The organism is Rhodococcus sp. DT1, assembly GCF_049844875.1.
In the GTDB taxonomy this organism is placed as follows: Bacteria; Actinomycetota; Actinomycetes; order Mycobacteriales; family Mycobacteriaceae; genus Rhodococcus.
Genome location: NZ_JBNCLW010000003.1, coordinates 469,680 through 527,350 on the forward strand (window position 1 = coordinate 469,680; position 57,671 = coordinate 527,350).

Annotated in this window: 43 protein-coding genes (2 of these 43 cut by a window edge); 26 read left to right on the plus strand and 17 right to left on the minus strand. The window is 62.9% G+C overall.

All coding sequences use genetic code 11. The annotated features are described in order from the left end of the window. Both ACLQ3J_RS09805 and ACLQ3J_RS09810 read right to left on the minus strand, forming a co-directional pair. Positions 1-1,066, minus strand: partial view of a DNA/RNA helicase domain-containing protein gene (locus ACLQ3J_RS09805; RefSeq protein WP_169652706.1) — the 5' portion only. The gene continues 806 nt to the left of window position 1, outside the view; only the first 1,066 of its 1,872 coding nucleotides appear in the window; the start codon lies at positions 1,064-1,066; the stop codon falls past the left edge of the window. A 504-nt stretch (positions 1,067-1,570) separates the two neighbouring features. Further along, entirely contained in the window at positions 1,571-1,741 is a 171-nt protein-coding gene (locus tag ACLQ3J_RS09810; protein WP_206038817.1) for a hypothetical protein, read from the minus strand. Positions 1,742-2,560: 819 nt separating this feature from the next. Between ACLQ3J_RS09810 and ACLQ3J_RS09815 the strand changes: the two genes are divergently transcribed. The 4 genes from ACLQ3J_RS09815 to ACLQ3J_RS09830 all read left to right on the plus strand — a co-directional run bounded on the left by ACLQ3J_RS09815 (position 2,561) and on the right by ACLQ3J_RS09830 (position 5,118). Then, positions 2,561-2,842 carry an SAV_915 family protein gene (locus ACLQ3J_RS09815; protein WP_346765379.1) on the plus strand — a complete coding sequence of 94 codons (282 nt, stop codon included), beginning with the start codon at positions 2,561-2,563 and terminating at the stop codon, positions 2,840-2,842. After that, positions 2,839-3,120, plus strand: a complete 282-nt coding sequence (locus ACLQ3J_RS09820) for a hypothetical protein (RefSeq protein WP_425903018.1) — start codon at positions 2,839-2,841, stop codon at positions 3,118-3,120. Before ACLQ3J_RS09815 ends, ACLQ3J_RS09820 begins: the two co-directional genes overlap by 4 nt. Further along, entirely contained in the window at positions 3,117-4,301 is a 1,185-nt protein-coding gene (locus ACLQ3J_RS09825) for a hypothetical protein (RefSeq protein WP_169652709.1), read from the plus strand. Before ACLQ3J_RS09820 ends, ACLQ3J_RS09825 begins: the two co-directional genes overlap by 4 nt. A 61-nt stretch (positions 4,302-4,362) precedes the next feature. Then, positions 4,363-5,118, plus strand: coding sequence for a hypothetical protein (locus tag ACLQ3J_RS09830; RefSeq protein WP_425903020.1), 756 nt, complete (start codon positions 4,363-4,365; stop codon positions 5,116-5,118). A 217-nt stretch (positions 5,119-5,335) separates the two neighbouring features. On the opposite strand, the gene ACLQ3J_RS09835 is transcribed toward ACLQ3J_RS09830, so the two are convergent. From ACLQ3J_RS09835 to ACLQ3J_RS09845, 3 genes are all read right to left on the minus strand, one after another. Further along, a complete protein-coding gene (locus tag ACLQ3J_RS09835) occupies positions 5,336-6,574 on the minus strand; it encodes a TerD family protein (protein ID WP_425903021.1) in 1,239 nt (412 codons plus the stop codon). 81 nt (positions 6,575-6,655) lie between these two features. Continuing rightward, on the minus strand, positions 6,656-7,789 hold the full coding sequence (locus ACLQ3J_RS09840) for a DUF475 domain-containing protein (RefSeq protein WP_378527551.1): 1,134 nt from the start codon (positions 7,787-7,789) through the stop codon (positions 6,656-6,658). An 88-nt stretch (positions 7,790-7,877) separates the two neighbouring features. Beyond that, positions 7,878-8,456, minus strand: a complete 579-nt coding sequence (locus ACLQ3J_RS09845) for a TerD family protein (protein ID WP_169652713.1) — start codon at positions 8,454-8,456, stop codon at positions 7,878-7,880. A gap of 702 nt (positions 8,457-9,158) precedes the next feature. On the opposite strand from ACLQ3J_RS09845, the gene ACLQ3J_RS09850 reads away from it, so the two are divergent. From ACLQ3J_RS09850 to ACLQ3J_RS09890, 9 genes are all read left to right on the plus strand, one after another. Beyond that, a complete protein-coding gene (locus tag ACLQ3J_RS09850) occupies positions 9,159-14,450 on the plus strand; it encodes an AAA domain-containing protein (protein ID WP_425903023.1) in 5,292 nt (1,763 codons plus the stop codon). Beyond that, on the plus strand, positions 14,447-16,210 hold the full coding sequence (locus ACLQ3J_RS09855) for a helicase-related protein (protein ID WP_425903025.1): 1,764 nt from the start codon (positions 14,447-14,449) through the stop codon (positions 16,208-16,210). Before ACLQ3J_RS09850 ends, ACLQ3J_RS09855 begins: the two co-directional genes overlap by 4 nt. Further along, positions 16,210-17,424, plus strand: a complete 1,215-nt coding sequence (locus tag ACLQ3J_RS09860; RefSeq protein WP_425903026.1) for a hypothetical protein — start codon at positions 16,210-16,212, stop codon at positions 17,422-17,424. The genes ACLQ3J_RS09855 and ACLQ3J_RS09860 overlap by 1 nt, the downstream gene beginning before the upstream one ends. A gap of 547 nt (positions 17,425-17,971) precedes the next feature. Further along, positions 17,972-19,069 carry a DNA cytosine methyltransferase gene (locus ACLQ3J_RS09865; RefSeq protein ID WP_425903027.1) on the plus strand — a complete coding sequence of 366 codons (1,098 nt, stop codon included), beginning with the start codon at positions 17,972-17,974 and terminating at the stop codon, positions 19,067-19,069. Between the two features lie 211 nt (positions 19,070-19,280). Further along, a complete protein-coding gene (locus ACLQ3J_RS09870) occupies positions 19,281-21,884 on the plus strand; it encodes a Z1 domain-containing protein (protein ID WP_425903028.1) in 2,604 nt (867 codons plus the stop codon). Beyond that, positions 21,884-22,903: a PD-(D/E)XK motif protein gene (locus ACLQ3J_RS09875; protein WP_425903029.1), complete on the plus strand. Its 1,020-nt coding sequence runs from the start codon at positions 21,884-21,886 to the stop codon at positions 22,901-22,903. Before ACLQ3J_RS09870 ends, ACLQ3J_RS09875 begins: the two co-directional genes overlap by 1 nt. Next, a complete protein-coding gene (locus ACLQ3J_RS09880) occupies positions 22,900-24,909 on the plus strand; it encodes a hypothetical protein (protein WP_425903031.1) in 2,010 nt (669 codons plus the stop codon). The genes ACLQ3J_RS09875 and ACLQ3J_RS09880 overlap by 4 nt, the downstream gene beginning before the upstream one ends. Before the next feature lie 74 nt (positions 24,910-24,983). After that, positions 24,984-25,811, plus strand: coding sequence for a hypothetical protein (locus ACLQ3J_RS09885; RefSeq protein ID WP_425903033.1), 828 nt, complete (start codon positions 24,984-24,986; stop codon positions 25,809-25,811). Beyond that, a complete protein-coding gene (locus ACLQ3J_RS09890) occupies positions 25,808-26,821 on the plus strand; it encodes a DUF6339 family protein (RefSeq protein WP_425903035.1) in 1,014 nt (337 codons plus the stop codon). Before ACLQ3J_RS09885 ends, ACLQ3J_RS09890 begins: the two co-directional genes overlap by 4 nt. A 244-nt stretch (positions 26,822-27,065) precedes the next feature. On the opposite strand, the gene ACLQ3J_RS09895 is transcribed toward ACLQ3J_RS09890, so the two are convergent. The 7 genes from ACLQ3J_RS09895 to ACLQ3J_RS09925 all read right to left on the minus strand — a co-directional run bounded on the left by ACLQ3J_RS09895 (position 27,066) and on the right by ACLQ3J_RS09925 (position 38,579). Beyond that, positions 27,066-29,924: a GmrSD restriction endonuclease domain-containing protein gene (locus tag ACLQ3J_RS09895; protein ID WP_425903036.1), complete on the minus strand. Its 2,859-nt coding sequence runs from the start codon at positions 29,922-29,924 to the stop codon at positions 27,066-27,068. Between the two features lie 39 nt (positions 29,925-29,963). Beyond that, on the minus strand, positions 29,964-32,057 hold the full coding sequence (locus tag ACLQ3J_RS09900) for a UvrD-helicase domain-containing protein (protein ID WP_425903038.1): 2,094 nt from the start codon (positions 32,055-32,057) through the stop codon (positions 29,964-29,966). A 238-nt stretch (positions 32,058-32,295) separates the two neighbouring features. Continuing rightward, positions 32,296-32,964 (minus strand): GIY-YIG nuclease family protein, encoded by a 669-nt coding sequence (locus ACLQ3J_RS09905; protein WP_425903040.1) that lies wholly within the window; start codon positions 32,962-32,964, stop codon positions 32,296-32,298. 181 nt (positions 32,965-33,145) lie between these two features. After that, a complete protein-coding gene (locus ACLQ3J_RS09910; protein ID WP_425903041.1) occupies positions 33,146-34,723 on the minus strand; it encodes a hypothetical protein in 1,578 nt (525 codons plus the stop codon). 128 nt (positions 34,724-34,851) lie between these two features. Beyond that, a complete protein-coding gene (locus tag ACLQ3J_RS09915) occupies positions 34,852-36,444 on the minus strand; it encodes a hypothetical protein (RefSeq protein ID WP_425903042.1) in 1,593 nt (530 codons plus the stop codon). A 180-nt stretch (positions 36,445-36,624) separates the two neighbouring features. Beyond that, positions 36,625-37,263, minus strand: coding sequence for an HNH endonuclease domain-containing protein (locus ACLQ3J_RS09920; protein WP_425903044.1), 639 nt, complete (start codon positions 37,261-37,263; stop codon positions 36,625-36,627). A 446-nt stretch (positions 37,264-37,709) separates the two neighbouring features. Then, positions 37,710-38,579, minus strand: coding sequence for a hypothetical protein (locus ACLQ3J_RS09925; RefSeq protein ID WP_425903045.1), 870 nt, complete (start codon positions 38,577-38,579; stop codon positions 37,710-37,712). Between the two features lie 281 nt (positions 38,580-38,860). Between ACLQ3J_RS09925 and ACLQ3J_RS09930 the strand changes: the two genes are divergently transcribed. After that, complete coding sequence (locus ACLQ3J_RS09930; protein WP_425903046.1) at positions 38,861-39,526, plus strand: hypothetical protein; 666 nt, start codon at positions 38,861-38,863, stop codon at positions 39,524-39,526. 294 nt (positions 39,527-39,820) lie between these two features. Here ACLQ3J_RS09930 and ACLQ3J_RS09935 read toward each other — a convergent pair whose 3' ends face one another. After that, positions 39,821-40,231, minus strand: a complete 411-nt coding sequence (locus tag ACLQ3J_RS09935) for a hypothetical protein (protein ID WP_425903048.1) — start codon at positions 40,229-40,231, stop codon at positions 39,821-39,823. A 214-nt stretch (positions 40,232-40,445) separates the two neighbouring features. Here ACLQ3J_RS09935 and ACLQ3J_RS09940 point away from each other — a divergent pair, with 214 nt between their 5' ends. Continuing rightward, positions 40,446-41,705, plus strand: coding sequence for a hypothetical protein (locus tag ACLQ3J_RS09940; RefSeq protein ID WP_425903050.1), 1,260 nt, complete (start codon positions 40,446-40,448; stop codon positions 41,703-41,705). After that, positions 41,692-44,505: an FtsW/RodA/SpoVE family cell cycle protein gene (locus ACLQ3J_RS09945; RefSeq protein WP_425903052.1), complete on the plus strand. Its 2,814-nt coding sequence runs from the start codon at positions 41,692-41,694 to the stop codon at positions 44,503-44,505. The genes ACLQ3J_RS09940 and ACLQ3J_RS09945 overlap by 14 nt, the downstream gene beginning before the upstream one ends. 20 nt (positions 44,506-44,525) lie before the next feature. On the opposite strand, the gene ACLQ3J_RS09950 is transcribed toward ACLQ3J_RS09945, so the two are convergent. Together ACLQ3J_RS09950 and ACLQ3J_RS09955 are read right to left on the minus strand one after the other, a co-directional pair. Further along, positions 44,526-45,515 (minus strand): rod shape-determining protein, encoded by a 990-nt coding sequence (locus ACLQ3J_RS09950; RefSeq protein ID WP_169652791.1) that lies wholly within the window; start codon positions 45,513-45,515, stop codon positions 44,526-44,528. A gap of 205 nt (positions 45,516-45,720) precedes the next feature. Next, the gene (locus ACLQ3J_RS09955) at positions 45,721-46,272 is read right to left on the minus strand and encodes a helix-turn-helix domain-containing protein (protein WP_169622393.1); all 552 of its coding nucleotides are present in this window, start codon (positions 46,270-46,272) and stop codon (positions 45,721-45,723) included. Positions 46,273-46,354: 82 nt separating this feature from the next. On the opposite strand from ACLQ3J_RS09955, the gene ACLQ3J_RS09960 reads away from it, so the two are divergent. From ACLQ3J_RS09960 to ACLQ3J_RS09975, 4 genes are all read left to right on the plus strand, one after another. Beyond that, positions 46,355-46,714, plus strand: coding sequence for a hypothetical protein (locus ACLQ3J_RS09960; protein ID WP_169652723.1), 360 nt, complete (start codon positions 46,355-46,357; stop codon positions 46,712-46,714). Between the two features lie 220 nt (positions 46,715-46,934). Next, positions 46,935-47,918, plus strand: a complete 984-nt coding sequence (locus tag ACLQ3J_RS09965) for a hypothetical protein (protein ID WP_425903054.1) — start codon at positions 46,935-46,937, stop codon at positions 47,916-47,918. Between the two features lie 54 nt (positions 47,919-47,972). Further along, positions 47,973-49,088, plus strand: a complete 1,116-nt coding sequence (locus tag ACLQ3J_RS09970; RefSeq protein WP_425903056.1) for an acid phosphatase — start codon at positions 47,973-47,975, stop codon at positions 49,086-49,088. Between the two features lie 88 nt (positions 49,089-49,176). Next, positions 49,177-50,055 (plus strand): sulfurtransferase, encoded by an 879-nt coding sequence (locus ACLQ3J_RS09975; RefSeq protein ID WP_169652727.1) that lies wholly within the window; start codon positions 49,177-49,179, stop codon positions 50,053-50,055. Here the strand turns inward: ACLQ3J_RS09975 and ACLQ3J_RS09980 are convergent. Further along, positions 49,983-50,663 carry a TetR/AcrR family transcriptional regulator gene (locus tag ACLQ3J_RS09980; RefSeq protein ID WP_169652728.1) on the minus strand — a complete coding sequence of 227 codons (681 nt, stop codon included), beginning with the start codon at positions 50,661-50,663 and terminating at the stop codon, positions 49,983-49,985. The two genes, ACLQ3J_RS09975 and ACLQ3J_RS09980, sit on opposite strands and share 73 nt — an antisense overlap. Positions 50,664-50,779: 116 nt before the next feature. Here ACLQ3J_RS09980 and ACLQ3J_RS09985 point away from each other — a divergent pair, with 116 nt between their 5' ends. Both ACLQ3J_RS09985 and ACLQ3J_RS09990 read left to right on the plus strand, forming a co-directional pair. Continuing rightward, entirely contained in the window at positions 50,780-51,430 is a 651-nt protein-coding gene (locus ACLQ3J_RS09985) for a hypothetical protein (RefSeq protein WP_206038819.1), read from the plus strand. A gap of 80 nt (positions 51,431-51,510) precedes the next feature. After that, positions 51,511-52,719 (plus strand): winged helix DNA-binding domain-containing protein, encoded by a 1,209-nt coding sequence (locus tag ACLQ3J_RS09990; protein ID WP_425903057.1) that lies wholly within the window; start codon positions 51,511-51,513, stop codon positions 52,717-52,719. Here ACLQ3J_RS09990 and ACLQ3J_RS09995 read toward each other — a convergent pair. After that, the gene (locus ACLQ3J_RS09995) at positions 52,716-53,843 is read right to left on the minus strand and encodes a methyltransferase (protein WP_425903059.1); all 1,128 of its coding nucleotides are present in this window, start codon (positions 53,841-53,843) and stop codon (positions 52,716-52,718) included. The two genes, ACLQ3J_RS09990 and ACLQ3J_RS09995, sit on opposite strands and share 4 nt — an antisense overlap. Before the next feature lie 79 nt (positions 53,844-53,922). Here ACLQ3J_RS09995 and ACLQ3J_RS10000 point away from each other — a divergent pair, with 79 nt between their 5' ends. The 4 genes from ACLQ3J_RS10000 to ACLQ3J_RS10015 form a co-directional block, all read left to right on the plus strand. Beyond that, the gene (locus tag ACLQ3J_RS10000; protein ID WP_425903060.1) at positions 53,923-54,693 is read left to right on the plus strand and encodes an AraC family transcriptional regulator; all 771 of its coding nucleotides are present in this window, start codon (positions 53,923-53,925) and stop codon (positions 54,691-54,693) included. Between the two features lie 140 nt (positions 54,694-54,833). Next, positions 54,834-55,871, plus strand: a complete 1,038-nt coding sequence (locus ACLQ3J_RS10005; RefSeq protein ID WP_169622401.1) for an iron-siderophore ABC transporter substrate-binding protein — start codon at positions 54,834-54,836, stop codon at positions 55,869-55,871. Next, on the plus strand, positions 55,868-56,911 hold the full coding sequence (locus ACLQ3J_RS10010) for a FecCD family ABC transporter permease (protein WP_425903061.1): 1,044 nt from the start codon (positions 55,868-55,870) through the stop codon (positions 56,909-56,911). The genes ACLQ3J_RS10005 and ACLQ3J_RS10010 overlap by 4 nt, the downstream gene beginning before the upstream one ends. After that, positions 56,908-57,671 carry the 5' portion of a FecCD family ABC transporter permease gene (locus ACLQ3J_RS10015; RefSeq protein ID WP_425903062.1) on the plus strand. Its footprint extends 289 nt past the window's final position, so the window shows 764 of its 1,053 coding nt (coding positions 1-764); its start codon is at positions 56,908-56,910; its stop codon lies beyond the right edge, outside the window. The genes ACLQ3J_RS10010 and ACLQ3J_RS10015 overlap by 4 nt, the downstream gene beginning before the upstream one ends.

The window sequence follows — 57,671 nt, forward strand, 5'->3', positions numbered from 1 at the left end:
GGGTGTATCGATCGACCGATGTCTCCCGGATCCGGTGGGCCTCATCGAGAATCAGGACGTCCAGGCCGTTCGGATCGGCGGACATGAACTGGTTGAAGTACTTGAACATCTTCTGCACGCGCGGTGCTCGATGCCCCGCTACCTTGCGAAGTGTCTGAGTGAAGGACCGTGACCCGGTGGCGTGCAGGACGGTTCGTCCTCGACGCGCCAATTCGCCGAGCAGAGACAAGGCGATGACGCTCTTTCCACTCCCGGGGCCGCCGGTGACGATGACGATCCGTTTACTGTTCGACGCACGCGAATTCTCCACCGCGTGCAGGACGAGGTCAACGGCCAATTTCTGGTTGCCGAGCAAGTGGAACTGTGGTCGGTCTCGCACCTCGGCAGCCGCGACTTTCAACAACTGTTGAGACGGTGCGACCGCCGACTTCATCAGCGTGTCGCCGGCGGCGTGGCCGGGAATCGGTGCGAGGCGGGCACGGAGAAAATCCAGCAGGTCGCCACGCTCGGCCGCAGTAAACATGCGTCCGGTGATCCCGGTGGGGTATGCGCGCAGGTCTGCGACTGTCCCAGGGTCGGTTGCGTTGTGGAGGTATGCGATGCCGGCCAACGAGTCGGGTTGATCGGCCAACGCACGAGCAAAGTCGGAGAGGTAGTCGCAGTAGCCCTTTACCTGTGCCACCGGGTGAAGTTTCGGGCCGCCAGGCATACCGGGCACCTCGACCAACTCAGGGCTGTCCTCGTAGCGGTATGCGGCTGTCCACTGCTTCAGCTCGACCACCACGTACGATGCAGCACCCGTCCGTGGATGGACTCCGGCGAGAACCACATCCGCCCGCTGTGAGGTGAGGGGGAGGTGGTACTCGAGGAGCATCTCGACTTCGCCCAGGCCCGCTTCGACGAGGTCGTGTGCGAGAGCCGGCAGGCTGCGTCTCCACGAGCGCTGCTCGGCTTCGCTGGCGCGGCGCCCGGTCTTGAACAGCATCTGCTCCAACAATTGCTCCACGAGCGAATCGGGTTGTTCGAGGTCCACAATCCGGCGGGCGGAAGTACGAAGCAGCGTCACAGTCAAGTCCCCAAGGCAGCACGAATTCAGTCGTGCGGGTGGGGGCATGTCCGTGGCCGCTCATCGCAGCGGAAGTCCGTCGGGCCGCGAAGAGGAGCGTATCGGAGAAATCGACTCGGTTCACGCCGAGATTGGATACACAGCTTTCAAGAACAATGCCTTACAAGGAACGCGGGTAGTGCCGTGCGCACTGTGGGCCTCTGCAGCACACAACGCCGAACCAGGGCCCGCTCAGGTCGTGCTGGAGAACGCTCGAGAGCCCGGCGCGCTATCCCTGCCACAACTCGGCTCCGGGGCCGGTCACGCGGCTTGCAGCAGCCGGCCCTGGATAGTACTCGTCGTGTCGGGATTCGTTGCACCACGCAGGGGTGCCACCCCTCGACACCGGATCCAAGGGCTGCTCCAAGAGGGCTGCACGAAAGTTCCTCGGCTCCAATGGAGCCGAGGAACTTTCCTGCCAAACGCCGGCTCTTCCATCGATGCTGAGTGAGCGCCGTTATCCCGTCAGTACGCGGAGGCGTAATTGAATCCGCCGTAGCTGCTGTAGTTCTCGTCCCGCGCAACTTGCGTGTACTGCGGAGGCGCACCGGTGCTTCCCGAGAACATCGGATACGAGACAGAATAGATCGCGGCGTAGACGTAGCGTGAATGTTCATTGGTGATGCGTGCGGACACGTACGAATCAGGTTCGATGCTGACCTCGATGCTTCCGCAGTATTGGTTTGTATTGGTTTCCGTCGGCTTTAGTGGGCAGGCTGACGTACTTGTTTACCCTGCCGTACCTGTCGTAATAGGCGATTTCGTTGTTGTGCTGGTTAGCGCTGCAGAACACATGCACCCACTGCTGGAGACGGTTTTTGCGACAGTGGTGACGGCGACGCCAATTTGCACGGCTCGACCATGCGATTGCTCTGGCAACTCGAGTATCGCGGGATCGGCACGTGTGTTCAGGCGGGCAGCCTAGAGGCAAGCAACAATTCGAGTCTCAACATCTGCACCGCGGGAAATTCGATCTGGGCGGGGTGGGAGGCCCGTGATCGATGGGAAACCGCAGTAAACGTTCCGCCGTCACGTTGGGAGAGTATACGTCCACTTGCGGCGGATTATGCAGTGTCCCAGTGCGTATCGTCCGATCAGACGACATCAGGGCCCCCCGACAATAAAGGATCGGACGAATTCGTGTGGCGCTGCGAGACCTATGGCTGCGGGTTCCTGTGAGCTGCTGTCCGCGGCATGCGTAGCTCGGTGGAAGATTTGGTTCCCGCTGCAGGTCGACGGTTCGAATCTGTAGCGGTTATGGAAGGACCGGGAGGGCGGTCCGGCATCGCGTTCGACCGAGACCGGCAGCCCGCAGGCCAACGGAGCCTCATGGATCGCTACGGGTACCTCCCGACCTCGCACTGACGCGCGCATCCCGCTATCGGTTACCCTTGGCGCCGAAAACCGGGTGGGGGAACACCGATGGGGATCGGTGGTCGGGATCTAGGGGGTTCAGTGACCAGTGCTGCGCGAGAAGTACCGCCCATTGTCTATCTGCCGTGCATCGAGAGGGTGACCGATCCGGCGGATGCAGTGATCGAGTTGAGACGCACCAAGGACGGCCGGACGGCGCTTCTGGCCTATTCTGCTTTCGACAGGTTCCAGAGGTGTTGCGGTGACCTCAAACCGTGGGTCGCGCTGCCGTCGGCTGCACTCGAGGCGCTGCACCGCACGGATCCTTTTGACCTGCTTCTGCTGGACGTCGTCATGCCGGAGGGCCAGGTGCCGGGCCAGTGAGCCTTTACGTCGATCACGCTGCACTCGACGAAATAGCGGCGATCTGCAGCACTGCCAGTAGGACCGTCGGGGAAGTGGGCGAGACTGTCCCGTTGTCGGTCGACGCAGGGGACGCGACGGCAGTCGTACTGGGGATAGTTGCGCTGTTGATGGCAAACGGAGGCGACCTCGTCGCTGCGCTGTCATCGACGAGCAATGTCGTGGAAGAGGCGAACGCCGCTTACCGCACCGGAAATGATGAGCTCGCTGCCGAGCTGACCAAGGTATGGAGCGAATGAACGCACCGCTCGATACCCGTTTGCCGGGCGACCCCGAATCCGTTCGCGCGGCAGGACGATGGCTCAGCGAGAAACTCGCGGCCGAAGTCGACCGAGCGGTCGATGCGATGTACTCGGCGCGGCGCCTCGCGGACGGTGGATGGGAAGGCCCGGCAAGCGAGGGCTTTCGGAAGCTTCTCACCACGGACGCGCAGAGCGCAGAGCGCTTCGCTGAGGCCGTCACCGACTACGGACGGCACATCGACCGCCTCGCTGCCCAGCTTCGATCCGTACAGTCGGATCTCGCGCATGCCCGCGACATCGCGCGGGAATCCGGGCTAGCGGTGGAAGGCGGGTTGATTCATCCGCCCGGAAACCCACCTCCCGTTCCGGCTGTACCGCCGGAGGATGCGTTGCCGAGCGTTGTTTCGGCCTATGACGCCGCTGTGTCGGCACGACGTCGACATGACGAGCTGACCGCAGCCTTCGAGATCGCCGACGCCGCAGTGAGAGCCGCGAGATCTGTCTGGATGATCGCGCTGGAATCGACCCGCAACGTTGGGGCGGAGATTACAAGCAAATGGTTCTTCTTTGCCGCCAACTCGGTGAACGGCATATCCGGTGCACTCGCTGTTGTGAACGCGGCCGCATTGAGGAAGAACGCAGCGTTCTTGGCCGGAGAAGCGCAGAAGTACGTCGACCTGGCGCGATCGGGAGTACCCGGTACACCAGCCTCGGTGATCTACCGAGATTTTGATCTCGGGAGGGCTCTGGCCCATCGTGCCGACGACGCGGCAGCCGCGGCTGTCAGGTCTGACGGCCTGGCGCGAATGAGTGGTATCAAGCTCGGCGGAGCTTTGGCGGTTGCAGGCGTGGCATACGACGTACTTGCCACGGACAAACCGGTTGGTCAGGCGGTTGTTTCCGGGGCTGCGGGATTCGGCGCCTCGTTGGCAGCGGGTGCGGGGACCGGTGCCTTTTTGGGGTCGGCTGTGCCGATCCTGGGGACAACGGCAGGGGCGATTGTCGGCGCAGCCGTGGGATCAGCCGCAGGGCTCGTCACATCAGGTTCGGTAGACGCTGTGTACGCCAACGGGATCGGGGATGTGGGAGGTGCTGTTTCAGCCGGTGTCGACGCGGTCACCGAGGCCGGATCAGCCGTTGGCGATGTTGTGGAAGGTATCTGGGATGCACTATTCTGATCAGCTCTCACGACCGATCGAATGGTCGGCGCGAAGATGGACTCGACGCCTGGTGCTCTCGGTGATCGTCATGTCGGCGTTTTCCGTTCCCGCGCTACTCATTGCGGCAGGTGGACTCGTGATCGGTGATCCATACCTGGCGAAATATGGAGTGTTGTTCAGTTGCGTATTAGTGAGCGCGATTCTGATGCCCTTCGCGGCGAACGCGCGCAGGAATCGGATGGGCTCTATTCACACCATCGAGTGGAACGGTGTGCCGGCGACTGTCATCGAAGGGTCGCGGATCGTATTCGCAGTGGTGACGACATTTTTCCTCGCCGGGGCTGGACTCTGCCTGTCGGCTGCAGCGGACATTCTTCGTCATGGCGGTGGTGGAGGAACGATAGTGCTCGTCATCTTGTTGAGCGTGTTCGGATGTGTTGTGGGCTTCTTCCTTCCCATGATGCTGGCCGGAAGAATCCGCCGTGGACGACTTGTACTGACGCCAAACGTAATCCACCAGCGAGGCTGGAGTCTGGAATCGACGTTGGACTGGCATTCCATCCTCACCGTCAGGCCCGTAGTACTCGGGAACTGGGCGGTTGTGCTTCTCGGACACCCTGCAGCACAGTGGGAGCGACGTGCGACGGTGCCCCGGGGTTTAGGTTGGGGTGGGTTGCCGATCACGCCGATGATCGAAGTGCATTGTCACATGCACCCCGTCGATCCGACGCTTCTCTATACGCTGTTGCGGTTCTATCTCGAAAACCCGCAGGCTCGAACCGAACTGGGGACCGAGGCTGCGCTGGAGCGGATCAAGGCAAGAAGATTCGCGTGAGTAGCGCCGACGAGCAGAGTTCGTCGGCGTCTCACGTCCTTCCCGATCGCGGGAGCGCTACCCGTGGAGGTTGGGCGACCATGGCGTCAGCAACGGAACCGACTGGTGGCCCGTCCACGCAGAATCCGGTTTCGATGCCGAGGCCGCTGCAGCGTGTCCCACCGCCGCGTCTCTAGCAAATGTCGCTGAGCGCCGGAGTAGAGCGACCCGTTGCCCTCTACTTACTGCCCGCTGTCCATCGCATCCTCCACTTGTACGCTTTGTCGAGGTCCGACTGGCTGCCGCGGATGTAGCGGACCTCGCGCTTGATGTCCATCTGTCCGTTCTTGTTTTCCAGCAACGCAATCGCACACATGGGGGCGCGGTTGTCACCAGAGTCGAGGCGGACCTCGATTTCCGGGCCGGACGTTCGGTACAGCGTGACCACTCCATCTGCTGCAGCCCAATTGGGCACACCTTCATAGATATACGCAAAGATAAGGATGCGCTTGAACGCTCGCGGGTTCGACAGGTCGATGTAAAGGTTCTCGCCACCGGCCACGGAGCCTGTTCGGTCGTCGCCGTCGAGCTCGATGAACGGGTAACCGTATCTCGATCCGAACGCTTCCCCGAGGGCCTGGATGACGCCCTTGCGTCCGTCGGCCATTTCGTACAAACAGCCGAGATCGAGGTCGATTCCGTCGTTGCCGGCGAGGCGGCCCAGGAACCCTTTACCGGAGCCTCTGGTCGTCCAGTTCAGGTTCACTCGCATGACGCCTTGCTCCTCGCCGGCTTTCACAAGGCTCACCGAGGGGGTGTTCTTGTCGAGAGTGATCTTGGAGAGGGTGACGGGCGGCGCTGGGGGTGTCGATACGCGTGGCCTGGACGGAGGAACCCCACGGCGTTCCGTGGAGGGGGTGGGCGGCGGTGCTTGGGGCGGAGCTGGTGCTGGGGATGGAGTCGGTGCCGGGGGTGCCGGTTGGCTCACGTCGACCCCGTAATTCGTCGCGAGAGCAGAGAGCCCGGTATTCCATCCCTGCGAGACGTTTCGCACCTTCCATGTCCCGTTGCGGCGATAGACCTCCATGAGGATCGCTGCCCGCTCGGAACTCAACCCGCTTGCAGGTGCCTGAACGACCAAACCTGTCGGTTGTTCGACGGTGACGCCGAGGCCGGGGACTGTCGCCAGAGTGCCGCTCACGCTCTCATCCAGAGCCACCGCGATCGACAGTGTGTGAATGCGTGCGGGAATGAGGGACAGGTCCAACGAGATTCGATCGGCACCGATCAGCCGAACAGCGCCTTCGGGCGATTTGGGCTGGTTGAAGAAGATGAAGTCGTCGTCGTTTCGTACACGCTGGTCTTCCGTCAACTGGAAGGCCATCAGATCGACCGTGCCCTGTCGTGCGCCGGACACGGACAGTGTGACGGCGCCGTCGTGGATTACGGTATTCGCTCCGGGGGGAAGTGCAGGCATGGCGTGTCCGGCCAGACGGCCGACTCCTTTCGGCGGAGGGATGTGGCCAGCCGGGTGCCGGCTGGCCACACTTCCAACTGATCAGGCGTTCACAGTGAGCGACTCGGGTCGGGGATCTTCGTCCGCGTCCGCGTCGGGGTCTGTGTCCCCGGGGTTGTTCTTGTTCCGGATGATGCTGGTGGCCAACGCTGCGAGGATCAAGAACACGCCGGTCAGGCCGGTGACGATCTCGCTGACGTGATGGCCGATCGAGTACAGCAGGATGAGCGCCAGCGCGCCGATCGCCCAGTGAGCGCCGTGCTCGAGGTAGACGTACTCCGCGAGGGTGCCCTTCCGGACCAGGTACACCGTGATCGAACGAACGAACATGGCGCCGATGAAACCGAGGCCGAGAGCGATGATGATCGGATCGGACGTCACGGCGAATGCACCGATGACTCCGTCGAACGAGAACGATGCGTCGAGCACTTCGAGGTAGAGGAACAGGAAGAAGCCCGCCTTACCCGTTGCCTTCGCGAGGTCGCTGGGACCACTCGACGATTCTTCGCCCTCCTCGTCGACGTTGAACAACTCGCCGAGGCCGTTCACCAGAATGTAGGTGATCATGCCGAGCGTGCCGGCGATCATCACCGTGGATGACTTGCCGTCGGGTGCGAGGAAAAGCGCAGTGAGAACGAGGAGCCCGGATGCAACGACCACCGAGAGTTGGTCGAGCTTGCCGATACGTTCCAGTGGACGCTCGATCCAGGACAGCCAGGTGATGTCCTTCTTTTCGAAGACGAAGCCCAGGAACAACATCAGCAGGAACATTCCGCCGAACGAAGCGATCTGCGGGTGCGCGTCCGTGATCAGGGTTTCGTAGCTCGCCCTGCCATCCGGGAAATATGCGGCGCCGTCGGCCGGCGGGTTCAGGGCTAGGTCCAGAGCCGCGACGGGGCCGAGACCCGAGGCGACCCAGACGATGAGGAGCGGGAACACGAGTCTCATACCGAAGACGGCGATGAGTATGCCGATCGTGAGGAAGATCTTCTGCCAGAACTCACTCATTCGCCGCAGCACGGTTGCGTTGATGACCGCATTGTCGAACGACAGTGAGACCTCGAGGACGCCGAGGATGGCTGCGAGCAGGAGGGCCTGAGGGCCGCCGTAGAGGAAAGCGACGACCAGGGCGACAACGGTGACGGCGAATGATGCGCCGAATATGCGCAGAACCACGGACGTGGCCTTTCTCTATGGACGCTTCAGCGCCGGGACGCCCGATGTCGAGCGTCCCGGTCGCTTCGTGCAATCGAAACTGATGAACTCAGGCGACGTTGACGCCGTAGTCGAGGGCGATTCCTCGAAGTCCGGATGCATAACCCTGCCCGACAGCGCGGAACTTCCACTCGGTGTTGTGGCGGTAGACCTCACCGAAGATCATCGCGGTCTCGGTGGAGGCATCTTCCGACAGGTCGTAACGGGCGAGCTCGATCCCCGTGACACGGTCGATGATTCGGATGTACGCGTTGCGGACATGACCGAAGGACTGGCCGCGGACGTCCGCGTCGTAGATCGACACGGCGAAGAAGATGTTGGTCACCGACGGGGGGAGCGCAGCGAGGTCGACGTGGATGGATTCGTCGTCACCGTCGCCGTCACCGGTCAGGTTGTCGCCCGTGTGCTCGACCGTGCCGTCGGGCGAGGAAAGGTTCCCGTAGAAGACGAAATGCTTATCCGAGAGAACCTTGAATGCCGGACCGGTGATCAGCGCCGACGCATCGAGGTCGTACGGCGCACCCGTGGTGGTGCGCTCGTCCCAGCCGAGCCCCACCGTGATGGTGGTGAGGTTATCGGTGGCCTTGGACAGAGATACGTTGCCGCCCTTGGCAAGTGAGACGCTCATGTCAATCCTTTCGAGTTCCTGCGGGGAGGTCTGTCAGGACGACGCCTGGGGCCCGAAATGCACCACAGGTGTCGCCGGGGTGGGCGAAGATATCAGAAGAAATGAGCGAGTAGACGGGTAGATGCCCTCGATCTACAGGTGAGCACTCCGGGACGAATCTCCGGGCTCGGCGGAATGGTTAGTCCACGCTGCTTGATTGAACTCCTTCTGCGGGGGCACTTCTGGGCATGCCACGCAAAGGCAACAACGTGCCGTACGTCACCTGCTCCAGCCCCCGACAGACTGTCGGGGCACAACATAGCAGGTGCAACCGAGTCTTCGGAAGTTCCGGTTATTCCTGTGCTCTCGGGCCGATTTATTCGCGGAGTAAGGGGGTGGACGCGCGGCCGTGCGCTGAGCAGATGTAACAATTGCGGAGCTGGAGAGATGTACCCCGAAATGGATCGGGACGGATCGGGAGGTACGGGCGGAGAGGCACAGTGGTGGCAACCCGATAGTTCTGTCGTAGGTGCTGTTTATGGTGGTCGGCATTTCCTCCGTTCGCCTACGGAGTGACTTCATCGCGCAAATGGGGTGGTTGTGGATTCGAGGGAGAACGATCCTGAACTGAAGGATCGTGTCCAGCGATTGCTGGCGTTCTTGTCCGAGCTCGTCAAAGCACGAAGTGCTCCTGTTCGAGTCCTCGAAAGGCACCGAGGCGTGATGGCACTCGACCAGGGCAACCTGGAGGTTGCTCTCAACACGGATGCGTCCGCGGGTGATGTCGTGATCCGAGCACACCGTGTGCATCTCGAGGACCCACCTCGCCCGCCCACCGCCATCGCTTCCTCCGTTCTGGGGTCGATCGCGGACTCGAGTGCCGAACCGACGCTCCACCCCGATGCGTCGGGGACGAGTGAGTTCGAACGATGGTTGGATAAGTGGCGTGCCTGGGCCGAGCTCGATCGGCAGCGCCGGCCCGCCTGGGATCTCTATGTGTTCCTGCAGCGCGCGATGCTGGAACTCGAAGCGCAGCCGGAATCACTGGAACTCGTGGCCGCGTCGGGACTACTCGAGCTCCCGCCCGACATTGCGGGAGAACGGGTACGCACGCACCTGATCACGCAGTCAGCGCTGGTCGAGCGGGACGCAGCATCGGGTGAGCTGCTGGTACGACTGGATCCGGAATCCGCGCCCAGCCTCGAAGACACGCAGTTGCTGACGGGGCTGGAGGTTTTCGATTCGACCGGTACTCGAAGCCTGCACGAATCGTTGGCTGCCCGTGTGTGCTCGCCCGTCGACCCTGCCGCCAAGATTTTCCTCAAGGATTGGTCGGACCGTGCCTTGACGACCCGCGTCGACGTTGTCGACCGACCCGACGACGCGCCGTCCAAAGACCGGTTGCTGACGCCGTCTCCCGCATTGGTCCTGCGTAAGAGAGGCGCGTACGCGCTGATCGAGTACTACGACCGCATGACTGCAGCCGCTGCAGACGAGACGGCAGGAGTCCCCCTGGGCTTGGCGCAACTCGTGGAGGCGATCGAACCCGCTGATCGGGTCGCGTGGTTGGACCGGGCAGGCACGTCGACATCTTCGCTGCTTGCCGACGACCCGCTGTTTCCGCTTCCTGCCAATCAGGAACAGCGAGATATCATAGACCGCCTCGCCGGCGACAGCGGTGTAGTGGTCGAGGGCCCGCCCGGTACGGGAAAGACTCACACGATTGCAAACCTGGTGTCGGCGCTGCTTGCGCGCGGCCAGCGTGTACTGGTCACCAGCGAAAAAGCACAGGCGCTTCGTGTGCTCCGAGACAAATTGCCCGCCGAACTACAGGACCTGTGCGTTTCGGTGACCGACACAGGCCGTGGAGGATCTGCCGAGCTGAACCGAAGCGTCAGCGAAATCGCCACCCGCAAGGCACAGTTCGACGTTCGGCGAACCGCCGCTCTCATCGACCAGGTAGCGCAGCAGCGTGACGCCGCGTTGAGTCGCCGAGCCGTACTGACGGAGCGGATCCGGCAGTGTCGTGCTGCGGAAACGCTCTCACACAACGATGTCGCGGCGGGCTATGCAGGAACACCTGCGCAGATCGTGCAGAAGGTTTCGGCACAGAGCGCCAACCACGATTGGCTGCAGGGCCCGCTCCATGCGGATAGCCCACCGCTGACGCAGGAAGAGTTTCAGACACTGCTCGCGCTGACCGAACGGTCCAGACCCGGACGTGCGGAGCGCCGACGGCAGTGTTTTCCGGATCTAGGTCTGCCGACACTGTCTGACTTCGAAACTGCATGCGAAGCGATTCGAAACGGAACCGGGTCGGATGACCTTCCCTCCTCTGGACTGGTTCGGACCTTGGAAGGTGCCGCCCCAGAGGCGCTCGAACGGCTCCGTGAACAATGTGAGTACTTGCAGCAGGCTCTGAGCGATGTCGACGGGCTCGAACCTGCGTACCGGAACCTCGCAGATGCGGTGCTGTCCGGGGGGATCGACTACCTGTGGGAAAAGACCAGCCACATCCGCGAGCTGGTCACCACCGCGTACAACGCGGACATGTTCCTGGGGACAACGACTGTCGTCGACGCCCCGGTGCTCGGACGATCTGCGCTGCACGCGTACGACGCGCTCGCAAGGGCATTCGAGGGCGGTGAGGTGTGGCGAAGCGGTCTCGGACGTTTCCGCAGGAGCAACGAGCAGACCGCGGTGGAAGCACTGGGCTCGGTCGCCACCGTCGACGGCCTCGAAGCCACTACTGCACAGCGCGCCCGTGCGGTTGCGGAGCATCTTCGTGCGCTCGATGCCATCCAGTCCGTGGCGCTGATCCTCCGCGATCTGGGCATCGATATGGAGACCACCGGCTCTCGTAGCCAGATTATCGGTGCAGCCGCGCGGGCCGCGCGGGCACGCGACCTGATCGAAGTGCTCGCAGCGCGAACCAAGGAAGTCGAGTTCGCGTTGCGGCAGGTGAGCCCCGGAGTACTGCGTCTCGCGAGCCTGGACCAGGCCAGATCGGTGGCGACCGCGGCGCAGGCAATTGCCGCAGCTGCTTATGCAGAGGCAAACCGTATCTGGCTGACGGACACTGCGTCTCATATTCGAGCCGAGCTGACCCACGGGGTTCCCCCGGAAGGGCACCTCCTCGCCCGGGCCATCGAGTCCGCCGATTTCGGCAGGATCCGCACGGCGATCGATTCCTGGGAAGCCGCGGTCCGCGAATATCAGGAGGAACTCCATCTCGAATCGCTGCACACGCGCTTGACGGAAAAGGCGCCCGCGCTGGCACAGGCGATCTCCGAGAACCCTTCGTCGTCGGAGTGGTCGGTGCGCCTGACCTACATCGAGCAGGCCTGGGCGTGGCGTCGCGCGCACGATTGGGTCCGGCAGAACTCCCGAGGCGTAGACGACGACAAGCAGCTCCAGCACGAACTCGACGCGACCGAGAACGACATCGCCCAGTTGACCGCGCGATTGGCTGCCGAACGAGCATGGAGTGCTTGTCTCGGGCGAACGACGGCTGAGCAGGTGCAAGCATTGCAGACGTATCGCGACCACGTGTCCAGTATCGGTAAGGGGACCGGCAAGTACGCCGAGCGGTTCCGGGCGGGCGCACGTGAAGCGATGCAGGTGGCCCAACGCGCGGTTCCGGCGTGGGTCATGCCGCTCCAGCAAGTATTGTCATCCATTCCGGCCGAACAGAATTCGTTTGACGTTGTGATCGTCGACGAGGCGAGCCAGGCTGATATCAGCAGTTTGTTCCTGTTGTGGCTCGCGCCCCGGGTGATCGTCGTGGGTGACGACAAGCAGTGTGCACCCAGTGATGTGTCGTCAGGTGCTCTCGACGGTGTGTTCACCCGGCTCGACTCCTACTTGCCCGACGTGCCGAAGTACCTGCGCGACAGTTTCACACCTCGATCCAGTGTCTTCTCGCTGCTCCGCTCGAGGTTCGGAAGCGTTATCCGCCTGCGGGAACACTTCCGGTGCATGCCCGAGATCATCAACTGGTCCAGCGGTCAGTTCTACTCCGACGCACCGTTGGTGCCCGTGCGCCAGTTCGGTGCCGATCGGCTGCCGCCCCTGCGCACCACCTTCGTCGAAGGCGGTGTGGTGACCGGGCGGAATGCGACCCTCTCCAATCGAATCGAAGCTCGCGCTATTGCCGACGCGATCAAACGGTGTCTGTCGGATGAAGCGTACGACGGCAAGACCTTCGGTGTCGTGGTGCTTCAGGGACAAGCGCAGGTCGACATCATCACGAACGAATTGCTCGACCGGCTGACACCGGAGCAATGGGAACAGCGCCGATTGCGAGTAGGTACGCCACCGGATTTCCAGGGGGACGAACGTCACGTCGTCTTCTTGTCGATGGTCGTGGCGCCGGAACAGAACATCGCCGCGATGACGAAGACCGAGTACCAGCGCCGCTTCAACGTTGCTGCGTCGCGTGCCCAGGATCAAATGTGGCTGTTCCACTCACGGAACCTGGAATCGCTGCGCTCAACCGACCTACGGCATTCGCTGCTCACCTACATGCAATCGACTTCTCCTGCGCCGGCAGAACCGATGCCCGAAGGCGTGAAACGCGACGAACGCCATCAAGCGTTCGACAGTCTCTTCGAACAGCGCGTGTTCCTCGACATCGTGGCGCGTGGTTACCACGTGAATTCGCAGGTCGCGGTGAACGGTCGACGGATCGATCTCGTAGTCACGGGCGCGGCCGGAAAATTGGCGGTCGAGTGCGACGGCGACCACTGGCACACGAGCCCCGAACAGCAGCGTGCGGACCTCGAGCGGGAACGAGAACTGCAACGCTGCGGATGGCAGTTCTGGCGTATCCGCGAGTCGGAGTACTACCTCGATCCGGTGGGATCGATGATGGGTCTCTGGGAGGAGCTCGACAGGCGCGGCATCAGGCCGCACGTTGTCGGTGTGAACGACGTCGTAAAGTCCCTGCAGGAGAGCTGGACTCCGGTAGAGCTCGTGGAGGACGACTCGCCGGTCGATGACGTAGTGGATGTGGCGGTGCAGCCGGTCATTCGTCCGGTGCCCACCGTTGTCGAGCATGCTTCGGTTCCTGTTATCGAACACTCAGAGGAACGTGCAGAGCCGCCCGCCTGCACGGGTGAGGTCGAACATCTTCCGCTGGAGGAAACCGCGACGCCGACACTCGTGTCACCCGCCCAGACACCGGTACCGGTGGTCGATCCGGCCGTCGAGAGCGGACCGGTGCGCACACTACGAGCCGCCATCCTCGAAGAACTGGAGCGCGAACCCCTCCCCGTACGTACGCTTGCGCAGCGTCTCGGCGAAGACTGGCGGAAGGTCCAGACAGAGGTTGATCGCCTTCAGCACGACGGACGCGTCGAGGAAGTCAACGAGTTCGGGAAGCTGACCCACTATCACCTGATCGGTGGTCTCTCCCCGGTTGAAGACCCCGAGCTGTCGCACGGCGTCGAGAACGTGACACCGTCCGATCCAGGCGTAGCAGTTCCCGAACCCTCTGCCACACCGACATTCGTACGTGGCTGGGAAGTAATGCCCGCGGCGGCTACCTCGATACTTCCTCCGAGCCTCGGCTCGCGCATCTTGGAACGCCTCGCCGCCGATCCGGTTTCGCTGGCAGACCTCGAATACCGGTTGAACGAACCGAGAGACCGGATCGAAGCGATCATGGGGGAGCTGATTGCCCAGGGTCGCGCGAAGTGGATGCCCGAACGTGGCCCGCGTGTATACGGATTGGCAGACGAGGTGTCGCCTCTCATCGACGCCGCTCCCCCGGTGCACCCCACGGCCCAGGAGGCAGTCACCCTTGCGGATCTACCGCCGGCACACCTCGATTCTGTCGCCGACGTATTGGTTACGGCCGCCGGATTCGCTGCTTTGTCGTTGGAACGGGCACGGAAGCTGACCCGACTCGACGATGAGCGCCTTCTCGTCGTTCTCGAAGATCTGGAAGCAGAGGGTCGGTTGCGCAAGAACTCCGCCGGTACAGGAGTCACGTGGACCAAGGCGGGCCGATGACGACGGTTACCCTCGCCGGGACGCCTCTTCGTGTCTGGCAACGCGAAGCCTTCGATGCCTGGGTGGCGGCCGACCGAAGTGCCGTGGTGGAAGCCGTCACGGGCTCAGGAAAGACAACGCTCGGTATCGCGGCGGCCGCGGACGCAGTCGCGCGCGGCCTCGACGTCTTGATCGTCGTGCCCGGGATCGAACTGTTGGACCAATGGCATCGATCAATTCGGCGCGTTCTCCCGGATATCTCCGTCGGTCGACGTGGCGGCGGGTATATGGACAGTTTCGACGGCAAGCGGATTCTCGTCAGCACGGTCCAGTCGGCGATCAGTCGATCGGCGCCGCGTCCGGTCGCGCCGACGCTGCTGGTCGCCGACGAAGTGCACCGATACGGCGCGTTGACGTTTTCGCGACTGCTCACCGACGACTTCACGGAACGGATCGGTCTCACCGCCACGTTCGAGCGGTCCGACGACGGCGTCGAACGGCACTTGATGCCCTACTTCCGCACGGTCATCAACGGTTGCGATTACGAGCGTGGTCATGCCGACGGCATCCTCGCGCCCGTGCGAGTCATGCTTGTCGCGGTGCCGTTCGACGAGTTCGAGGCGGCCGAATACCAGGAATACGACGAGCTGGCACGCAAGCTCCGGGGTGATCTCACTGAGAAGTTCGGATGCGCGGGGGAGCCCTTCGGTGAGTTCATGCGCGACGTTCAGCTGCTCAGTGGAGGGGAGAGTGCCGAGGGTTCGACATGGGCCGCCCGGAAGTATCTCTATGCGTTCTCGAAGCGTCGCTCGCTGCTCGCCGAGTGCCGCGGAAAGCTCGAGGCTCTGAGGGGTCTCGGTACCGTGCTCAAGGAGACCGGGCAGGCACTCACCTTCTCGGAGACGAAGGATTCGTCGCGTGCCGCCGCTGAGGTGCTTCTCGAAGAGGGTGTGCTCGCCGCGCCGTTCACGAGCGACCTGAAACGTGCGGACCGAGCGCGGCTCCTCACCGAGTTCAAGAACGGTACGGTAACCACGCTCGTCGCTCCGAAGGTTCTCGACGAAGGTGTCGATGTTCCCGAGGCGGACGTCGGAATCATTCTGGCGAGCAGTAAGAGTCGTCGACAGATGATTCAGCGTATGGGGCGCGTCATCCGGCCGAAGTCCGATGGCCGACCGGCTTCGTTCCTGGTGATGTTCGCGGAGAACAGTTCCGAGGATCCCCGCAACGGGGCTCACGGTACATTCCTTGAGCAACTGACAGGCATCGCTTCCGAAGTCGTGACCGTCGGTCCTGACGAAGCACCCGTGTTACTTCGAGAATGGATGCGGACCGGCCCGCACACTGTGGGCGACCTGTTGCAGGCGGTCGAACCTCCGAGCCCGCCGTCGCCGAGTAGCGACTCGTCTGCAATCGAAGAGGTCGTTGCCATTGCCCAGCGACTGATAGGAGATGACGCGCCGGAAGAAGACTTCGTCTCGGCCAGCGAACACGCCGAGATCGGTCGTGTTCTGTTGGCAGTGGGCGAGCGGGGAAGTATCGACGAATTCGACACTGTATTGGCATGCTTGTCAATCCTCGAACCCCGGCAGGTTTCGGTGCTTGTCATGCGGTACGGCCTCGGTGGTGAACCGCCGAAGCGGCAGGCGGAGATCGGGGCACGACTTGGTATTTCGTCGAGCCAGATCAGTCGTATCGAGAGAACGGCCATCGAGTATCTGGGAGACACCATCGCTGGTGAGTTGCTGTCGGACGTGATGGTGCGGATGGAGACCGTGTAATGGCGCAGTGGTTCGAAGGGTTCGACGGCCAGGTCGTCCTCGAGGACGATTATGTCTGGATCATGCGCGAGGGAATTCCAGGCGCTCTGCTCGAAGGTGCGTCAGCGCAACCACTGCGTGCGATGCGCACGGCCGTGACCGGTACCGAGTTCAGGTCTGCGACCGATTCCAACTTTGGCTCGTTGAAAATCTGCGTTTCGACAACGACGGCGGGGACCACTGCCGTACGACACGATGTTGTTCGATTCTCGGTGGGGAGTAACGACCGGTTCTCGACACTCAACCTGCTGCTGGGCGGAAATCCCGACGTAGTCACTGAGCCGTTGAGCATCGGCGATCAGCTTCGTGCCGCGCTCGACGGGTTTGACGGCATCGCCAGTCAAGCCGAGTTAACCGAAGCACTCGGTGAGGCACCGGACGTCCTGCAAGTTCATAAAGGTGTCATCTGGAACTCGGTCGGCTCGCTCTGGGTGGCCGCCGGCGGAGCCGGTGGAGTGCACCCCGACGAGCGGCTGGAGCAGATCCGGGCTCTGCACGAATTGACCCGTCGTCTGCCGGCGAACTCGGGAATCAAGGCATTGCAGAATGCGGTGAAAGGAACGCCACTACAGCATCTGGGCGCCCAGCGTCTCGGCATATTGTGGGAAGCGGTGATGTCGGAGGCGCTGCCCGACCCGATACCTGGGGTGGAGTCCTCGCGCGCCCAGTCGACACCCAAGCCGGCAGCGCCAGTGTCTCCACGCGTTGCGTCGGAGCTTGCCTCCCGTCCACGAACCAGAGTGTGGAACAAGTGGAGCAGCACCGAGGAGTCCAATCATGCTTCTCAGCAGAGCGGACCGCGTTCGTCGAGCCCGGTCGTGCCTGCGGACGCTCCGGTGAACCTGCCCGGAATCGGCGAAGCAGAGTCGGTCGATGTTCGACCTGCGCGTCGCATCACTGCGTTCAGCGGTAAGAGGATTCGTGTTTATCTCGACTGTGACGGTCACCGAGTGAAAGCGTTGTTCGATCCCGAGACAGAGAAGATGGATGTAACGGTCGCGCCGGTTCGTGCTCTGCTGGGCGCGACGTATCCGGGTCCTGACGCCGCTGCGAGCGCCGTGGTGAAAGCGTTCCGAATCGGCGATGAGGGCCCGTTCGACGGCTGGGAGCTGTGGAAGGCCGACGACATGTCCGCACGGTCCTTGAAGACGATGCGCGATTCCCGGTGGCGGTGATGAGTTACCGAGTAACGAAATTGGGTGCACCCATTTCCGTGATTGCTTTGTCGTCGATCCGCGCCGAGCTTGTGTGGCCGTCTCCCGCGCGACCGCGTTGTTATGCTGATAACCCCAGGCCTCGGCTCCCGTCGTCAACAGTTGACGTCAGAGGGCGGCCTGGTAGCTCGCACCTCTATGGGGACTGCCCTACAGGAGTTCTCGGCGCCGGCAGGGCCCCGCTACAGGTGTGTCGCCCTAGTCACAGGCTCGGGCGCCGGCGCGAAGTCGCCGATCGACAGTTCGACTCAAGTCAGACTGTCCTGCCTGTTGCAGACCTGACCGTGCGTGCCTCTGGTTACTCGAATGCCAGCATGCGATGCCCCGGGTGATTTACGGCACCCGAGTTGTCTCCGCCTCTAGAAGGAGTAGTCGGCCGTGCGTTGCCTGGCTGACTTCGTCAAAGCAACTACATCCACGGATGGCCACGGAACGCGTCAGCACCGGTCACCGCGTCTCGAGCGTAGACCGAGGGTGTCCCCTCCAGCTACGCCTACAATCCGAACCTATGACGCCGTTCTCCGCAGCTTCGGACATCGCACACGCACAGATCGTGGACCTTTTTGCGGGCCCAGGAGGCCTCGATGTAGCTGCGCATTGGCTCGGGATCCCCGTTGTGGGGATCGAGTGGGATCGAGAAGCGTGCATGACGCGACGAAGGGCGGGCCTGGAGACGTGCGAAGGTGATGTGCGGACCTTCAGCCCGGCAGACTTTCCCGACGCAACGATGCTGGCGGGCGGGCCGCCGTGTCAAACGTTCACCGTCGCAGGTACGGGCGCGGGGCGGGTGGCCCTCGATGCGGTCCTGAAGCTTGTCGAGGCAATGGCGCAAGGAGATGACGTCTCTTCTCGCATTGCGGAGTTCGATGACGAACGTACCGGCCTTGTATTGGAACCGCTGAGGTGGGCGCTACAAGCCCACAAGGCAGGTGCTTCTTATGAAGCAATCATTCTCGAACAAGTGCCTGCAGTACTGCCGGTCTGGGAAGCGATGGCAAGGGTTCTCCGAGGCATTGGCTATTCTGTAGTAACAGGTGTGCTGAGGACTGAAGAGTTCGGCGTTCCCCAAACTCGTCGTCGTGCCATTCTTATTGCTCGCCATAACAGTAGTGTGGTCCTGCCCATCTCAACGCACCGTCCATACCGTAAAGGAGCGAACCGAGAATCGGGAGCTTCGGACCGAAAACCGTGGAACACAATGGCGGGCGCGCTCGAGGAAACGCGCGGATACGAATTCTCTGTTGTCTCGAATTACGGAAGCGGTGGCGACCCGAAGGCCCGCGGTCGTCGAAACTGTAACGAGCCCGCATTCACGGTGACTGGAAAGATCTCCCGTAATCGAGTGTTCGATGCCAACGGAGTTGAAGTGGAACGATTCACAAGTGCGGAGGCCGGTCGCCTGCAGACTTTTCCGTTGAACTTTCCGTGGCGTGGCAGTGATATTGCACAGCAAATCGGAAATGCAATTCCACCACGCCTCGGCGCACATATCCTCGCTGCCGCATTTGGGATTTCCGATCTGCTCGATGAGCAGTTCTTCGTTCAGGTCATCGACAGTGGCTGGTCCCGTGCGCCTGAGATCTCGGACCTGGTCGGGGTGCCCTGAGATTCGGTTCGTGCAGAAAAAGTCCCCATTCCTGACATGGAGTTGTAACGAATCCGAGCGCGGGAGCGCTTATATATGGTGCGGGCGTGACTGTGTTCCATGTGCTTCGGCAGCTGAACACGCAGGCTTGCAGCGGCGGGCCGTGTTAGCGGCGTGGCGACCGGGCACGAGCGGAACGTCGGGGGTGATCCCGAGCGTGAGAAGAGGGATTGTGAGCAACGAGTTCGATGAGCAGTACGAGCTTTTCGTGGAGCTGCTGGACACGAAGACGCCGCAAGACGCGGTCAAGATGTTGAAGATGTTCGGCGTGGCCGAGTCGCTCATTCAGCAGATTCGAGAGCGACACGAGGAAGCTGCGATTGCAGTCCGAGAACACGCAATAGCGCCATCCGTGTTCGCCGGAAACAAAGCAACTTGGTACACCGGCCCCCATCACGACGACAAGTGCTGGCCGGCGCTTGCTGATCAACTTCGTCCTAAGGGCTGGGACGATGGCTCGATCGAGGACCTCGATCGGTCCTCAAGCCAGGTAATGTCGATGCTCAACCATCCCAAGGAGAAGCAGTTCTCGACACGCGGGCTTGTGGTCGGCCACGTCCAGTCCGGCAAGACAACAAATTTTACCGCGGTCATGGCGAAGGCTGCTGATCGAAAGTACAAATTATTCATTGTGCTCGCAGGGGTTCACAATGGACTCCGTCGTCAGACGCAGCTGCGGCTCGTGCAGGATCTCGTGACGCCGAACCAGGCGCAATGGATGCAGTTAACCGTTCCGGAGAAGGACTTTACGGCACCTGCGAACGCCGCAGCTTACTTCGCCAAGACCAACAAGCAGCACGTCCTGTGTGTTATCAAAAAGAATGCTGCCGTGCTCCGAAAATTTCGTGACTGGCTCGGTACAGCGTCCGATTATCTGCAAGATTGCCCCGCGTTGATCATCGACGATGAAGCCGATCAGGCGACTGTAGCTACGAAGACGATCAACCCCCTGATTCGTGAAATTATGGATCGTTTGCCGAAATCCGCGTATGTTGGGTATACAGCAACTCCATTCGCGAATCTTCTGATAGATCCCTCTGCCGAGGATCTGTATCCGGAAGATTTCATTGTCAGTCTCCCGAAACCTGCGGGTCATTTCGGGACGGAGGTGCTTTTCGGTCGAGAACCTCTAGACGGTGAAGATCCGGAAGATGTCGATGATGGGTACGACATGATCCGGGAAATTCCTGACGACGAGGTTGATCAGGTACGGCCACCCTCCAAAGTTGAGAAAGACTCGTTCGTTCCGGAAATTGACGGAACCCTTCGTACTGCAATTCTTTACTTCCTACTTACGACGGCCGCCCGCCGAGTTCGTGCTATCGGGAACAAGCACTCGACGATGCTCATCCATACAAGTGTGAACACTGCTATTCACAACAGCTTCAGGGAGCCGCTTGAGGCCTTTCTCCAGGAGGTCTACACGAGTCTGAAAGGTGCAGAGGATGATTTACATCACGAACTCCGAACCCTGTGGGAGTCGGAGAACGCACGAGTCCCCGCGAGTGCATTCAATCGAGATGTTGTCGGATACTACGCTTTGCAGGAGGCTTTGCCGGTCGTCGTAGAGGACTGTCGAATAGTCCTGGATAACGCGAGCAGCAAGGTGCGTCTTGATTATGAGAACGGGCCGTTGGTCGCGATCGCTGTTGGAGGCAACACACTTTCTCGTGGTTTGACGCTCGAGGGGTTGTCCGTCAGCTACTTTGTCCGCTCGGTGTCGGCGTACGACACACTCCTCCAGATGGGTCGATGGTTCGGATATCGCACAGGTTACGAGGATTTGCCGCGGGTGTGGCTCACGGAGGAACTACGAGATTGGTTCCGTCACCTGGCGACGGTTGAACACGAGGTCAGGCAAGACATTGCCGTCTACATGACAGAGGACAAGACGCCTCGGACCTTCGCAGTGCGGATGCGCACGCACCCCGCTCTCCGTGTCACGGCGGCGGCAAAGATGAAGGACATCGCCCACGCAGCCGCATCATACGGCGGTCAGCGCGTACAGACGAGATACTTCGATTTAAATCGAGAAGTAATTCTCGCGAACCAGCAGGCGTTCAAGAGTCTGATTTCTCGCGCTGTCGAAGGTGAAGCTTGCGCGGACCATGACCCTGCCGGTAAGAGATTCTTATGGCGAGGGGTTCCGTACGAGGACACCATCGAATTCCTAAATTCATATAGTTTTCATAAGGATTCGAGTCAATGTGACTCGTACCTCCTTTCCGAGTACATTCGGAAGCGTGTAGCGCGCGGAGCATTGCGTAAGTGGAATGTGGCGATCGTGGGAAAGGGGGCAACAGGTGATTCTGCAGCCCCATTCGAAGTCGCACCGGGGATAGAGGCTGGGTGCGTCGTTCGTTCTCGTTTGAAGAAGAGTGGCACGGTTGACATCAAGACCCTCATGAGTCGTCGGGATGCAGCGATCGATCTGGATACCAGCGCTGTGGTTGGGGAACTTACCGAAGGCGAGATCGGTCACCTCCGGAGGCAACAGTGTCCGAATACCGCACTCCTCGTTTTCTATGTGATCGATAAGAACTCGCAGCCCAAACCCATGTCGGAAGCAAAGGTCGCTGCCGACGGTAAAGAGGAGCGGCCAAAGAACCTTCGTGCGGCACTGGGAGCACCGGAGCACGTAATTGGGGTTGGGCTGGTGTTCCCGAAGCCGATCGGGTACGACAGCGAGGTTGAATGGGAATACATCAGCGCCGACCTGTCCAGGATTCAAATTGAGGAATCTGACCTCGATGAGCAGGAACTTGTGGAGATCTAGTGCCGGCCGCTGATCTCGTAGAGGTTCTAATCGAGCACTGGAGTGCGCTGGAGGCGGATAGTCCTACTGCCCCGCATCACCTGCGGACCTCTGTGCTTCCCGTCTCTTGCCATTCCGGCGTCGTTCTGGCGGCCGTGGACAGTGAGGGCCTTCGCCACATCCTCGTGCCGTTGGCAGCACACCAGAGAGTGGGTCGACGCACCGAAGGCGTCAACTTGAAGGTTGTCGAAACAGCGCTTGAGACAACAAACACCTTCATCAGGTACGTCGATGTGTGTTGTGCGGACCGCGCTTTGAACGATCTCTTTTCAGAGGTTTGTAGTGACATCTTGATTGCGATCGAGGCCGCTCCTGGCAAAGCCCTTACGGCGGCCAACGCGGTGATTGCGCGATGGCGGTCTCTGTTTGATTCGTCGCAGTCTCCTCTCGGCGAGGCTCGCTTGTCTGGATTGTTTGCCGAACTCTGCACCCTGCGGGATTTCATGTTGAGAAGTCCCTCGGCGGCGTTGTCCTGGACCGGTCCCGCCGGGCACTGCCATGATTTCTCAGGGGGTCGCTATGCAGTCGAGGTCAAGTCCACGACAACCACCGAGTCGAGAACTGTGCGTATCCATGGACTGGACCAGCTGGATGCCCCACATGATGGCAAGCTGAATCTGAGGTGGATGAGGCTCGCAGCCCGATCGGACGGCACCAGCCTGGGCGAGATCGTAGATGAACTGCTTTCTCTGACCGACGATCCACCCGCGTTCCTCGACAAGCTTGATCGTTCCGGATTCCGGATCGCTGACAGGAAGCGGTATCAGCACGATCGTTTCGTGATCGTGGATGATCGTTGGTTCGAGGTCGACACGAGCTTTCCCAAACTGTCCCTGAGTAACCTCACTGCAGCGGGGATCCCGGTAGCGGTATCGGATGTGGAATATTCCATCGAGATTCCTGACAGGAGTCACGGGTCTCTATCCTCTGGAGCTATCGAGGACCTCATTGAGAATCTTGTAGAGGAGCTCGCAGGATGAAAACCGGATGGCAATCGCAACCATTCCCCCCTGGAGGCGCCTCTGCGGCTGATGGGATCCGGAACCAGCTGGGAAGACCTGCGCTGAGTCTTCTCTCGGTGCTGGTTCGCGAGGCAGCTCAGAACAGCTGGGATGCACGACTTGGTGGTGAGCCGGTGCGTTTTTCGGTGGAGTTGAACGAATTGCGTGCTGGACTGGCGCCTGTCTGGAGAAGGCTCCTCGAGCAGAACGCCCCTACCGCAGCGCAGCTACCGATCCGTACCTCGTTGAGTCGATCATTGAGGATTCTTTCGATCTCGGATCGAGGGACTCGAGGTTTAGGCGGTCCCACCCGAGCCGACAACGCAATCACCGACAACAACGACTTCGTCTCGTTCGTCCGCAATATCGGCGAGCCTAGGAACAATGACCTCGGGGGAGGAACGTATGGCTTTGGGAAGGCCGTTTTCTACCTATTGTCGCGGTCGGGCACAGTACTGATTCATACTCGATGCCGTACGTCCGATGGTTATGAAACCCGGTTGATCGGATGCAGCCTTTGGAAGAGCTACACAGTCGGTGAAGGATTATCTGGTAGGCGATTCACAGGACGTCACTGGTGGGGAGATATCACTGGTGACGTCGTAGAACCCCTTGTTGGGGCGGAGGCCGAGCGGGTATCGACACAACTCGGGTTGGCTCAGTTCGGTGAATTTGAAACTGGAACGACCATCACAATTATCGACCCAGATCTGGACGAACGGTCCCCTGAAGAGGCAACCCGATGGATTGCTGACGCCATCACGTGGAATTTATGGCCAAAGATGGTCACGAAAGTCGAAGATGATCAGCCTGGCATGTTCTTCTCCGTTCGCTTGAACGGAGAAGAGGTCGGTATTCCAGATCCCGCTACGACCGCGCCACTGAGGTTGTTTGTCGAAGCGTACCGGAGAATGGACAGTCCTTCGGCCGAGGAGATCTGGGTGAAAAGCCCCAAGATCTACCTGGGACGGCTCGGGATGTATAAGACGATGGCGAAGCCCTTCGAACCTAGCGCGGTTGCGGAGGAGTGTGGCTTCAAGGATAGTTCGCATCATATCTGTTTGATGCGCACCGCTGAGCTGGTTGTGAAGTATCTGAAGGGGGCGGCAACCGGGGCGCAATTCATATCTTACGCAGGCGTTTTTCGAGCGGATTCCAACGTTGACGACTCGTATGCCAGAGCTGAACCCCCTACGCATGATGATTGGGTAGTCGCGCAGCTTGAGGGTAAGGATCGAAGAATCGTCAACGTGACGTATTCGCGACTCAAGGAGTTCGCGTCAGCCCAGGTGGAGACGGGGGAGTCGCTCGTAGATGCCACGCAAAAGCTTCCTCTGGGCGCCGCGAGTCGTAGATTTTCGGGACTTGTGGCTGGAGCGTTCGGCTTCGGCGGTGTAAGCGCCACTTCGGGGTTCTCTCGCGCAAACAATAACGGAGGCACCGGCTCGTCGAATTCAACTCCTGGTGACTCGGTTCATGGCCGGGAGGGCGAGGGTTCTGTTGTGCAGGACGGATATGGGCCGGCTCCGGCGACCCCGCCGGGCTCATCCGCGTCTTCGAACGAAGAGTCCGAACCTCCTGCCCATGAACACCATCGTGGTGACGCCGCGAATCCGGATGCGCCCGTTGGCCGACACCGGGCGAAGAATAAGCCAAGCGTCCTTTATCTTGGCGAGCCCTTTTTTGATTTCTTCGACGGCGCGCCGGTGGTGGCGCAAAGATTCCGTGTTATGACCGTGACCCCTGTCGAAATTCGAGGTGAAGTCAGAGTTGTTATTCCGGGGGCCAAAGGAAGAGAAGTGGAGCCTCCCGTCAATGCCCAGCAGCCTGAGATCATCGGCTGGTATTGCGAAGACGGCCATTACTTTTCGAATGACTCAATCGTGGTAGTGGAAGACGACAACCGTACGTGGAAGGTGCTGGTGCGCCCAGTTCCCGATACAGTAACGAATATTGAACTGCGAGCGGAGGTGACGACAGCGTGAGTCGCGGTCGGATTGCCCTTCCTTACCGTAGTCCGCGTCCGGAATCGGTAGACGCCGGCGTCTGGCACCTACACGTGAACGGCTTGGCGTTAGAAGTTGGGGACCATATTCCGGATTGGGATTACAATACGAACCTTTCCTTGTCAAGACGGATTCATGTTGACGTCGGAAGTCTCACTGAAGAAGTGGCTCTTCCGATTGGGACTGACTATGCTATTTCCGTTGTATGGAGCGCCTCGGGGTCGAGTCAGCGAGCGCAGGCATACCGTGAAGTAATAAATGGGGAGGGAGCTATCGAGGTTGCGGTCGAGTTCGTGCTGGTCGGCGCGGATCTCGGAGGAACGGTCGAACTCGAGACATCTCTAACGCTAGCGGAAGATTTGGATAACGCCCCCGACTTCGCGCCGCGACTTGGTGGTTCGTTGCTTTGGGTGGATACGAAAACATTGCGGCTGCAAGGTGAGGCGCCTCAGTTTCCAATCGCAGTTGTCGACTTTGCCGCTACGGATTTTCCGGAGGGCGCAGGATGGTACCTCCAAATCGGGCGCAATCTCGAGGCTGCTGCAATGGGCGCTCTTCTTTTGTGTATCAACGAGGCGACTCCCGGCGCAGCAAACGCGTTCAAGAACGCAGGTAATCCGCAGATGGTCGATGCGGCCATCGTATCTGCTGTGTATGCAGACGTCGCTCGTACAATGATTGAGTACGCTCTCGCGAATCCTGAATTTGATGATTATTTGGAGTTTCCAGACGATAGTTTGGGTGCGATCTTGCAGAGTCTGGTTCAAAAATGTTTCCCGGATTCATCGTTAGATGACCTGCGTAAGCAGCGAGAGAACTCACCGGCGTGGTTTTCGAGCGCAATACAAGGTGCGGTCCGTGTTTTCGAGGATATTTCGTGAGCCGGCTGTTTCCTCGATTGTTGCCCCAAGTGGCAGCAGCTCGGCACGAAGAGCTGAACGGTCGAGACATCGGTTACCTAGCGGAGCGGTCGCAGACCAGAGACGACAGTGCCGTTTTTGTCGCGACCGGAGGTGCGCGCGTCACTTCCAAGGAGCTCGACGGCTTCCGCACGGAGATACGTGCACTGGCAGAAAACTGCGGATTTCCTGGGGCGGTCACACAACAAGCGCGAAACGAGTTTGATCTCCAGGCTGCGAGGTACATGCACCAAGAGTTCGGGATGGTTCCTGCCGAAGCGGCTTCCGGTGATGTGTGGGCGTTCCTGGCGCTTGTGTTACTCCCAGATGTTGCGTATTGGCGCTATCCGGATCCGCCCAAAGATCGCGTTCTGGCGACTGACATGACCCGTCACGTCTTCGGACGTCTCTGGTGGCGTGCGCATCTCGTGTACCTGGCGGGACATCCGGACCCGTATGCAGGGCTCGAAATGATCGGCGGCGAAGCATTCGGACAGATCTACGAGCGCAGAGCTGCACTTGGTGCGAGCCCTGCAGTCGTTCGGGGGATTCTGTTGGTATGGAACGAATTGGACAAATCGAGGAGATCCCGCGCAGTCCTGCGTGATTTCCTGAAGCGACTTCTCCGATTGCGAGCTTTCGTGTCCTTCGAAGCGCAGTCGGAGGCCGGGCTTTCCAAAACCCTTCGATCTGTCCTGAACGAGACGCTCATTGCTCTCCCTGGGCATGACGAGACGAAAGCGCAGGAAGGTATCGAGTCCGATGGTGGTGAGTTGCCGGAGTCTAGGGGGCCCGAGCGTGAGCGTATTTTGAGGCTGCTCGAAACGGGCCCAGTCTCTCTTGCAGACCTTGTGTATCGATGCGAAGCTGATCGGAGCGATGTCGACGCCACCTTGCAGGAGCTTGTTCTAGAAGGCATTGTGCAATGGTTGCCGAATCGCGGTCCACACGTTTATGGGCTATTCGATCGGCGACAGCCGGGTCGGGACTAGCGTCGTCGCGGCCGTGGGTCTTCGAATCATCGTTGAGTACGAGTCTGCACGGTTCGTCGCGTCCAGCAAGGGAAACGCGTCGCGGGTTAGGTTTGTTACGGTGACTGCTGGTATTTCGGAGGTCCTTGCGCGCGTAAGGTTCGGTCGTGGCGCAAGCGATGCACTGCGACATTGCCCCGGATCAACGGGCGGGTGGGTATGCCTGATCGAGCAATCCAGCACACCCCACCCGTACGTCAGTTGTCTACGTCACAAGCAATCGGTCGAGGTTCGTGACGCCGAAGAACTCGGTCACGCGGTTCAGCGTGTGCTCGTCGCGGAGCCTGCAGGCAGAATTCTGATTCGCGAACAAACCGGCCTCGCGCAGTGCAGACTCGCGGTCGACCGTCCGTTCCCAAACGACGGGAACGATCCACTCCTGGTAGTCCTCGTCAGGGTCCGGGTTGTCGATCTCGTGCGTGTACGGACCGACCAGGTCGAGACTGCGGAAACTGACCTGCCTGCCGTCGACCTCGAGTGTCGCTCGGTCCGCCGGAGCGGCGGAGCCGGCGACTGTTCCGGCACCTACGTAGCCGACCTTCGGGACGTAGACGAAAACGCGATCTCCGACCTGAAGGTTCTTGAGGGTGTCGGAATACCAACGGCCTCCGCCGGCTGACACGAACCCGTACTTGCGCGCGTCGTCCCAGTTTCGGGAATCGTTGACTTCGCCCAGGCAGACGTACCAGTCCTGCCCGTTCCACTCGGGCTTTTCCGAGGTCGGCGTCAGGTTCGTGTTTTCCGTCGTGGCCGGCTTTTGCGACGTACGGGTCGAGGGAGATGCCTTCGAGGCGGATTTGTTGGCCGTGTATCCGAACTGTGTGAGTCGATGCCGGGCGACATCGAGCTCCGTGTCGGTGAACAGTGTTTCGAAAGTGGGCTCGATGACGAGCGCCTCCACTGTGAGGTCGATGCGTCCTCGTTCCCACAGCTCGGAGAAGCCGTCCGAGATGGTCCTCGAGGCAAGGAGCTTCTTTGCTGTACCCAGAGGACCGATGTTCGCGACCATGCTTATGAAGTGGGTGGCGTTGTAGCCGGCTTCGCGTCGAGCACGGTCATAGAGCTCGCGGATGCGGGAACCGAACTCCGACTCGAGTTCGCTCGTTTTGTCGCCAGCTTCCTCGAGCAACTCTTCCGGTTCGGTCGACTCCGGGACGCCGGCAGCGGCCTCGTTGAGGTTGTTGACGAAACCGAGCAAAGCGTCCACGGATGTGAACACCTTGTAGCCGAGTTCCTCGAGACGTGGCAGGTCGGCTTCATCGGGATCGAGTTCGAGGATGACAGGATCGCCGACGCCGTGCTGCAGGCCGTCGGGCCAAAACGCTTCTGCCATGGACAGGAAGCGCCCGTTCGCGGGATCGGTGATCTCGGTGTCGACCTCCGGTTCCGCGAATCCGAGGTCGCGAAGCTCCGCGATCATTGCCTGAATCTGCAGAGTTCTCGGGTCATCGGGCTCTGTTTCCGTGACGGCGAGCGGCTGCAGCGACTCCTCTGCGCTTTGAGAACCGGACCGGAGCTCTTCCAAGAATGATTGGGCTGCCTCTGCGAGCAGTTCACGCCGTGCTGCGAGGAAGTCCGGGTAGCGGTCGACGGTCCACAGTGCCGGATCGGTCGGAATCCACTGAGACGCGAGTACACCGGGATTCTTTGCTTCGACTTCCGCAAAGTACTTCTCCGGCGCACTCTTGCCAATCTCCAGGTTGGTGGCTTGGGTGAGGAAGCAGAAGTTCGCGATCGCATTGATCTCGTTGCGGTCGTATCGATCGCGCAGCAGGGCCTTCGGGAAGATGTGGTGGACCTGCAGACTGGTGAGTTTTCCGAGCAGCTCTGCACGCAGTTCCAGCCCGCTGCCGAAGTCCCGGGCGCCCTTCACACGGGTGAGGAGGTAGAGCAAGGGGTAGAAGCGGGAGCCTCGCGTGGATCCGTCGAAGTCGTGCGGAAGCAGTTCGAGGTTTCCGCCGCGGACACGTTCGAGCGTGGCAATCAAACCGTCGACTCCGGAGTCTCGCACGGTGTCGTAGTCCTGTTGAAGGTAGCTCTCCGTCGAACCGCTGAAGCGACCCCAGAGCGCCGAGTGGACATACCAGTACAGGACTTTGTCGCGCTGAGCGGCGTCCGTGAACTTACCGCCGTTCAGTTCGAGCAGACGCGACACCACCGGGATCGCGTAGCGCCCCATCAGTACCCTGTCGTGGTCGAGACCGAGTCGTCCGGAAACTGCGTCGAGGAAGGTGCCGATGTGGGCGACCGACGATGTGAGCGCGCGCTCGAACTCGTCGGCTTGCACGCTGCTCAGTGCGGTAAACAGTGCACGCCCCCTCGCAACCGCGGTTGCGTTGCGCAGCAGCCAGTCCAAAGTGAAATCGAAGCCGGCCTTCTTCCACACCGCGAGGCTGTCGCGCATCACCTGACGGGCGGGTGGCCACTGTGCGCACAACGACGCGAGCGCAAGGTCGCCCTTCGAGAGTTTGGTGCCACCGGAGTTCACTCGGTTGAAGATGTCGACCACCTCATCGACGGACTTGTCCAAACCGGTGATCTTCTCGACGTTGAACTCACGCTGCATAATCTGCGACAACGTGTTCAGGCGGTCGAGGTAGGTACTGGCCTTCTCGGCGTGGTTGGTAAAGGCGGTGAAGAAGGGCTTCAGACCCTCGCGGAACAATTGAGTGACACTCACCCAACACGGGTCCTCTGCCATGACCATCGGGCGATAGAACTCGAAGACTTCCGACTCGACGTTGAAGTACAAACCCGTGAACGCAGAGGGATCGCCTTCGAAGAATGGGGGAGGGGTGCCACGCACCACGCCGTACAGAGAGGTGACGCGCTGTTGCCCGTCGAGCAGAAGCTGCCGAACACCACCACTGGTGACCTCGCCACGTACAGCGATCTCATTGGTCGCGGTCTCCCACATCAACAAGCCGCCCACGGGATAACTCCGGTAGAGCGAGCGCATCAGGCCTCGGACCTGATCCCGATTCCAGACGTAGCCGCGTTGAAACTCGGGGAGAAGAACGGTGCCCGAGTCGATCTCGTCGAGCAGGGTGGACAATTTGGGCATTCGAAACCTCTCGGGAAAACAGAACTGTAGAGCGGGAAGTCAGATAAGCGGGGTGAGGAACGGGCTGGGTTCGCCATGCCAAGTCACCGACAGTTGCTCTCGCGCACGAGTACATGCGACGAACAGGAGAGAGCGTTCGCGTTGTACGTCGCGCTCGTGGCTGTGTTCGTCCTCGCTCACCGGGGTAACGGCATATGGAGCGGGAATCTGTTTACTGGTAGCGGCACCGACAGCCAGGCAACGAAACTCGAGACCTTTCATGCGGTGCATCGTTCCGATCGAGACACCGTCGTTGCCGTTGCGCGAGTCGGACAAGTCGGAATTCGGGATGCCCTGTTTCGTGAGAACACCCGCAAGGGACTCCCCGATTTTTTTGGACCGTACAGCGATCCCGATCTCCGACGGCGCGATTCCGCTTTCGATCCACTCCTGCACTTTGTCGGCAATGAAAGCGAACTCGACGTCTCGCGTTCCGAAGCCTCGAACGGCGGGGTGATCGCCGTGAATGTCCGAGCGACAGCCGGCAATCGAGTCGAACTGGTCGTTCATGTCGTCGATGCGACATCCCTGTATCAGGCCGAGACTCCACCGCAGAATCTCTGCAGTGGTGCGGTAGTTGATAGACAGACGGTTGGATCTTCCCGTTACCTTGATGCCGAGCTCGCGCAGACTGACATGGTTGTTGTAGATGCGCTGATGGGTGTCACCGGCGAGGAACAGGTCGTCTGACGCTTCCGGCACGGCAGCACGCAGGAACCGCCACTGATCGGGGCTCAGGTCCTGAGCTTCGTCGACAACAATGTGGCGGTAGGGCTTGTAGTCGCGTTGTTCGAGAATCTTCGTCGCTTCTCGACGCACGGTTTCGTGCGTGTGCAGCGCACGTGTCTTCAGTGCTTCTTCGAATTCCCAGACTGCTTGCCACACCTGTGCTTTCTGAGTGGCACCGAGTCGCCGCCCTCTACCTGTTCGCTTGGCAGCGAGGTACTCAGTTGCAGAACTGACACGTTGCGCGAGCACCACCTGGCGCCACTCTTCGCCGAGAAACGCTTCGGTGAAATCGATGTCCAGGTCGTCGATGATGCTTCGCCAGAGCTTCTTCTCGTCCGCGGAACTGACCATGTGGGGGCTACCGTGCACATCGCGGAAAACACGATGAGCGAGACGGTCGACGTGCTGGACGTCGATGCGGGACGTGACGTCGGAACCCTCAGCGAGCAGTTCGATGCCTTCTCCGAGTGAATCGGACAAGGTCGAGGTGAAGGTTGTCACGAGGACTTGTCCTTCGCCCCGTTCAGCCAATCGGCGTGCACGATGCAGCGCGACGACGGTCTTACCGGTTCCCGGCCCGCCCGTTACACGCGCCGGTCCCCGATAGGTTGCATCCACCGCGGCCCGTTGCGCGGGGTGGAGATAGATCCGCCATAAAGCGAAGGGGTGGGCGAAGACCGCCATCATCTCCGCAGGACCGTCGACGAGAAGCACGCGGTCGGAGCTGCGTTTGATTGCGGCGTCGAGGTCGTCGGTGTCCACGGGTCCGTCGAGGATTTCGGCTCCGAGATCTGACCACACCTCGTCGGGAGTCATGCCGGCAGCGAGGCCGTAGAGGACCTGCCACTGGATAGTGGGGAAGTAGGGTTGGGCTGCGTCGAGCTGGGAGTCCTCAGCCAGCAGCCGCGCGAAGCGTATTGCCTTCTCGTCCAGTCCGAGCCGGGCAAGTTCGTTGTCCTTGACGTGCTCGAACAAATAGCTGGCAGAGACATTCTCGGATTCGTGATCGAGATGAGCCAGCTGCTCGTCAAGTGCGGCGTCATCGCGGACTTCGATGCCGCCGGTCGCTTGGTTGACGGAGACGTCGCGACGCTCCGCCCACACATACGCATCGTCGTGGGGTAGAACTTTCAGGAGAGTGTAGGTGTCCCCGTTCTTGGGGGCCAGCACGATGCCACGCCAGAACTGCGTGATGCGGATCGACCGGAAAAGGGGATTGCGTGCGTTCTTGATCTTCTCGAGATGGAGACCCGAGTGTGTGGCGGCGTCGAACTTCTCGAACACCTCTGTGACGCGAGCTTGGACTGTCGACTCGAGCTTCGTGAAGTCGAGGAGGAAGCCCTTGTCGATCGCAAGTGTTGCCAATATGCCCGCCCTCGTTCCCCGCTCCGCTGATTACCTGTTCATCGTGTTGTCGTTCCGACGAACCCAGACATTACGTATATGGGACGACAGGATCGCAGTACACCCTGAACGCGAATGACCGGTCGGGTTGTCGGGGTGTGTGTGAAGCGAACGGTAGCCCGGGGAGACTAGGAATCGCGTGGTCTTGTCTCGTCACCGGGCCGACTGTCATAGCTCCGTCAACCTTTGGCGCGTCCGGCTATGGGTACCGCCCACCGACGCCCGGATTTGCCAGTACGGGGAGCGCCCGAGCACGCGTACGCGCATCGCTTCGGATCTCACTCATTCGCGCCGCAAAACGGCAGTTGGCGTTACCGGAAATATTGAGCGGCAACACCAACTTCCCGAACAACCGTGACTCGAGCTCCCAGGGCGCATCGTCCGCAATCCAGGACACACGAGCATGGTCGTGCATCCACCGAGACAGTTCCCGCTCGCCTTCGCCGAAGTGCATCCGAGTGCCGGAACCGAATCGACGGAGTTCGAACCCGAGCGTAGGCGCCAAGAGGCACCCGAGGCTCAGACGCAGCGTCGAACCCTCCGCGTTGCCGGCATAGTGCGTCGTGATCCTGGAGCGAAGTGTCTGGTTGCTTACAAGAGTTCCGGTCTTCGGCGGAGGTTTAGGGCTGATTCCTACATATAGAAGTGTCAGGCCCTCACGCTGGATACAGCCGGAAGTCTCCACTTCGCCTGGCAGCTCATCGAACCACCATGCATATACCCCGCCCTCCTTCGGAACCGGAGTGCCCCGCCCGACCGCTACGTCGCGGCGCACCGGTTCGGTGGACAAGATCCGTTGGACATCGACGTCCACTTCATAGATATCAGAAGTGCGTTGGTCAAGCTGCTGCGTCACGGCGATGAACATAACAACGGCTTACGAAAAGGATCGAGCACCTACGCCTCGACCTCGTCACACGCGGTGATGCTATGGGCAGGCTGAGGCCTCGACCTCGCGCTAGTGAGCGCGCACGGGACACGTCGAAAGGTGCTTGTGACCAGAGTATTAGCGATCAGCACCGCGGTTATCGCCTCAGAGCGATCGTGCTTCACTGCAGATCTCGCAGCGACCGCCCGTCGGTCAGCCTCCAATCTCGCCATCCGTTCCGGCTGCGACCACACTTCTCGATCAGGGGAGCCGACGGGTCGTCGTACTCTTTGTCCTCGAAACGGATTCGTCCGTCACCGGTCACCGTCGCGGTGTGAACGAGACCTGCCGGGGCGTCGCGATAGCAAAGGGTTTCGCCGGCACGCAGTCGGCCGTCCTTCACGTGCTCGTACAACGACCCAACTCCGGTGGAAGCCTCTTCGACCGTCACCCATTGCTCGATCCGGACTTTGTTTTCGGTCTCGGGACGAGATCCACCGACCAGCTGGCCGACGCCTCGTCCCACGAACCCCAATCCCGCTCCCGCGCCGGCGAGTCCGGCGCCGAGCGCTCGGCCGGCTCCCGCTGCGGCCGCCTCTCCGGCCCACAGGGCTCGGCTACCAACTTCTGCGAAGGCATCGGCGATAGTGGGCTTCTCGGCCTCCACCCACGCGGTGACCTGCCGACTGCGTGCCTCGGCGAACCCATCGAGGTCGTTGCGGAGCTGGACGATGTCGTGCGAGAGATTATGGGTGGCGCCCCAGCGGAACCCGTCGAGCCGATCCATGCGGGCGTACTCGGACAGATGCTCGCGCGCGTGGTGCAAGAGCATGCCGTCCTGCTCGGCGTTTTCGGCGAGGAGTCCGCGGGCATCGTCGAGCACGAGCTGGAGGTGATCGGGTTCGGTCGCCTGAACTCGCGCGATCCGCAGACGCTGCCACAGGTACAGCGACTGCTCGCTCACCACCAGCAGATGGAGGGTCTCGCCGAGTCGGTTGTCCTCGAGCGCATTTCTGAGGTAGTCGGCACGTTCGTGGACGGGCTTGGTCGGATCGAAGCCTGCGAGGGTGCGTTTGGCGTGTTCGCGTAGGCGCTCGATGGTGACGACAAGCTTCGGACCGAGGCTCGCCACGGATTCCCAGTCGGTATTCGTGAGGATCTGGCGTTCATCGAGTTGCGCAGTGAGTCGACTCAGCACGACGTAGTGGCCGCGGACATCACCGGCACGGGAAGCCTCGGCGAGCATAAGGACTCGTTCGACCTTGCCCTCGACACGGGCAACTGATTTTTCCACGGACGCGATGGCACTGGCGAGTGCAACTTGGACCGCCAACAATTGGACAGACGCCATTCGTCCAGGCGCCATGGACACCTTCTGCCACTGCATCTGATGCGAGAATTTTCCTGCGCTGTCGACCAACGTTCCTCGGAAGAAGCCGTTGCCGACGGGGAGTGCGCGCGCCGTCTTCAATGCCTCGACGGTTTTGGAGGAGAGCCGTACGAACTCACCGGCGTGTGACGACATCGCCACACCCGCCGCCGCAATCGCACCAGCGTGCGCTGCGACCACGGGAGAGACGTCGGCGGTCTCAATCGCATCCGACACGAGCCCGCGAAGTTCGGTCACATACCTGGCAACGGCGCTCGGATCACCACACACGAGCAAACCTTCGGGCTCTACACACAGTGCGACGTCGGTGCCGGGCTCGTCGCTTGCCGGCACAACGGCCGCACCCATCGTCCGTGCCAACTCGTTCATCCGCTTGCTCTCCTCCGATTCGGCCCGACGGACCGAGAACATACCCTGAAATTCCGACATCGGGACGAGGCGGATGGACGTACAGGTCGGGGGCATGACTCGACACCGGATCCGCAGCGGCGAGTCTTTTAGCGGTCGCCGAAACGTTCTGCCCAGAACGGCAGGTTGCGGACGTAGTCGACGTCTTGCTTGCTGTCGTCGAAAACGAAGCCGATCAGGTCGTCCGCCAAGCTGTGGACGCCTCGCGCGAGCGCCCAAACGGTGTCTTGACTTGTGTAGAGGTAGTACTCGCGAGGAATCGGGAGTGGGCGCTCCCAGGACACTCGCACCGAGCAACCGTCACCCGGATTCTCGGTGATCGTTCCGCGGAGGTAAAAATCCATCACGGACACGCGGTGACCTCGGCGATCGAACGGAAGGTCGTCGGCGGTGGTATTCCGGCGCGTGCGAACGGCGATGGGTTCACCGGGGAGCATGTCTGCGACTTTCGCTTCGTGCCGTGGGTCGGGATCCATACGCCATTCGCCCTTCGCGATGAAGTCGTCGACCTGGTTTCTCCCTGATGCGCGTGGCCCGCACCCAACGATCCAGTACAGGTCCACGTCGCCGAGTTCCTCGACGTCGATGTTTGTCTCGGGCTCTATGTCGATGCTCACGGACTCGACGTACGGGATGGAAGAATCCAACTGTGTAGTGGCATCCTCTTTCGAATCCTCTGCCGACCTTCGATATTCGGGATAGACCAACTGCACCAGCTGCGGGCAGTGGTACCGCGTGTAGACACAGAAGTGCTTACGCATGAGGTCGAGAACGAGCTGTGCAGCTGCCGCCGTGACGTCGGGATCGGCTAGCAGTCCTTCGACTGCGTTCAGATCTTTCGGCTTGAGGCAGAGCAGGTCGCCGCCGGCATCTCCGTAATCGCGCACTTCGATGCGAACTCCGGGATGCCTGCGTCGTAGGGAATGCAGCGACCCCACTCGCGACAACAGCGTGCTTTCGCGCACGTTCAAGATGCCCTGGACGGCGCCGGGGGAGTCCTTGACGCCGTGGACGACGAACACTTCCATCATTCCGACGCTGATGCAGAACCGGCGAGGGAACTTGCTGCCCCCGTATGTTCCGGTGCTCACCGACCAGTACTGGAATTCTGTAGCCCGCGGCGACGGCACACACGCTTCGAGGAAAGTGCGCAGCAGCGCGGTCAGCGCAGGCGCTTCGGGGAGGTCGCTGAAGCGGCGGGCAGCCGTGGAATACCGCACCTCCTGCTCGGAAAGATTCTTGAGGGGAGTGGTGTCGCGAGCATTGACTCCGCGCGGGTCGCGGATCCACTGCTTCTGCATTTCGTCGCCGAACAGCTCGTCGAGTGCGTCGCGTCCGGTCGTGACATCGGAATGTACGACATTGCGCAACGGAGTCTTCTGTGTCCTCAGTTCACGAATCAGCATGCGCTCAACGACGCGAAGCTGCTGCTTCGATGCTGCTTTCGGCAGGAGGCGAACACTCGCAATCTCGTTACCCCACTTCGCGGCATGTCCTCCCATCCGCGAGCGGAGGTCGACTGATTCTCCGAGGAGGTACGTGTTGTCGCTGAAGCCGAGCAGGTACCAACCGCTCCGTTTCGGTCCGTCGGCCGGCAGTGCGGACCGTCGCACATCCGCAAAGCTCACAGGAGCGCGGAACTTCCAGCCGTCTGCCCATTCATCGACACCACGAATCGTCACGGGCGAATAGTAAGACCGCACATAACGGGAGTTCACGCGACCTGGTCATATCGGATAAATGTACGACGTGCGAAGCAGGGGCGATAAAAGGCTCTGAGGTCGAATGCCGGAGGTCCCGGCGATGTGGATGGAATGCGAGCCCGAATGACGCCGCTGTTCGCGGATAATTGGTCCCGATAGTCACCACTCGTGTGTGTGGGACGGATCGTGTTTTTCGTAGTTTCCGACTCCCCGCCACAGTACTGATCCGGTGGGCAGCGCAGCGTACGCTCCGCGCGCAGCCGACTCGGTGCGCTTGTACAACAACGGTATCCGCGATACCGAAGCGATAGTGGGCAAAGACTCCCGCTTCAGGGCGCGCGACATGTGCTCGAGCACGGGCATGCTGGCAGATTTTCCGAGGTTGCATCGTGGATCGGTGGCAACGAGATTGGCGACGCCATCGATCGGGAGAAGCGACCACGGGAGGACGTGGTCGACGTGGACCTCGGCCATTATGCGGCCGTCGCAGTAGAAACACCGATTGTTCTGCAGTTCTCGGAGCGGCTCGGCGAGCGCGCGTAGAGCGGTACGGTCGGAGCCGAACAGGAATCCGTCGAGATCTTCCGCATCGAGTTCCGCTCGGTTGAACCCGATGACATCCTGGGCCCAGCGCGACCGCAAGAAGGTTCGGAGCAAAGTCGATGTCCGCCGCAGTCCCTCGGGCACGCCTGGCCGTAGAGTGATGACGCCGATTTGATCGATCTCGACAACCGTCATCTTCTTGTGGAACTCGCTGGCATCGAACAGGAAGTCGTCACGAAGACGACTGCGTGGCACCGTTTGAAGGTGAGTAAGCGGTTGTTGGGCAATAGTTGTCCGGAGCGCCCGAACTAGTGAGTGGTAAGCAGGATGACCGACTTCGCGTGCTGCCTCCGCCGTACGAAAACCGTCCCGCAGCAATACCTCTTTGGCGTCGGCGATCTTGTCCGGAATCGATCGTCCTTGGCGCGACTGTGCGAGTCGACCGTGTTGGTGGAACACCCGAACCTGCGGCCAGTAATGCCCGACGAATCGATGAGAGATCTCGTCGATAGGTACCGTGAGGGTTCCGTCGGGGGCCGGCGAGTGCTCGACGCAGATGTCGATCAGCGCCATCAAGGCAGCGAGCTTGTACGTCGACTCTCTACGTCCGGTTTCCACGAGTTGAACCACTCGGGCCGCGAGGTCCACCGCGTCGAGGGGTCGACCGGTGCCCTGCTGGAGATCGCTCCTCCTGGATTCCATTACGCGCAGTAGTCGCAGCGTCCGCTACGGGGAAGGGCAGTGTGATGTTCCGGGCACAGCTCGATCTTCTCAGGACGAGCTGCCGCAGCCTTACGCGCTGCCACTTCGCGTGACGCGGTGACCTGTGGCGGGAGCGTAGGAGTGCCTCCGTCCGAAGGCAGATCGGTGCTGAAAGCGCGGTAGCACCTGAGGCGGGCTTCGGCAGCGTGATGATCGAGGTCGTCCGGAATGGGCTCACCTGCTGTCTCAAGGACGAATCGGTACCCGTCGCCGACAGTCTGGTTCTGGGTGACGCACAGAGCGGTGAGCGGCGGCTCGCCCCGGCGTGCACATTCTTCGACCACAACTCCCAGTACCCTGCCGATCCAATTGCGCATCTGGGACTTCGTTCGGATTCCGGAGACTTCCTGGACCTTTTCGGCCAGCTCCTTGTAGGTGACGAAGTCGTTGTAGCGGGTAGCGGTCTCCAGCAGGACGTCGTGCGCGACCCTTCCCCACTCAGCGATCGCATCGCGGAAGGACACAGCAGATCCGTCGGATACGCGCCAGGTGCCCGGTGTCGTTGTGGGAGCGGGCTCGACATGGTCGATCTCGTCGGGAGTGCTCACGGGCTCGTCGGTCGAAAGATCTGTGTTCGAGACGGCCCGCGGCGTGTAGGTGCTCGTGGCGAAGCCGAACTTGCGGAGCTGAGCCAACGCATGGTGGGTATTGAACGCGGATCGCGGCTGCCCTGTGATCAAGCGGTACGCCTGTTTCGGAGGATAGAGAACACCGTCGATGTCTGCCCAGTGTTCCTGGAGAGGTTCGGGGGCAGCCTTCCGGATCAATGCGGCGGTGTTTGCGGTGTCCGAATCGGGCGTATCACTCATGTGCCCCATAAGAGCGCGTAGTGCCGACAGTCTTCGCTTCGACCCCGTCAGGTGCGTGAATTCTCGGGACTCACAGCGGCAGATGCAGTCTCGCACGATCCGAAAAGGTGTCAGATATGGAGTATTGTCCGCTGGTCGACTGTTCTGTCGGCGGGTCGAATCAATACGGGCATAGGGGCACCTTGAACGCCGACAACCGCGTGCTGGAATCGATCATTCGTTGCGAGATCCTGGCTCGATGCAAGGCCGGTGAGGACTTGCCGTGCTCGAAGGTCGTTTCCGTGCAGGATGTGCCTCTGTCCGAGCACCAGGTACCCGAACCGTGGACAGGGCATCTCGACAGAGCTCGCTTGATCTTCATCAGTAGCAATCCCTCGATCGACCCGCGCGAGGCGTATCCGAGTTGGGGAGACGATATCGCCGGATCCGTTCGATACTTCACCGACCGGTTCGACGGAGGGCACGGGCAGATCCGTGACGGTATTTACAGTCCGTTGCCGGAGGGGGGATGGTCCGGTGCGGTCTATTTCTGGGCAGCGGTCCGGCAACGGGCGTTCGAACTGATTCCCGGCGCCACTCCAGGGGTCGACTATGCGCTCACGGAGGTCGTGCACTGCAAGAGTAGGAGCGAGTTCGGTGTGCCGGAGGCGAGACATACGTGTGCGACGAAGCACCTTCCCAACGTGTTGGCGGCTGCGACGGAAGCCCGAGTCGTCGCGGTGATCGGTGTCCATTCCGCCCGTGAGGTCTCGCGTCTGTTCGACCTGAGCCTCGACGGGAACAGCAGGTACGCGGAGCTCGATCAAGATGGTCGCCGACGCGCATTCGTCTACCTCGATCATCCGTCGAGCGGAGGAAAGCAGAAGCGTTTCGCTATGGCTCTGACGCATGACCAGCTCGACCGAGTGCGCATGGCGCTCGCAGACAGCACTCTCGATGTCCTCTGACGGAGGCATTGGATCCCCCGCCACCTGAAACATAAGACCACTTGCGCGAACTGCTGCGGCGCGTGGAGCCGCGATTCGGGAAGACTGATGGTGGGACGAAACCCGTGTGCCGTTCTTCCGGAGTCCGAAGTGGACGAGCTGGTCGAATACTTGAATGCGTCTGGGGTGGTGGTGCCTGTACGGTCGCCCGACCTGGACGGTTGTACCGTATCCGAGGAAAGATCCAAGCTTCGAGATCTTCCACCACCCGCTGACGACGGATATGCGGCACTGCTCGACACAGGAGGATCTCGTTCACGTCGGCGACGGACTCCGACTCGTGCGTGCCACCAACAGCCCCGCCGCCACCATCACCTGGCCCACGATCAATGCTGCCGGCAGCGCCACGAGCTCCCAGCCGGTCGAAGCGAACCCGAAAGCCCACACCACGATGGCCACGGCCAGAGCCACCGTAGACACCTGCCCGAACGTCATGAGAACCGTCGCAGTCCCCCGAGTGCGTCGCCGGAGAACGCAGGCGGTCCCGACGATGGCTCCGGCGAAAGAACAGGGCAATCCGACCAATGTCGGCAGCACGACCAACAGTTCGAGACCACGGCCGCCGACTTCGACCACTCCTGACACGACCAGCTGAGGCACCACGTAGATCAGGACCGCAACCGTGCACAACACCGAGACGATCGAGACGGCCAGGAGCATCTTCATGAAGGCAAGGTAACGGACGAGGTGATCCGTTCGAGGATGCCCCGGACGGGCCGCAGAGTTTCGGTCGAAAGCCGCCGCAACCGAGGGGCGAATGGCACAGAATGGAGCGGTAACCAATAGCAGGCAAGTGGGAAAGGTGCTTGCAGGATCCATCGTCCGCCCCGCTTCTCGACGCTTGAAAGATGCTGGGGGACTGGCAGTTTCAGGATGTACGATGATCGAGGCACTCGTGGGGATCCACGCGACGGATGGCGAGCCCGACCAGGCTCGGTCCGGACTGCCGACACGAACCGACGATGATCCAGGTGGCGCCGGCGTCTCCCTGGAGAGGCTGCTCGCGATCGCGAAGCTAACCCTTGCGCAGGCGTCCGTGCTCGTCACCGATGTGGTCGAGCAGGTCGAGTCGGCACACGAGCCGGGGCGTTCTCCGAAGAGTCTTCGAGCAAACGCCGTGACGGTGTCCGACAGCGGGCATCTCACGATCGAGCGCGGCGGGAACACGGGATCTCGGGACGAGGTCCGTGATGCGGTCGCGGTCCTGCTTCGGGAGATCGCGGCGAACTGTCGCAGCGCCGCATTTGTGGACCGGCTGGACGAATCGATCGCCGAGGCGTCGGACCCGGTCGTGCTCGCGCAGCTCGTGCGTAGCACTGTCACAACAGAATTCGGTCCGGATGAGGTGGAGGCGACGCGGCGTCAGCTTGCGGCACTCGTCTCGGCGGTGCTGGGACGCGTCCGTCCGGAAGGTCGAGGGCACGAACGGCCGGACGCGCCGGATCAGCCGCCCCCGACCGCCGGATCCTCTCTCGCCTCGACCGGCTGGCAGCCACCCACGGGGAAGATCTGGCATCGCAGGAGAAGGCGACCGTCGTGGCGTCGAGTTTTACTCGCTCTGCTCGCCCTCCTCGTACTCGCCGGGATGGTGTGGGTGGCTCCGAAAGCATGGTCGGAACTGAGGCAGGGATGGAACACCCTCCTCGACCCGGGGGAGTCGTCAATGGACGATCAGATCAGTCCGGTTTCGCCGCCGCCCCCGGCGCCCGACGCCGCATCCCCTCCGGCCGAGCCGGGGTCCACCGAGCCGGGCCCCGTCCCCGTCGATCTTCCGGGGCAAGCCGGACCGATCACCCGGATGGTCGCGAGCTTTGCCAACGGCGCCTGTGAGCCGGGACGATCGTGCAACCTGCGGGTGGATGTCGGGGTCGATCCCGCAGCGAATGTCGGTGCGGTGACCTGGAATCTGACCGTCTACGACAGATGTACGGGTGCTGTCGGTCCGGGTGGTGAGGTCACGGTGCCGGTACCGCCCAGCGCGCAGGAGGCCTACGGCGTCGGCCGCGTCGACCTGCCGCCGGGTTCTGCGCTGGCGGTCGCCGCGGTCAGCACGGCTCCCGCCGCCGCCGCGTCGGAGCCGCTGTACGTGCCCGCCGAGAACGTAACCTGCCCGCCGGGAGGCTCTCGTGCAGGCGGATAGGCGCCGATCCGATCCCTGGCTCGTCGCTGCGGCAGTCGTCCTGGTCGCTCTCGGCGTGCTCAACATGTGGACGACGGGAATGACGGCACCGGCGGTGCGTCACGCAGTTCTCGCGGCCGTGGGCCTCGGCGCCATGTGGGCGACTTCGCGAATGCGGATCGCCACCCTGAGCCGTTTCGGCTGGATCCTGTACATCGTCTCGGTTGTTCTGCTCGTGGCGGTGCCGCTGATCGGGATCGCGACGATGGGCGCGCAGCGCTGGCTGAATCTCGGCGTGTTCACCCTGCAGCCCTCCGAGATAGCCAAGCTCGCCCTGGTTCTGGTGCCCGCATCGATACTGGCTCGTGACTACACGGTCCGCAGGTTCCTGGCGGTCCTGGCGGTTGCATGTGTGCCGATCGCGCTGGTCGCACTGCAACCCGACCTGTCGACGGCCGTGGTTCTCGTTTTCACCGTGGTGCTCATGCTGATCCTGGCCCGGGTGCCGATGCGGTCCCTGCTCCCGCTGTTCGCGCTCGGCGTCGCCTCGCTACCGCTGGCGTTGCTGTTCCTCCGCCCGTACCAACTCGATCGGATCAATGTCTTCCTCTCGCGCGACGCGGATCCGCAGGGCTCGGGCTGGGCTGCCTGGCAGGCGGACATCGCTATCGGCAGCGCGGGGTGGTGGGGGCTCGGCCGGGAACCGGACTACGGCCTCAGAGCCACCTACCTGCCCGAATCCGAGCACGACCTGGCCTTTGCGAGCTTGGTGTACGGATGGGGTCTGGTCGCCGGCCTGGCTGTCGTGCTGGCCGTCGTGGTCATCGTGTGGCGCGCCGTACTCGCTGCCCGAAGCGCACGGACGAGGGAAGCGGCACTCGTCGCGGCAGGTGTCGCCGGACTGTTCGGAATTCACACCGTGGTCTCGGTCGCCCAGAGCCTGTCGCTGCTGCCGCACACCGGCATGCCCATCCCCTTGTTCAGTTACGGGGGCACCGCCTCGATCGTCGGATTCGTCTCTCTCGGCCTGGTGCTCGCGGTGCGGCGCGACGGCGTGACGCGTTCGCTGTGGGCCACCGAATCCAGGAAGCGACGGCTCCCTCGGGGAGTGTCGACGAGCGCGGTGGCGGTGACCGCGTCACTCGTCGCGATGTCGATGTTCGCCTGGCAACTCCAGACCGCTCACGGCGGCGATCTGCGCGCGACCAGCGACACGCAGATGCTGCGCTGTCTCCGCCTGCCTGCCGAACGAGGTGACATTCTCGACCGAAACGGTGTTCCGGTCGCGGTCAATGTCGCCGAATACTCCGTTGCGGTGGTTCCGCGGATGTTCGCCGACGGTGACCCCGGGATACGCGACGAACTCGCCGCACTCCTCGGCATCACGCCTGACGAACTCGCGGACGACCTGACGAGCGCGGAAGATGAGATGCAGCTCGTGCTCGGACGCGTCGGGGCCGAGCAGGCCCGCCGAATCGTGGATGCCCAGCTGCCCTGGGTGCTCGTGTACCCGACCGGACGCCGGCAGTATCCCCAGGGGGAGTCGCTGGCGTCCGTCCTCGGGTACGTCGGGACCGCGGACGAGCAGGGCATGCAGTACTGGCCGAACCTCCCGCTCGGAGCGCGGGTGGGCAAGGCGGGACTCGAGATGCAGTACGACGCGTTGCTCCGCGGCGTCGACGGCCGGCAGTGCATGTACGTCGATCCGTCCGGGCGTCCGGTCGGCACAGGGGAGAGGGTGGACCCGGTACGGGGTCACGACCTGCGGTTGCACCTCGACCTCGGCTTGCAACAGGCCGCGACCGATGCGCTCGCACAGGCGATGCGCACCAGCGGAGGCGACCTCGGTGCCGCAGTCGTGATGGATGCCCGCACCGGTGGGGTGCTGGCACTGGCCAGTGTTCCCGGCTACGACAACAACGTCTTCGAACCACCGGTCGACCCGGTCGCGCTCGCGGCGCAAACCGAGGGCACGGGGCCGGGGCGGATGCTCAACCACGCCGCGCAGACCGCCGTGCCTCCAGGCTCGACGTTCAAGATCGTTACCGCCGCGGCGAATGCGGCGTCGCACGTGCTGTCGCCGGACACTGTGCTCGCGGGCGGCGCCTCCTATTCCTACGGAGGGCACACTTTTGCGAACTGGCAGCCCATGGGAGGCAACAGCCTGCTGGGGGCCATCCAGTGGTCGGACAACGTCTACTTCTACCAGCTCGCCGACCTCCTCGGCCCCGAGCGCATCGCGACGACCGCGGGTGAACTGGGCGCCGGCTCGCCGACGGGCATCGATCTGCCCAACGAGTCCGCGGGTTTCCTCGGCACACCGGAGAACGTCAGCAGCATCGGTGGGGCCTGGTATCCGGGGTCGACCCTGCTGATGGGAATCGGTCAGGGCACCGTCAGCTCGACCCCGCTGCAGGTGGCTCGCTGGACGTCGGGCATCGCCTCCGGCGCGATGGTGACGCCCCAACTCGCGGCGTCCTACGGGCCGGCGGAGGGTGTGCCCGTTCCGACAGAGGCCCCGCATCGACTGTCGTTCGCGGACGAACTCGGACCTGTGCGAGCGGGGATGCGGGCATCGGCCACAGCCGGTACCGCCGGTCAGCTCGCGAGCCTGCCTGTGCCGGCCGGGGCGAAGACCGGTACCGCCGAGGACCCCTCGGCCCCCGGGAAGGGCCTCAATGCCTGGTTTTCCGCGGTGGCACCCTTCGATGCACCCGAGGTCGTGGTGACTGCACTCGTGCGGGGCGGCGGATTCGGTTCGGCGACATCAGGTCCGGTCGTCAAGACTCTGCTCGAGCGCTATCTCGCCCAGACCCGCTGACCAACCAGACCCGCTGAACATCAGGCGCTGTAGGCGGCGACCACCTCGGGGTGGTCCATGCAGGCGGTCGCGCCTTCCGCAACGCACGTGAGAGGACGCTCCGCGGCCTTCACGGGAAGGCCGAAGGCTTCTTCGAGCAGTTGCGGCAGACCGCGAAGCATCGATCCACCACCGATCGCCAGCATGCCTTCGGCCATCACGTCACCGATGGCCCGCGCCGGAAGGTCGTCGAGGCACGCGGACAGCGTCTGCACGATGCTCGTCATGGTGGGGCGCACCGCATCCATGATCTCCTCGGTTTCGAGAGTGACCAGCCGGACCCGGCCGGTCGCGGCGTCGCGGCCCTCCACCACGAGCGGCTGTTCCTCGGCGACCTCGGGCGCTCCCACCTTGGCCCGCTCCGCTGTGAATTCGCCGACGACGAGTTCGTGTTCCGCGCGCAGGTAGCGGAGTATCGCCCTGTTCAAGTCGTTTCCCGCAATTCGGCAACTGCGGTGCGACAGGACACCGCCGTAACAGAGTGCAGTGACTTCCGAAGTGCCGCCGCCGATATCGACGACGAGATGGGTCGACGGCTCGAGCGGGTTGAGACCGCAACCGAGCGCGCCGGCCACCGGTTCCGGCACCAGACCGACCTTCCGAAGACCCGCCTCGTGTGCGACTTCGAACATCGCGCGACGCTCGAGCGGGGTCGCGCCGGCGGGAACCGCGACGACACCCGTCGGCCGTGTACCGAACCGGCGGCGGGGGGCGGCCCGCTCGAGAACGGCACTGACGAACGTCCGAGCCGTCCCGAGATCCACGATGACACCGTCACGTATCGGGTGAATCGCCGTGATTCCGGAGGGAATGCGGTCGACGAGGTCACTCGCGTCATGGCCGATCGTGAGCGCTTTGTGGGGTTCCCTCGTCCGAACCATCAACAGCGACGGTTCGTTCAGGACTATGCCGTCTTCGGGAGTGCCGACGACAGTGTTGGCTGTTCCGAGATCGATACCGAATCCACGCACGTCGGCCTCCGAGCGGATCACCCGCGAGAGTGTTCAGATGGTGTTCAACGGCATCCGAAGATGTCGAATAGACCAAGGTTACCGCTGTCGAATTCGCCTCGGCGCGTTGTTCGCCGGAATGGGTGACATGGACTCTCGTAGAGCGTCCCGCTCGTCGTGGATGACCGGATACGGGGATGCGCACCCCTGCCTTCGGGGGGGTCGGCTACTTCTCGTCGGGAGCGACGGGCGGGGGAGTGGGAATCACCGCGGTGGTCAGATCGACGCGCATTCGGTCGCCGCCTGCATCCGTTCGGTAGGGGGCAAGGATCTCGCCGAGTCGCGCCTGGATCTCCGCAAGATCGTCGGTGGTGACGTAGAGCGGAGTGGTTCCGAAACCCAGATAGTGCCGGAGCTGTCGATCGTCGTTCTCGACGAACGAGTCGAAACTCTTGCCGAGTGATCCGAGGAAGGCGAGAAAGGCATTCCGTAGTTCGGCTTCGTCCATGGCCGCGAGCTCGTCGTGTCCGACATGGGCCATACGCTCGCCGAGCGCGAGGGTGCGTTCGATGGTGCCGCGTACGCGGCGTTCGTCGACGACGGTAACGATCTCGGCGTCGATCAGGGCCGCGATGTGCCGATAGAGCGTGGCCTGGGTGACGTCGGGGAGCTCGGCCCGGAGTTGTGCGGTGGTCAGCCGGCGCCCGCCGAGTTGCTGCACGATCCGCAGGCGAACGGGATGCAGCACCACCTCGGCAATCGGTGAGGTCTTTCCCATCGGCACCCTTCCCGCATTATTATCAGTCTGATAATGTTCTCAGTACTACATCGAGCTTACCGTCGACGGGAGACCTGACGTTATGGCGACATCGACCATTCGAGACAACGCCCTTCATCTCTCGTTCTCCTGGTGGGAGGCGATCATGGTCCACCGGAGCACGATGGAGGTGCCGTTGTCGGAGATCTCGAGCGTCGAGGTTCTGCCGGGCTGGACGTCCGAAATACTCGGCATCAGATCGGGATTGGTGATCTCCGGATATCTCAAAGTGGGCACCTTCCGGCATCCGCGCGGCACACGGCGCCTGGTCGCGATGAAGCGCGGATATCCGGTGCTGCGCATCGGGGTGCGCCGGGCCGGCACCGAGTTCGACGAGCTTCTACTGAGTTCTCCGAATGCGTACGCACTCGCGAACGCCGTGGACCCGGCCGGGGCTCACTGACCACCGACGCTGTCCGGCTCAGCCGGCTCAGCCGGCGAGTTCGGCGAGTCATACCGGCGCTGCCCTGCATCCAGACCGTCGAGTCCGGGGGATTTTCTAGGGGCCGATTTCCGGGTCTTCCCCGATGTTCGAGGTGGCGTTCAGGCGGTTGACTGGGCGAAGGGATTCGGGTGCTGCATCCGAATGCTTGCCATCTCGAGACGGTGATCGGAATGTTGCCATGAATCTGACTGCGCAATCCCGGGGCGCGGACCGGGTGTTGCCGCTCCGGCGCTGGATATGCGTCGCCACCGTCGTGTCGTGCCTGCCCTACCTGCTCCTGAAGACTGCCTGGATCTTCGGCTGGACGATCGGTGTCGACGACGCCGCGTTGGCCGACACCATGCGGGTCGCCAACATCGCGACGGCGGGTATGGAACTGACCGCGATCCTGATCGCGGTCGGGTTGGTTGCGCCGTGGGGAAAGAGAATCCCCGCCGTCCTCCTTGCTTTCCCGATGTGGGTCGCGACCGGACTGCTCGTCCCCGTCGCGGTGGGGTCGGTTCTGGGCGGCGCCATTCAGGTCGTCACGGGCGGCGGAAACGCGTACAGCGGCAACGACGCCATGGAGGGGTGGGTGTTCGCTGTCGTGTACGGAGGCTTCGCGACGCAGGCTGTTCTCCTGCTCGCCGGATTCGTTCTCTACGCGCGGGACAGGTGGCACGTGGTGGTCGACGGTGGCGCCGACAACGGCGGAGGACGAACCGGCCGACTACAGAACCACCTCGGTGCCGTATTCGTCGCTGCCGCTGTGATATTCACCGGACAGCAGCTGGTGTGGGCGGTGTGGGGGAGTGCGGTGTTTTCGGACCTGACGACCGCGCAACGAGTATTCCTCGTCGTAGGAGCGTCGGCGGCTGCCGCAGGTGCCGCGGCTGCGACGGGTCTGCTCAGGGGAAAGCGGCTTACGCCGGCTCGTCTCGTGTTGCTCTGGCTGGGCACCGCAGTAACCTTCACCAGCGCATTGAAGGACACGGTGACGTACCTCGCCCTCGACACCGAAGCCTTGGGAGGGTCGGCACGCGACCCCGGTAACGGCGCACTCACCCTGCTCGTACTCCTGGGTTCCTTGGCTGGTGCCATCGGAGTAGCGATGCGACTCGCTGAAGAATCCGCGGGCAGCGAACCCACGAGGAACGCGCCGCTGTCGCTGCCTCTTGCGTAACGGGCACCTGGGCGGCTTAACTTCGTGGACCGTCGTCCGGGGGAAGGCCACTCGATGAAGTTCAGCCGGTATGCAGGGGCACTGATCGCTGCGGTGATGATGACGGCGACGGCACCCGTCGCCTATGCCGGGCCCTTCGCTCTCCCGGACCTGGTCGGTCCCTACCCGTCCGATCTCCCCGCGCGCGTCAACTACATCTCCGTGCTGGACGGGTTCACCGAACTTCGCGAGAGTCGTCCCGACGTGGTGCAGCAGAACCTCGATATCGCCGTGGCGATCAACAATGCGGCGTCGCCCGTAGAGCAGCAGCGCGCGTTGTTCGACAGTCACTACGACCGGCTGCTGTCGTTGTCGGACGGGTTCGGCCACGGCCTGGGCGAAGTGTTCCGCGTCGCGCTCGACGGGGGACGTCTACCGAAGACCGAGACTTTGCTCGGAGGAGACCTCGCTCGGGCCGGCGGCATCGCCAACTCGACGCTCTTGGAAAAGCAGCATTGGAACAACCCGCGACCGTTCGAGGCGGCACCCGAGCGGATCCATTACTACTTCGGCGACGGAACCGGCGGCGCGGCCGACCCGTACGCGGAAGTGTTCGGTACCAGTTCGTACCCTTCGGGCCATACGGCGCAGGCGTATTGGAAGGGCATCCTGCTGGCGGACATGCTTCCCGAGCTTGCTCCGCAGATTCTCGCCCGTGCCTCGGAGGTGGGGAACAGCCGAATCGTGTTGGGCGTGCACTACCCGCTCGACGTCATGGGCGCGCGCATCATGGGTCAGGCTGCGGCTGCCGACCGGCTGAACGACCCGGCGTTCGTCCGTCTCGTCGACGAAGCGAAGGCCGAACTCCGGTCGGAACTCGAACGGTCTGTGGGTGCACCCCTGGCCGACTACATCGAGTCCGACCTCCGGTATCGCTCACTCGATGCGGCGCGCGGCGAATACCGGAACCGGTTGACCTACGGGTTCGAGCCGGTCGATCCGGCGATAGTGAACGACATTCCCGCGGACGCCGCGGTGCTGTTGCGGAGCGTCGCGCCCCATCTCACGGACGAGGAGCGCCTCGGCGTGCTCCGGGACACCGCGCTACCTGCGGGATACCCACTCGATCGCGCCGGCCCCGACGGCGGGTGGCTACGCATCGATCTCGCTGCCGCGTACGCGACTGTGTAGGAGCCTCGCCGCGTACGATTTGGTGGTTCGGACCTCGCGCGCCGGGGTCGAGGCCAGCACTGCCGTGGGACGGCAGAAGGAGTGCTCCATGAGCGACCCGACACCCCAGTCCGTCACTCCCGAGTGGTTGCACGAGCACCTCGACGACGAAGACCTCGTCATCGTCGACGCCACGACACACCTGAGCATGCCGCCGGACGGGTCGGTGCACATCGAGCCCGGTCTCGACACGTACGCCGAGGCGCACATCCCGGGGGCGGTTTACGCCGACCTGTTCACCGACTTTTCCGACCATCAAGCGCCGCAACCGTTTACCGCTGTGTCGTCGGACCGGTTCGCGATCGCGGCGGGTGCGGTGGGTATCGGGGACGGACGACGGGTGGTGATCTACGACCAGTCGAGCGGAATCTGGGCCGCCCGATTGTGGTGGCAGTTGCGGCTCGAAGGATTCGACGACGCGGCAGTCCTCGACGGCGGCCTCCCCGCGTGGCGTGCCGCGGGGTATCCCGTTTCGGAAGAGCAGGTGATTCCGCACGCCGCGACCTTTACGGCGCATCGTCGTCCGGACTTGCTGACGTCGACGCAGGACGTTCTGGGCGCTCTCGACGACCCCCACACCCTCATCATCAACGCTCTCGACCCGGCGACCTACCGAGGTGAAAGCCCGTCGTATCCGCGTCGTGGGCACATCCCGGGCAGCATCAACATCCCCTTCGGCGACCTCGTGGACCCGTCCACCGGCCGCCTCAAGCCCGCAGCCGAACTGAGGGAGATCTTCGAGAAGGCGGGTGCGCTGGACCCGGACGTGCGACCGGTGACGTACTGCGGTGGCGGCATCGCCGCGTCGGGCGTCGCCCACGCGCTTGCCGTGGCGGGTCGCACCGACGCCGCGGTCTACGACGGTTCGCTCAACGCCTGGACCGCCGACGAGTCACTTCCGCTCGTCGAGGGACCCGACCCTCGTTGACCCGCTGAGTTATTCGTCTCCTGCGCCGACGGAGCATCGAGGACGGCGAGGATCGTCGTGGTGATGCGTTCGGATGCGTCGTGGGGGTCGAGGCGTGCTATCGAGATCTCGGTGGCGGCGCCGTGCAGGATCTGGTGGATCACGGTGACGAGCCACGACGTCGGCATATCAGTTCGGAACACGCCTTCGCTTCGTCCGCGTTCGATGAGCGCCTCGACGCGCGCAGCCGGGTCGGTGTGCAGTTCCTGCATTCTCCCGGGCGGTAACTCGTCTTCGGCGGCGGCGATGATCGAAGCGGCCTGACTGGTCAGGAGCCAACTGCTTTCGATCAGGCGGCTCAGCGCATCGCGCGGGTTGCCGGATAGATCGACGGCACCGAGGGCACGTTCGCCCTGTTCGAGGACACGCACGACCACAGCTTCGAGTAATTCCGCGCGTGACGCGAAGTGGCCGTACAGGGTGACGCGGCCGAGACCTGCTCTTTTGGCGATATCGGCCATCGACGCGGTGGGCCGTTCGGTGAGGCAGGCGATGGCGGCGTCGAGGATGCGCTCCACGTTGCGGACGGCGTCGGCTCGTTTCGTCGCGCGAGGTGTCGGTGCTGTCATCATTCCTCTTCCCATACACGGCTGTACGAGTTACGGTAGCAGGGTCCTAAAGTAGACAGCACTGTTCGACTTATGTGAGGCCCAGGGGGAAGGCGCCTCGACGATCGGAGTTCGCGATGCTCGACAGGACGGAACCCACACAACAGCTGCCCACGGCAGCTTCGTCGGACAATGCTCCCGAGGCAGGACGGATTGCGCGCTGGTTCGACAGACTGCCGGGACCTGTGCGGTGGACTCTGCGCCGTTGGCCCGCCCTGCTCGCCCTCGCCCTGGTCGGACCCGACGTGGTGGCGGCAGCGCTCGGAGAGAAGGGCGGTTCGGCCCAGTTCCTGGGCGAGGCGCTGCCGATGCTCGCGCTGATCTATCTGATCATGGCCAAGATCGGCAACCGGAAGATCACGTGGCCGGTCGTGGTGCTGGTGGCGGGGACGGTCGCGGTCACCGAGGTGACCGGGATTATGGCGCCGTCCACCCTTCTCGTCGGTGCCTCCCTCGTCCTGCTGGTGTGGGTGATGTCCACAGGGGAAATCGATTCGACGCCGAACATGCGCCTTCAAGCGGTCGGAATCGTGTTTTTCTGCGGTGTGGCGCTCGCCGGTCTCGCCGTCGATCCGACCATCGGGGTGTACGTGATCGCGGCCGGCTGGTTCCTGCACGGGATGTGGGACTTCGTGCATATCTGGCGGGACCGGGTGGTCTCGAAGACCTTCGCCGAATGGTGCGGAGTGCTCGACGTCCTGATCGCCGCCCAGCTGGTTCTGATGTGACGCAATTTGGGTGCGATAGTGCCCGCCTAGCGGGCACTATCGCACCCAAGTTCGTCGCAGGTAACCACTATGGTGGCGCCATGACGCTGCGACAGATCGACGCAACCGAACGCAGGGCTCGCCTGGCCGCACGACACTGCCTCGCTCCGGACTTTCGCGCGAAGGATGCCGTCGAGGCCGCGACCGGCATGGTCTGCCTGCACGGCACCGACCCGGCGACCGTCTATCTGTCGGCCTGGGCGCGCGTCGACGATTTCCAGGTCTCCGATCTCGACCGCGCGCTCTACGTCGACCGTTCGCTGGTCAAGCATCTCGCGATGCGGCGGACGGTCTTCGTCTTCCCACGGCATGTTCTGCCACTTGCTCAAGCCGGCGCGAGCAACCGGGTCGCAGCGGTGCAGCGACGCAGCGTGGCCAAGGATGTCGAGGCCGCCGGTCTGCACACCGACGGTGAGCAGTGGCTGACCGAGGCGTGCGAGCACGTCCTCGAGGCGCTGTCCGGTGGCAGGGAAGCGACCTCCACCGAACTGCGCAAGGAGATTCCCCATATCGACAGTGCCGTCGACTACGGCACCGGGAAGTCGTGGGCCGGGAAGGTCGCCTTTGCTCCCCGCGTGCTGACGGTGTTGTCGGCGTCGGGAAAAGTGGTGCGCGCCTCCAACAATGGAGCGTGGCGAATTTCGCGGCCGAGTTGGGCCACCACGGAGTCGTGGCTCGGCGCGGAGATCGAACCGTGCACCGAGGACGACGGCGTGCGCGGCCTGGTGGAGTTGTGGCTGCGGCGCTTCGGTCCCGGCACCGAAGCCGACATCAAGTGGTGGCTCGGCTCGACGTTGAAGGCGGTGCGCGCGGCGCTTGCCGAATTACACGCGGTGGAAGTGGATCTCGGCGGACGAACCGGTTACCTGATGCCCGACGACGTGGACGAGACCCCGCGCGTTGCACCGTGGGGTGCGTTGCTGCCGGCGCTGGACCCGACGACGATGGGCTGGTTCGAGCGCGACTGGTATCTCGGTTCTTACCGGCAGGCGCTGTTCGACTCCAACGGGAACGCCGGACCCACCGCGTGGTGGGACGGACGGATCGTCGGAACCTGGTGGCAGGACGACGACGGTGCCGTCACCCTCCACCTGCTCGAGGACATCGGCGCGGAGGGTTCGGCGTTTCTCGAACAGGAAGCCGCCCGCCTCGACGACTGGCTCGGGGGTGTGCGCGTGATGCCGAGGTTCCCGTCGCCCCTGGCCAAGGAACTGTCGCAGGGCGGGGACTCCGGTCGCCGAACGCGTTAGGGACGGTCCCGCACGGCGAGCCGCCACAGCGACGTCACTTCCCGCTTGCGCGCGGCGTAGAGCGCATCCGACCGGTCCTCGATCTTGCCGTGCCGCGGCGCCACATCTCGGCGTTCGAGCACGACGAGACCGGCATCGCCGATCAGAGCGAGGAGTTCCTCGCGGGTCCGCAAGCCGAGATGTTCGGCGATGTCGGACAGGATGAGCCAGCCTTCTCCCGAGGGTTCGAGGTGCTCGGGCAGTCCGCGAAGGAAGCCCCGGAGCATCGCACTGTCCGGGTCGTAGATCGCGTACTCGATCGGCGATGTCGGCCGGGCGGGAATCCACGGCGGATTGCACACGACCAGCGGTGCCCGGCCCTCCGGGAAGAGGTCCGTCTGCACGACCTCGACCCGGTCGCTGTAGCCGAGCCGGTCGAGGTTCGCCCGCGCGCAGGCGAGGGCTTTCGCGTCGATCTCCGTCGCGACGACCTTCTCGACGCCGCGGTGGGCGAGGACGGCGGCCAGCACGCCGGTGCCGGTGCCGATGTCGAACGCCTTGGTGAGCGAGGGCAGCGGGGTGTCGGCGACGAGGTCGACGTACTCGCCGCGAATCGGTGAGAACACGCCGTATCCGGGGTGGATGCGCGCGCCGAGGGCGGGGATCTCGACGCCCTTCTTCTGCCATTCGTAGGCGCCGATCGCGCCCAGCAGATCCCGCAAGGTGGTGACGGTGGGCTGATCGATCGGCCCGTACGCCTCGTGAACGGCCTGCCGCACGTCGGGGGCGCGTCGGAGCGGGATCGTCTGGTCCGCGTCGAACGGCACCAGCAGCATCCCGAGGATGCTCGCTCGCCGGGACTGCGTCTGCCGGTGCAGGTGGAACGCGGTGGCGGGGTCCGTCGACGTCTTGCGGGGCTTGCGCGTGGCCCGGGCGGCGACGGCGGTGCCGAGTTGGCGGGCGTTGTGGAAGTCGCCGCGCCACAACAGCGCCGTTCCCTCGCACGCCAGGCGGTATGCCTCGTCGGCGGTCATCGAGTCGTTGGCCACCCGGACCTTTTTCGGGGGCGTCGCTCCGCTGGTGGACCGCCACACCGCCGACTGCTCGGTGCCGTCCTCGGTCCAGCGGACGAACTCGGTTTCCATCGCACAACCATATGCACTGCCGTGATGTGCCCGACGACCGCACGGGCAGATGGTGACGCTGCGGACATAATGGGTGCCCATGGAGACCAGGACGCTGCCGGTGTACGAGGCCGGAGCGATCGACGTGCCGTTCGTCATCGCCGGTATGGACGAACTCGTCTCCCGCGACACGCGGTTCGAACCGCACTCACACCCCACCCACGAACTGCTGTGGAACGAGCGCGGCGCGTCGAGTGTCACGGTGGGGGCACGGACCTGGACGGTGACACCGACGATCGGCTTGTGGATACCCGCCGGGCTGCTGCACTCCGGCATCACGCCGGCGGGCACGTGGTATCGCACGGCGCACTTCGGCATCGGCGCGACGCCCGCACTCTCCGAGCGTCCGGTGTCGGTCGAGATGACGCCGCTGCTCCGGTTACTGCTCGACCGTTTGACGCACGAGTCGCTCGAAAGTGAGTCGCGAGCGCTGACCGAGAAGATGGTGATCGACGTGCTCGCGCCGTCGGACCAGGAACTGCTGGTGCAGATGCCGACATCCCCGCTGTTGCGGCCGATCGTCGAGGCTGTCGATGCCGACCCCGGCGACCCGCGCACGCTCACAGACTGGGCGACGGCGCTGGGGGTGAGTGCCCGGACCATCACCCGCGTGTTCCGATCCGAGACGGGAATGAGTTTCGGACGGTGGACCGCGGCGGTTCGGGCACAGCGCGCCGCGATCCTTCTCGGCACCGGTCTCGAACTCGGCGAGGTGGCCCAGATAATGGGTTATCGGTCGGTGAGCGCGTTCGGCGCGGCGTTCCGCCGAATCATGGGAACCACACCGGGCACGTTCCGCCTGACGGGATAGCTGTCCCGAACGCGACATCGAATGTCCCGAACGCGCGATTGCGCCCAGACCGGACAAACATTACGGTTTAGGCAAACCTCACCTAATTCCCGCGGTTGCGGGAGTGTGGTCACCCCTTGCACGAGAGCGAGTAATACCCCATGCGTTCCAAGCGCTTCCTGACAGTGGCCGCGGCGGCAGTCGCGGTCACATTGGGCATGACGGCCTGTGGTTCCGACTCGTCGGAGTCCTCGGACACCGCGGCCTCCGAGACCGGACCCGGTGCATTCCCGGTCACGATCGAGCATGCCTTCGGCACCACCACGATCGACGAGAAGCCCACCCGCGTCGCGACCGTGAACTGGGCCAACCACGAGGTGCCGCTGGCTCTCGGGATCGTCCCCGTCGGTATGGCCGCCGCGAACTTCGGCGACGACGACAACAACGGCATGCTGCCGTGGGTCGAGGAGAAGCTCGAGGAACTCGGCGGCGAGACCCCGGTGCTCTTCGACGAGACCGACGGCATCGACTTCGAAGCCGTGTCGGACACCGATCCGGACGTAATCCTCGCGGCCTACTCGGGATTGACGCAGGAGACCTACGACACGCTGAGTGCCATCGCGCCGGTGGTCGCATTCCCCGAGGCGCCGTGGGCGACGTCGTGGCGCGACACCATCCTCTACAACAGCATGGGCCTCGGCATGGAAGGCGAGGGCAAGGCCCTCATCGCCGACCTCGAACAGCAGATCGCCGACGAGGTGGCCTCGCACCCGGGTCTCGCGGGCAAGTCCACGATGTTCCTCACGCACGTCGATACCGCCGACCTGAGCCAGGTCAGCTTCTACACCGCCAAGGACACCCGTTCCGCGTTCTTCGAGGACCTGGGTCTGTCCACTCCGAAGAGCGTCGCCGAGGCGTCGACCGGTGAGGAGTACTCCCAGAAGGTCAGTGCCGAGCGCGTCGACGTCTTCGACGATGTCGAGATCATCGTCACCTACGGTGACCAGGCATTGGTGGACGCGCTGAAGGCCGACCCGCTGCTCTCGCAGATGCCGGCTGTCGCCAACAACTCGATCGTGTTCCTCGACGGCTCCGGCCCGCTGGGCACGGCCGCGAACCCGACTCCTCTCGCTATCTCGTGGGTGCTCGGCGATTACGTCGACCTGCTCGCGAAGGCTGCCACCGGCTCACCGGAGTGACGGTAACCCAACCGGATTCGACGTCGGGCGCTCTCACCACGGGGCGCCCGACGTTCGGTCGTCTGCTGTGGCTGCTGGTTCTTGCCGGTGTGCTCGTCGCGCTGACCGTGATGTCCGTCGTCATCGGTTCGCGCGACGTCGAATGGTCCGACATCCTCGCTGCGCTCGGCGGGTCGACGGACAACATCGGGCAGGGCGCCGTGGCCAAACGCATCCCGCGCACTGTGCTCGCGCTCCTCGTCGGCGCCGCTCTCGGCCTCGCCGGCGCGGTGATGCAGGGCGTCACCCGGAACCCCTTGGCGGATCCGGGAATTCTCGGAGTCAACATGGGGGCTTCGCTCGCGGTGGTCGTGGGCATGGCGTACTTCGGTCTGTGGACGCAGACGAGCATGATCTGGGTGGCGATTCTCGGAGCGGGCATCGCCGCCCTGTTCGTCTACACCGTCGGCTCTCTCGGGCGCGGCGGCGCGACACCCCTCAAGCTTGCGCTGTCGGGCGCGGCGACGTCGGCGGCCTTTGCGTCGTTCATCACCGCTGTCGTGCTGCCGCGCAACGACATCGCCGGCAGCGTGCGGTCGTGGCAGATCGGTGGTGTCGGTGGCGCGAGCTTCGACGCAGTCGGGCAGGCGTTGCCGTTCCTCGCCGTCGGGTTCGTGGTCTCGCTCCTGTCGGCGCGCAGCCTCAACTCGCTCGCACTCGGCGACGAGGTCGCGGCCGGTCTCGGTGAGCGAGTCGCGATCGCGCGCGGTATTGCGGCGCTGGGAGCGGTACTGCTCTGCGGTGCCGCGACCGCCATCGCAGGACCCATCGCTTTCGTCGGGCTCGTCGTGCCGCACCTGTGCCGCATGCTGATCGGGGTCGACAACCGATGGCTGCTGCCGTTCTCGGCGCTGACCGGCGCCGGCCTGCTCACCGCAGCCGACATCCTCGGGCGGATCGTGGCGAGACCCAGCGAGATCGACGTGGGCATCATCACCGCCCTGATCGGGGCACCCTTCTTCATCTACATCGTCCGACGCCAGAAGATACGCGAACTGTGACCGCCACCCTCGATACCTCCACCTCCGGAACCGACACCGTTGCGGCGAACCGCGTTCGGCGGGGACGACGCAGACGCGGCATCATCGCGGTGCTGGTCGTGCTCGTGGCCGCCGCGTTCGCCGCGAGCCTGATGTTCGGCAAGACGTTCTATCCACCGTCCGACGTGATGCGGGTGATCCTGGGGGAGGACGTGCCCGGCGCCTCCTTCGCCGTCGGCACACTCCGGATACCCCGCACGGTGCTCGCGGTGGTCGCCGGAATCTGCTTCGGCCTCGGCGGCGTGACGTTCCAGACGATGCTGCGCAACCCGCTCGCCAGCCCCGACATCATCGGTATCAGTTCCGGCGCGAGCGCCGCCGCAGCCTTCGCCATTATCGTGCTCTCACTCGGCGGGTCGCAGGTGTCCGCGGTCGCGATCGTGGCGGGCCTGGCGGTCGCGGTGCTGATCTACGCGCTCTCGTTCCGGAACGGTGTGGCGGGCACCCGGCTGATCCTCATCGGCATCGGTATCGCCGCCATGCTCGACAGCCTCACGTCGTACCTGCTGAGCACGGCGGCGACCTGGGATCTGCAGGAGACCACGCGGTGGCTCACCGGCAGCCTCAACGGCACGACGTGGACCGCGACCGTCCCGGTGCTCGTCGCGCTGGCAGTGTTCGGACCGGTGCTGCTCGGTCAGACACGCAACCTGTCGATGCTCCAGCTCGGCGACGATACGGCGCAGGCGCTCGGCGTCCGGGTCGAGCGCACACGCATCGT

Excerpts from the sequence above, each read along its gene's own strand:
- ACLQ3J_RS09955 (WP_169622393.1), bottom strand. The coding sequence starts at position 46,272 with ATGGGAAAGACCTCACCGATTGCCGAGGTGGTGCTGCATCCCGTTCGC.
- ACLQ3J_RS09960 (WP_169652723.1), top strand. The coding sequence starts at position 46,355 with ATGGCGACATCGACCATTCGAGACAACGCCCTTCATCTCTCGTTCTCC.
- ACLQ3J_RS09825 (WP_169652709.1), top strand. The coding sequence starts at position 3,117 with ATGAACGCACCGCTCGATACCCGTTTGCCGGGCGACCCCGAATCCGTT.
- ACLQ3J_RS09910 (WP_425903041.1), bottom strand. The coding sequence starts at position 34,723 with ATGAACGAGTTGGCACGGACGATGGGTGCGGCCGTTGTGCCGGCAAGC.
- ACLQ3J_RS09925 (WP_425903045.1), bottom strand. The coding sequence starts at position 38,579 with ATGAGTGATACGCCCGATTCGGACACCGCAAACACCGCCGCATTGATC.
- ACLQ3J_RS09980 (WP_169652728.1), bottom strand. The coding sequence starts at position 50,663 with ATGACAGCACCGACACCTCGCGCGACGAAACGAGCCGACGCCGTCCGC.
- ACLQ3J_RS09835 (WP_425903021.1), bottom strand. The coding sequence starts at position 6,574 with ATGCCTGCACTTCCCCCCGGAGCGAATACCGTAATCCACGACGGCGCC.
- ACLQ3J_RS09935 (WP_425903048.1), bottom strand. The coding sequence starts at position 40,231 with ATGAAGATGCTCCTGGCCGTCTCGATCGTCTCGGTGTTGTGCACGGTT.
- ACLQ3J_RS09895 (WP_425903036.1), bottom strand. The coding sequence starts at position 29,924 with ATGCCCAAATTGTCCACCCTGCTCGACGAGATCGACTCGGGCACCGTT.
- ACLQ3J_RS09965 (WP_425903054.1), top strand. The coding sequence starts at position 46,935 with ATGAATCTGACTGCGCAATCCCGGGGCGCGGACCGGGTGTTGCCGCTC.
- ACLQ3J_RS09970 (WP_425903056.1), top strand. The coding sequence starts at position 47,973 with ATGAAGTTCAGCCGGTATGCAGGGGCACTGATCGCTGCGGTGATGATG.
- ACLQ3J_RS10000 (WP_425903060.1), top strand. The coding sequence starts at position 53,923 with ATGGAGACCAGGACGCTGCCGGTGTACGAGGCCGGAGCGATCGACGTG.
- ACLQ3J_RS09995 (WP_425903059.1), bottom strand. The coding sequence starts at position 53,843 with ATGGAAACCGAGTTCGTCCGCTGGACCGAGGACGGCACCGAGCAGTCG.
- ACLQ3J_RS09880 (WP_425903031.1), top strand. The coding sequence starts at position 22,900 with ATGAAAACCGGATGGCAATCGCAACCATTCCCCCCTGGAGGCGCCTCT.
- ACLQ3J_RS09905 (WP_425903040.1), bottom strand. The coding sequence starts at position 32,964 with ATGTTCATCGCCGTGACGCAGCAGCTTGACCAACGCACTTCTGATATC.
- ACLQ3J_RS09855 (WP_425903025.1), top strand. The coding sequence starts at position 14,447 with ATGACGACGGTTACCCTCGCCGGGACGCCTCTTCGTGTCTGGCAACGC.
- ACLQ3J_RS09850 (WP_425903023.1), top strand. The coding sequence starts at position 9,159 with ATGGCACTCGACCAGGGCAACCTGGAGGTTGCTCTCAACACGGATGCG.
- ACLQ3J_RS09990 (WP_425903057.1), top strand. The coding sequence starts at position 51,511 with ATGACGCTGCGACAGATCGACGCAACCGAACGCAGGGCTCGCCTGGCC.
- ACLQ3J_RS09940 (WP_425903050.1), top strand. The coding sequence starts at position 40,446 with ATGATCGAGGCACTCGTGGGGATCCACGCGACGGATGGCGAGCCCGAC.
- ACLQ3J_RS09975 (WP_169652727.1), top strand. The coding sequence starts at position 49,177 with ATGAGCGACCCGACACCCCAGTCCGTCACTCCCGAGTGGTTGCACGAG.
- ACLQ3J_RS10005 (WP_169622401.1), top strand. The coding sequence starts at position 54,834 with ATGCGTTCCAAGCGCTTCCTGACAGTGGCCGCGGCGGCAGTCGCGGTC.
- ACLQ3J_RS09860 (WP_425903026.1), top strand. The coding sequence starts at position 16,210 with ATGGCGCAGTGGTTCGAAGGGTTCGACGGCCAGGTCGTCCTCGAGGAC.
- ACLQ3J_RS09865 (WP_425903027.1), top strand. The coding sequence starts at position 17,972 with ATGACGCCGTTCTCCGCAGCTTCGGACATCGCACACGCACAGATCGTG.
- ACLQ3J_RS09845 (WP_169652713.1), bottom strand. The coding sequence starts at position 8,456 with ATGAGCGTCTCACTTGCCAAGGGCGGCAACGTATCTCTGTCCAAGGCC.
- ACLQ3J_RS09985 (WP_206038819.1), top strand. The coding sequence starts at position 50,780 with ATGCTCGACAGGACGGAACCCACACAACAGCTGCCCACGGCAGCTTCG.